Below are 57671 nucleotides of genomic sequence, written 5' to 3'. Positions count from 1 at the left end.
GGATATAAATCAAAAGGCTAAAGAATTTGCTTATTATATTAAAAATACACATGAATTTAAGACTATGAATAAAGCTAAAGCTGAACTGGAAAAAAATAGAACATTAAAAAAACAACTTGATAACTATATTAATAAAAAAAATACAATTTATTCAAATTTTAGAATTGAAGATGCCTCTAAAAAGATTAGCCAACTCAATAGAGAATATCATGATTTTTTTAATTTACCCTTAGTTTCAAATTACATGCAGGCTACAAGACAATTTAATTCTATGATGGAGAATTTATACAAATCAATTGAAAAAGATTTATTAAGATAAATCTTAAATAAAGCTAAAAAAGAATGCCTTAAGGCATTCTTTTTTAGCTTTAATCAAAATCTCTTGGTTGCATCATCATGTTTTGCATCATATTTTGCATCATCATATAATAATTCATCCACATATCATTGATATCTTGATATTGGTTAACATATCCGTTCATATATGGCATATCTAATGTTGGATATTGTTCTGCAAATCCTCCTACATATTGCATCTTGCACATATCATACATAGGACTTATATATGTTGTACTTCCATTATTCATATACATATCCTCTTCTTCAATATATATTATTTCATCTTTCTCATAACATGGTTTGCAATATTTTTTCTTTTGCATATAATAATCACCCTTATTCTTTTCATGCTTGCATACGTATTCTTCTTCTTTTTCACATTTTACGTACTTAGCCTGTTCTAATCCACACTTAGGTTTCTTTTCACATATTTCTAATTTATTACTACATTTTTGTATCATTTCTTCACATTTTTTGGACTTTGATTCATATTCTTTTATTTTTTCACCTGCTGATTTATAACATTCTAACGCTTTTTCATCACATTTTAATGCTTCATTATATAAAGCTTTGGCTTTATCATTATATTCTTGGGCTTTTTCATACAAACACTTAGCTTTTTCACAATTACATTCAGCTTCTTTCTCTACTTTTTCAGCCTCTTTATGAAGGCATTTAGCTTGTTCAGATAATTTTTGTGCTTTCTCCATTAGTTCTTTTGCCTTGCATTCAGCTGCTTTAGATTCTTTTTCATCACAATAAGCGTCTTTCATTAATTTTTTAGCTTTTGATGATAATACTTTTGATGAATTTTCACATTCTTTAGCTTGTTCATATGCTTCTGTAGCTTTACATTCACATTCTAAAGCTTTTTCAAATAACTCTTCTGCTTGTTTGGCTAAGTTTACGCATTTATCTACACATGTTATTTCATAATCATCACAAGTAGACTCTATATACTGTTTAACAGGCTTTTTACATGCATTACTTGTCTTACATGAATTGTTTGCTTTACTCTGCTTGCACGAATTATTTGTTTTACTTGGCTTACACGTATTTACTTGTTCACTACACATATTACACCCTTCATATTTAGGTGCAGTTGAACATGCTTGTTTCTTTATCTTTCTCATAATATGTCAAAACCCCTTTGCTGTAAATTTATCCCCATAAGAAAAACTTATGTTGTCTAATATAATTATATGATTGTCTTTCAATGTGGTTACTAATTCTTTAACATTGAGATATTTTAAGATAAATACATTTAAATATTATTTTTTTATATTGTTCTTTTGGGTTATATTTTGGAGTTAATTGCACACTATATGTACAAGAATTACAAATTTAAATATAGTAATTTCTTGATTGGAGCGATTTTATGACTTTAAATAAATTTAATAATATCAATAAAGATGAATTTTACTATTATAATAATACTCGTAATAATTTATCAAACAATTTTAAAAATTCCACTAAAAACAATTCCATGTTAGCTACCGGATTAATTGCATGTTCTACATTAACTGCTACAAGTATTATTAGCCTGATGATTAGAAAAATTACAGTTCCAACTTGTAAATTCGTAGCTAAATAACAATTAAAATTTTTTTAGTGGTATAGTAGTATTATCTATTGCCACTTATATATCTAGTCAATTTAGTGATGTTAATGATACTCTTATATAAGAAAATAAAGTCTTATTTAAACGTAATTTTATTCAAATATTTTTATGAAAATTTACCTATAAATTAGGTAATTTCTTATTTACTTTAATTGATATGTAAAAAGCAGTATTAGAACCAAAATGGTATCTAATACTGCTTTTAATCTAATTGTATCAATTCATCTTCATAATATAGTTGAACTTTTTCTATCCAATCGCCTTTATATTCTTCTTGAATTACATTTTTTATTATTGTATTTATAGTATATTCTTTTGTATATTCATTTAAATAATCCTTTTTCCATGAAACTCTATTTTTTGTTGAGTCTTTAGGTTCTATTAACTCTATTTTTGCAGTATTTTTTCCATAAACTGTTATTTTTATCGGCAAGTTATTAAAACATTCTTTGGATATTGTGCTAATTATAATTTCTATCTTTTGTTGAAGAGAACTATCTTTTTTAATTTCTAAGTATTTAATATTCTTTGTATCTTTAGATACTATATTAATAGGTATTTTTATAGTATTTGATGGCTTTTGTAAATTAATTGAACTTTTAACCGTACTTTGTCCTTGATCTAAATACGTCTTATATTCATTATTTATTACTGGAAATGGCTCAAAATCTATTATATTATTATAATTCCAGTCCTTTTTTGTAAATGCTATTGTTAATAAAGTAGTAGCAATTAAAAATAAACTTACTGCTAATTTATTCATAAGTATACCTCTTCTTTTAGTTTTTATTATTTAATATTATATCATAGTATACTCGATATTTTTAGTATTTTCGTTTTTTTTCTACTTTATTTTCATATATTTGCATTTTTTAAACATTTTATACTAATTTAGATTTATATATTTTGATTTTATATTAACTTACATTCTCTATATAAATAATCTAAATTATCATTTAAATTATTATTTATTTTTTTATTTTAATAGTTTTTAGGCTTATACTTTATTCTGTTATATATGCTATTATAAGTTTTATTGTTTCCATAATTGATTTAATATGAGTTCTTTCATATCCATGTGAAGCAAATACTCCTGGGCCAATAAGGGCAAACTTTGAATCTAACCCTGACTTTAATGCAGCCGTAGAATCAGATCCATAATTAGAGTATATGTCTAACTTATAATTTATAGACTTTGATTTACATATCTTTATAAACTTATTGATAATATCATAATCATATGGTCCATTAGAATCCTTTGTACATATACATACATCATATTCTGTTGAATTTTGTCCATCTCCTGGGCATCCCATGTCAACTGCAATAAATTCAGCTGTATTTTGTGGTATAAAAGCTGATGAACCATGTCCTACTTCTTCATAGTTACTAAAGAAAAAATTTATAGTATTCTTAGGCTGTGTGTTGTTTAATTTTATATATTTCATTATATATAATATAGCTGCTACTGATGCTTTATCATCTAAATATCTAGATTTTATAAATCCTGATTTAGTTATTTTAGTTCTTGTATCAAATGATATAATATCTCCTACATTAATTCCTAAATTATATACATCTTCCTTTGTAAATACTTCTTCATCTATTATAACTTCATAATTTTTACAATCTCTTGGTAGTTCTTTAGCTTCATTTCCATGTATATGAATAGAAGGTTTTATGGTTTGTAATGTTGCCTCATATTTATCTTCTAATCTAGTGTGTATTAAACAATTTTCACCTTCTATCGAATTCATCATATATCCTCCAATTTGAGATATAGCCAGTCTTCCATTTGACTTTATTTCTTTTACCATCGCTCCTAGAGTATCTATATGAGATGAAAAAGTAATTTCTTTTTCTTTATTCATTCCTGGTATTGTTGCAACTATTATTCCTTTGTTTGAAGTTTTATATTCTATGCCTATTTCTTCTAGCTCTCTTTTTATATAATTTGAAATTTTATTTGTATACCCTGTAGGGCTAGGAATATACAAAAGTTCTTCTAAATATTTTTCTATTATTTTTCTATTATGCATTTTAGTATCTCCTATTCATGATTTTTAAATTGTATATCTTTAATTTATTTAATATTTTAATTATATTAACTATACATATTTACATTATGTATCCCATATAAAAATAGTACATTATAAAATAGATAAACATTATGATAATTATTCTTTGTATATAAGATATTAAAAATTCTTTTGTGCTTATGTATATATTGGTGTTTTTTACATATATCATGTTGCTGCTAATGCATGTACAATTTAAAATTGTTATTATTCCTATTAAAAACCTAGTTGCATATTCAGTATTTTTATTAACACTATCTATTCCTATAATAGCATTATAAAACAAATTTATATTAAATAAGCTTAATTCTCTCCCATCTGAGATTTTAAATAATTCTATTATAGGATAAAATACATACTTAGATATCTCCATTATAAGATTGCTGTTTAATATTATTTGTCCTAAATATAGCACTATTACTAGCTCCGGAATGAAATTTATAATTATAGAAATTGATTCTTCTAAATTATCAATAATTGTTTTAAATATATTTATTTTTGTTTTATTTTGAATATATTTTCTTATAGCTTTTTCTAATTTATTTTGTTTATGTATGGTTTCTTTATAATTTGTTTTTATATAATAAGATTTTTTCTTTTTATTTAAAGGATATATTCTACATAAGATAATATTAATTATTATTAAAATCAATGCACTAACAAGAATTAGATTTATATTATCTATATTTAACTCTTTAGATATATACCTAATCATAGGAATTGATAATATAGAAAAATTCAGTATAATAATACAAGCTTCATTTTCTCTTATTTTTCCTGATTTGTATAATTTATTTGTCACAAACATTCCACAAAAACAATCAGTACAAAGATATATAAGTATATTAACTAAAGTTTTCCCACTTAATTTAAAGCTTTTTTTCATTATATTATGACAATACGATTCTATTATATCTAGAAAACCATAGTCCATTAAAAATGTAATAAATATTGCACTTAAAGGAAATACAGTTGCTATATTTAAAATTAGTTCTTCCATTAATAATAAAATATTATCATTTAAAAATACTATTGTATTTTTTCCATAGAATATATTTACTATTATTAGTATACTAAATAACCTTGTGTATAAAAAAATATTACTACTTACTATTTTCTTTTTCTTATTCAGGAATATTGGCTTAAGACACCCCAGTGTCACATATACTGTTATACATATTTGTAAAAATGACTTTGCCTCAGATTGTAATTTATATGCTATATGATATATGACGGTTAATGATTGACCATTTAATTTTATAGGAATGAAAAATACAAATATACCTACAAACGAATATATTATAAGCTTTAATATATCTATAAAATCATTTTCTGTACTTTCTTCAACTTTATTTTTTTTATTTATTCCTTCCATACCCCCACCTCTTATAGTAAGTTTCCACTTAATATAAATATTTCCTTCTTAAATATTATAAGTTTTATTATTATTGATTAAATCAAACTATAGATGTATAATACTATAATTATAAGTTAAATTAATAGAGGTGAATAATTAATGGATATCCATAAATCCAAGACAATACTAATACTTACAGCTCAATTTGGAGCTGGACATATAAGTGCTGCTAATGCTATTAAAAATCTCATTTTAGAAAAAGATAATACTTGTAACATTATAATACAAGACTTTATAAGTGCTAGCGTTCCAAAAATGAATAAACCAATGGTTATGTTATATGAAAATAATACTAAATATACACCTGCCTTATATAACTATTACTATTATTTAGAAAAGTCTTTTGATTCAAGACATAACTTATTACATAAATTATGCACACCTAAGCTTGTAGAGTATATTCTTGAAAAAAAGCCCGATTTAATTATATCTACATTTCCATTGGCTGCTGCTTGTGTACATAATTTCAAAATTAAATATCCTAAAATAGATACACCTACCTTAACGGTTATTACAGATGTTGTAGATAGTCTTGAATGGATGCATCCTGACACTAATATGTACTTTGTTCCATCTTCAGAAATAAAAAATAGATTTGTTCAAAAAGGTATTTCTCCAAAGTGTATAAAGGTTACTGGTGTACCTACTAATAAAAAATTTTATGTAGATGGAAAAATTCATATACCTAATAAACACAGACTACTCTTATTAGGTGGCGGAAGAGGATTATTTGATGTGGATGAAGATTTTATGTATTGGATTGACGAATTTATTAAAGATTATCCTAATAATATAGAAGTAACAATTGTTACAGGTAAAAATGCAAGGTTATATAATTATCTTACAGAAAAAAAACCTTTATCTAATATAAAGGTTTTAGGTTACGTAAATGATATGCATAATTTAATAAAAAATTATGATTTTATGATAACAAAGCCTGGCGGCGCTACATTATTTGAGGCTATTCATTCTCAGACACCTGTTATCGTGAAAATTCCTAAAGTCGGTCAAGAAATAGAAAATGCTAAATTTATAATAGACAAAGGTATAGGATTTGTTTACAGTAATGAAGATGATTTAAAAAATATATTTTATGAATTAGCTTCTGGTGAGTTTGAATCTATGCTTGATTTTATGCAATCAAATATTAAAGATTTTAAAAAGCTTATTAATTATGATAAAATAGCTGATTATATACTTGAACTAATAAATGACAAGATTTAATTTCTTGTTATTTATTAGTTCTTTTATATTTATCTAAATATATAATTTTTTCTTTATTATTTTTTTTTATTGTTTTTATACTTATCAGACCTTTTCCTTTATTAATACTTTTAAATTTTTCTTTAGATTTATGTTCTTGCTTTATTCTGGAAATCGTATAAATCTCAGCAATTATAAATAATATACAAACTAATATTTCTAAATCTGCTGTAGTTGTATATTTTTGCTCTCCATACGTTATTATAGAATAAACTTTAATAAATGTCATAGATAGCAAATGTATATTTACTAATGATAAAGCTTTTTCAAATTCCTGTATAAGAATATTGTTTTTTAAAGAATTCCATATATAAAGTTTAGTATAACCCTTAGATTTTAGCATATCTATGTATATTTGTTTAATTGCATTCTTATCAAAAAATTTCAATGTTATTAATGATATTAAACACAATATGAAAAAATATGTATCATATGCATATCTAATAAAGTCTGATTTAACACTTTGTTTTAGTAAATATAAACTTATATATCCAACTGTAAATATTATTCCTGTTATATTTAGTCTAGACTCTTTTTTTCTAGTAATAAAACTATAAAAAAATATATAAAATATCAATGCGATTATTATATAGTCCATTTTTTTGTTAGTAACTAAATTACATACTACTATAGGAGCAACCATATATACAAATATATCTGGTATAAATTTATTCTTCATCAAATCCCCCCTTTTCCGAATTAAATAAATTTTCTAAATTTTCAAACACTTTAAGTTATAAGTTCTCTTTTATTTTAATTAATCCTTTATTATACTTAATTTTATGCAAAAAAAAGGGGTATATGCCCCCTTCTTTTTCACAATATTAAATACTAATAAATTATAGATTTTCTACTTGTATGTAATTTTCCTATAAAAAACTTTTTAACAAAATCATATTTTAAAATATTAAAATAAAATTTTGTTACATGTGTTATTTTTCTTTATCTTTAATACACAGTATAAAAACTATTTATACTTATAGTCTTTATTAATATTTATTTACCACATTTATAGGATCTATATTTTCTTCATTTACTATAGTTTCAAAATGAAGATGATTTCCTGTAGAATTTCCTGTAGTCCCAACTTTTGCAATAACTTGACCTTTTTTTACTATATCTCCTTCATTTACTATATTTAAAGTATTGTGAGCGTATACAGTCTTTTTACCATCAAAATGTTTTATTTTAACTACATTTCCATATCCATTTTGTACACCAGAGAATATCACTATACCATCATCAGTTGATACTATCTGTGTATTTTGAGGTGCTGGTATATCTATTCCTCTATGGAAATTCTTTTCTCCTGTTATAGGATGTATCCTTGGGCCAAAATAAGAACTAATTTCTCCATATGATGGTACTGGCCATATTCCTGATATAAAACTCAAATTATTTTCCTCTAAGTACTTAATTTTATTTTCCTCTATTGATTTTTCTATTCTTATTCCTTCTATCATAAATCGTTCTAGTTGTTTTTCTAAATATGATTTTTCTCTTTCTATAGTAGCTACTTCATTTATTAAATTTTTTTTTGAGTCTAACTTATTTGCTTGTACAAAACTTATACTTACAACTTCAATTTTATTTTGTACATCTTCTTGCTTTTCATTTTCAATATACCGAACCTTACTTTCTAAATCTTGTTTTAATTTACCTATTTTAACTTTCAGTTCTTCTTGGTTTTTTTTGTTTTCAATTAATGAGTCTAAATTTATTTCTTCGCTAAATGCATATGTATTGTGGCTTTTACTAATAAAAAAGCTCAATGATAGTACCATTGATATCATTACTATCTTTATAGTTTTTTTCATCTTTTATCACTCCTTTTATCACCATCTATTAATATTGACTTTTTTTAGAAAATTTATTACTATTTTTAATCTTAATATATTTTATATGTTTACATTTAAAAGCTTATTTTACTTCTAGTTCCCTCTACTATAAATAACATTCATTACTATGTTTGATAGTTAGGTTTTATATAACTATCAATTTTGTCTCGCTCCCGTCTTAGAAACCATTTGTTAAACAATTAATTAAAACTGTTTTATAATTATTTAAATCTATTTTCTAAGCCTGAATGATTCACATATCTTATATAAATAAGATATTACATACTAATAAAAGATTTAGTTTCATAATAAAAAAAGAAGAGTTTTCACTCTTCTTTTTTTAATATATGTTTTTACTATATTGCATATATAATTGCTGAATATCTTCCATTTCTTTTTTCAATTGTAACTGTAAATTTGATACTGTTTCATAGTCCTCATGTGCTATGGCTTCCCTAATTTTAGTAAATAATGACTTTCTATTTAATGTATCTTTCATTACATTAAATTTCATATCCGAAATAGCATTCCATGTAGCTTCATCTAAAGCATCCATATTTTCTTTGTTGTGTAGCTTTACACAACTTCTTATCATTTCCATGTTATCTTGAATAATTCTATTCTTTAATTCTTTTGTCCACTTATCTATAGCTCCCATCTTAAAAGAATCTATTATAACATCTGTAAATACATTTCCTTGTTTTAAAGAGTTTAATTTAGATTCATATATCTCTAAATTCTTCATATTTTCATAAACAGTTGCAGGTGGAACTGAAAATCTACTATTTCTTTCTTCTAATGTATAATATTCAAATACATCACTTTCATCTCTGTAAGATCTATCTTTTTCTAAGTAGAAACTGTCTTGACCTACACTTTTAGATATCTCTTTTTCAAGCTCTTTAGTTGATAATTTACTTTTAGCTGTTGCTTTTATACCATCTAGCATAGTTTGATAGCATCCAGCTATAACTAAATAAGTATTTGATAATGGATTTGGTGATCTTAATTCAAATCTTACTGTTTTTGGATTTTTTATATCTCTTACTAATCCCACAAGCACCGATCTATTTCTTGATGCTACCTCATAGTTATGCCCTAATGATGTAACTATACATACAGGTGCTTCAAATCCTGGAACTAGTCTGTTAAATCCATCATTAGATGATGTTACAATAGGATTTAGTACTTCATAGTTATGAAGCATTCCCATAAGTGCACCATATCCTATTTCACTTAAATAGTCTTCTTTCATATCTATTGGAGCAAATAAATTTTTTATGCTTCCATCTTTTAATTTTGCACTAACACCTACATGAGTATGTCCTCCACTACCTGCAACCCCATATATAGGCTTAGCTTTAAATGTTACTTCTAAACCATTTGATGTAAATACATCTTCTACAATTTCTCTTACTAGCAATTCATTATCTGCAGCTTGGAGTGGATTTGCAAATTTCCATGAAATTTCTAATTGCTCCATTGCATGATTAGTTTTTCCATCTATACTTATAGAACTATTTATTCCTCCGACTTCCTTATGAGCCATTTCTGGACTTATACCTAACTCTTGTAATAGTATTAAACTTTTCTCCAGGCAAGTTCTTATAATCCCATGTGTTCTCTTCCAATATTGTTCTTTTAAGCTTTGTGACACATATAACTTTTCTAAATCTGCTTTGTCTTCGGGTGTGTTTACCCAAAATTCTAACTCAGTAGCTGAAGTTAATATTATATCTTCTATACAAGATACATCTTCTATTCCGATATTTTTTATCATGTGTGGATATTCTTCAAACAATTTTAAAATTGATTTTTTAAAATATTTTTCTGACTTTTTTAATATTCCCCTTGAGCATACTTTTCTATTTTCATGTATTAAAAATGCGGGAATTCTAAGAGTACCTATAGGTAAATTAAGTTCTTCATCTATATGTTCAAAGTTATAATCTACATACCATTTACAATCTACATCAGGCATTAAGTCAACCTTAGCATTATTTAATGTTGCTATATTATAAAGTTCAACACTCGATCCATCAGTTTGAATAGCTGACTCTAAAAAACTACTTATATCCTCTAAAAATAATTGCATTGGTATTTTTTCGTCAGTTGCATTTCCTCCTAAATCTACACCCATTAAAGAAACAAATTTTATATTCTTATTATTATTCAAAATTTCTTTAAGATCTTTTTCATTGTGATTATGCTTTTCTATTGTATATAATAATTTTCTCATACAATCACTCCCCTTTTGAAATTCATATAGTATTTTTTATTTTTTTTGAAAATTTTTAACAAATTTTTATTTTAATTTATATTTTTAGATTAAAATACTTTTTTGTTCGTGTTTTTATTTATATTTATTATATATTATTACATTAAAGTTCACAATATTTTTTTATTTTATTAATAAAGTAATTTTATCCATTATATATTATCACATTAATATTCGCAATATTTTTTTGTTTTATTCACAAAGTAATTTTATTTCACTATCTATTTTATAAATACTCACCACAATAGTTTAACATTTTTGTAAATATAGGGTATACTAAACACTAAGAAGTATTTTATTTACTTCTTTTAAAATATTAATGTTTTGTAACAAATACATTAATGAATATATTCATTATATTCGTAAGATAAGATAATTTAGGAGAGAAATATTATGGAATATATAGTTTTTGACTTAGAATTCAATCAAGGATTCGATAAAATTCTTAACAAAACAGTATCTAATCAAAGATGCCCTTTTGAAATAATTCAAATAGGTGCAATTAAATTAGATAGCAACTTTAATATAATCGATACTTTCAATAGTTATGTGAAACCAGAAATATATAAATGTATACATCCATTCATAGGAAAAATGACTGGCATTACTATAAATGATGTAGCAGATGCTCCTAACTTCCCTCAAGTATATAAGGAATTTAAAAGGTTTATGTCATCTAAAAATCCTGTTTTATGTGTTTGGGGAACTGGGGATTTAAAAGAATTATATAGAAATATAACCTATTATAATTTGCCTTCAAAAGCTTTGCCTAAGTCATATATAAATATCCAGCATTATGCTTCTAGTTATTTTGATAATCCATCTGGTAAAAGTATTGGGCTTCAAAATGCCATTCAAATACTCGGATTAAATCAAGATAAATCATATCATAATGCTTTAAACGATGCTTTTTATACTGCTCAAGTTTTTATTAAAATATATAATCCAAGCATTGTACCTGATGTGTATATATATACTACTGTAAAACCATCAACAGTTGAAAGAACTACTAAGAAACAAATTGATTATGATAATTTATTTAAAGAATTTAGTAAAATATTAAATAGAGAATTAAGCAAAGAGGATAAAAAAATAATTGATTTAGCATACAAAATGGGAAAAACTAATCAGTTTTTAGTTAATACCTCTAAGAATAAAAAAAGATAGACTTATTAAGCCTATCTTTTTTTCATACTTAGAGTTTATTTTTATATCAAGTTATTTATTATACATTTATAAATAACATTTTTAATAATTCATACTGAGCAAATTCCACGCTTTTTATTTCTTTTTCATCTGTTCTACTGTATTCCCTATTCCCTATAAGTACTTCTCTATCTCCTATATTAGCATATAAGTCATCTAAAATTTTTAAAAAGTCACTTACTTTGATAGACTCATCTTTTGATTTTAATAATGTTATACTTTTATTTTCTTGATCTTCATATACACACTCTAGTCCGTACAAAATATTATCTTCTTTTATATATATAATATCTCCACCTAAAGACTTTCCTTTTTCTAGTTTTTGTTTAAGAGCTAATAAATTCATAGACCTCTCCCCCTTGTTATAAAATTATTTTTCTTGTGATTTTAGTATATGTAAAATATTAAACATATCACTATACATTATATTAATAAGTAAATAATTTTATTAACTTTTTTAGATATTATTTTATTACTAATTCTATAGGGCAATGATCTGATCCTAGTATCTCATTATGTATATCCACACTAACTAATCTGTCTTCTATCTTTTTAGATGCTACGAAGTAGTCAATTCTCCATCCAGAGTTATTTTTTCTTGCATTAAATCTGTATGACCACCAAGAATACGCACCTTCTTTTTCTGGATTAAAATATCTGTATGTGTCTATAAATCCATTTTCTAAAAATTGTGTAAATTTACTTCTTTCTTCATCGGTAAATCCCGCATTTTTTCTATTTGCCTTAGGATTTTTTAAATCTATTTCTTTATGTGCCACATTCAAATCTCCACACACAATTACAGGTTTTTTATTATCTAGCTCTATTAAATAATGCCTGAAAGTATCTTCCCATTTCATCCTATAATCAAGTCTTTTTAATTCACTTTGAGAATTTGGAGTATATACTGTTACAAAGTAAAAATCTTCAAACTCTAATGTAATTACTCGTCCTTCATTGTCATATTCTTCTATATTTATACCATAAGCTACATTTAAAGGTTGTAGCTTTGTAAATATAGCTGTTCCTGAATATCCTTTCTTTTGTGCATAATTCCAGTATTGATGATAATCGCCTAAATCTAATTCTATTTGACCTTCTTGAAGCTTAGTTTCTTGTAAACAAAATATATCTGCATCTACTTCTTTGAAGTAATCTAAAAATCCTTTCGTAACACACGCTCTTATCCCATTAACATTCCATGATATAAATTTCATTTTTGCCTCCTAATTTATGTGATTTTTATATAATTTATCTTACCCAATTGTTTATGTACTCTACTAAAATATATGTTTTATTAAAACTTTAATTTTTTTGCTAATTCCTCTGGGTTTATTGATGATACATATATACCTGTTCCCAATTCAAATCCTCCAAAACTATATTTTCTTGGTATTATATGCATGTGTACATTAAAATTTTTTTTACTTTCTACTTTTAACGGATGAGTATGGATACATAAGTTAAAAGCATTATATCCACTCATATTATATAGTTTTTTAAATAATTTTTGAAATATTTTTGATAATTCTGTTATGTGTTTTTCATTTATTTCTTCAAAGCCAATTTTTTCTTTAAATATAATCCTGACTTCTCCACTATATTTAGTTGCATAAGGAACTATAACTAAAAAATAACTTCCATTATGAATTACTCTATTTTCATTTTCTATTTCATTTTTTATAATTTCTTCATATAAACATACATCATTATCTCTATAGTATCTGTTAGATATCTCTATTTCATTTTCTATATCTGGAGGAAGTATAGATAATGATATTATTTGTGAATGAGGGTGAATTAAAGATGCTCCTGATTTTCTTAGAAAATTTTTAAAAATACTTACATATTCAATGTTTTCGTCAGACATAAGGGTAATATATCTATCCTTATACATACTAAACATATTTTTAAATTCATCTTCACTCATATTATAAAAACTTCCATTGTGACGATATGTATCTATCATAACTTCATGTAAACCATATACTTCTCCTGGTAGTTCATCTACAATCGGAAATTTATTATCTACAGATTTTACTAACCATCCTACTTCATCTTCTATTTTAAATCTTTCATTAGTAGTATAACTTTCATTCCCTCTACAAAATGGACACTCTTTATCATATTCTAAAGTAGTTTCTTCTTCTATTTGTATTGCAACTTTATCCATAGGCCTTTTAGATCTATTCTTTGCAACTATAACTATATCATTATTCATATTGTCCCTTATTATTTCTTTCATAGTTAACACCTCTTAACAATTGCTTTTATAGTTTCTATTTATTAATAAAATTAATTCGATATGTTTTTTATATTTTCTACTTATTATAATGCATATATATCATAAATGCATATTATTTGTTATTAAATTTATAAATTATAAGTGAATTTGCAGGTTTTTTGTATTTTTTATTAATAATATACATATATTAACAGTTTCTAATGATTTTTACGATTACTTATGCTACTATAATCTTGGATAGAAATTTTATAAACATAGTCTAATTATATTAAAATAATAGGGGGTAGTTTAAATGAAGTATTCAGAGAGAGTAACTGCTATGCAGTCTTCTCCAATAAGAAAATTGGTTCCTTATGCTCTTGATGCTAAGGCTAAAGGAATTAAAGTTTATCATTTAAATATCGGACAACCAGATATTAAGACTCCTACAGGATTTTTTGACGCAATTAAAAACTTTGACAGTAATGTTCTAGAATATGCTGTATCTAATGGTATTCCAGAATTGATTAAAGCACTTCAAGATTATTATACTACATACGATATGCATTTTGACAGCGATGAGATACTTGTAACTAACGGTGGTAGTGAAGCTTTATTATTTACTATGATGGCTACTTGTGACCCAGGTGACAATCTATTAGTTCCAGAACCATTCTATACTAACTATAATGGATTTGGTCAATGTGTGAATATAGAAGTAAATCCAATTACTACTAAAGCTGAAGACGGGTTCCATTTACCATCTAAAGAAAAAATTTGTTCTCTAATTAATCCTAAGACTAAGGGTATATTACTTTCTAATCCAGGTAACCCAACTGGAGCTGTTTATACAAAAGATGAAGTTTACATGATAGCACAAATAGCTATAGAAAATAATTTATGGATAATAGCAGATGAAGTTTACAGAGAATTTGTATATGATGGACTTGACTATACAAGCTTTGGAAACATAAAAGAAATTGAAGATAGGGTTATTATCATAGACAGTGTTTCTAAAAGATATAGTGCATGTGGTGCTAGAATCGGTTCTATAGCTTGCAAAAACAAAGGTCTTATGGCTGAAATATTAAAGTTATGTCAAGGAAGACTTTGTGTTGCAACTTTAGAACAAATTGGTTCTGTTGAATTGTATAAAACTCCAGTTTCTTATTTTAAAGAAGTTAATGAAGAATATAAACACAGAAGAGATGTTTTATACAACGAGTTGATGAAGGTTGACGGTGTTGTATGCGAAAAACCTACTGGAGCATTTTACATAGTAGCAAAACTACCTGTAAAAAATGCAGAAGATTTTGTAATTTGGATGCTTAAAGAATTTAATAAAGACGGCGAAACAGTTATGGTTTGCCCTGCTGAAGGATTCTATGCTACTCCTGGCCTAGGTCGTGATGAAATAAGACTAGCTTATATCCTTAATGAATCAGACTTATATAAAGCTGCTACAATTTTAAAAGAAGGTCTTGAGCAATACGTTGCATTAACTAAAAAACCTCAAATATCTCCAGTTGAAGCTTAATATTCTCTATCAAATTACGTCTTAACAATAAAAGCAACCTTAAATAGGTTGCTTTTTAATTAAATTCTTCTTTATTTAAAATATACTGTAAAGTATTTATAGCTTCAATATATCTATTTTGATCCTCTTCGTCTAACTTTAAAAACTTTTCTTCTAACTTATTGCTAAGTTTATCCATAAAATCAGAGGCAAGTATCGTTCCTTTTTCTGTTATGCTTATTATATATTTTCTTTTATCCGATAAATCCTTTGTTCTTATAACATATCCCTTTTCTGTTAAATCATCAACCATACTAGTCAAGCTTCCCTTTTCTATATTTAGAAAAGCACATAAATCTGTCATGCTGATATCTCCATAGTTTTTGATGAATATTAGTGCTCTTAGTTGTGTTTTATTCACATCATATATAGCTGAATATTGTTTTAGATATTCTAGGTAAAGACTTGAATATATTTTTGGAAATGTCTTAGATAAAAATCCTATCGTATCCGACACTATACACTTCATTTTATCACCCCAGATGTTTAATTTATTAACTCTTTCTTTAATTCTAGTTTATATTAAAACATTTATTAGTACAATACTTTTAATAATAAATCCTTTAATATAATTATATTGTTATAGTCAATTATATTTACTCATGCTATCAAACATATATATTGTTCAAGTATTTAGATATAATAAATTGAGTAAATTATGTTAGTTATATAATCTATAAATTTTAATATATAAAAAATATAAAGTATTTTATAATATATACTTTATATTTTCACTTTACTATGGTATTAATTTTTGCAATAATGAAGAATTTGATTCATATATATTTATTTTTATTTTTAATATTTTTTGCATAATAAAAAGCGCCTATAATACTAATTTTCGGCACTTTTTATTATATTAAGTATATTATACGTGTAAGTCTACTTTTAATCCTATCGATTCTTTAAAATCTTTTATTGCTGGTTCTAAAGTCTCATTTATAAACTCTACAACTTGTTCCGGAGCTCTACCCACAAAGTTTTTAGGGTCCATTATAGATAACATTTCTTCTTTACTCATTTTAAATGATTCATCATTCATTATAAGTTCCATTAAATTGTTATCTTTACCTTCTTGCTTAACTCTGTAAGCTGCTTTCATAGAGTATTCTCTTATTATTTCATGTAATTCTTGTCTATCTCCACCTCTTTTTACAGCTTCCATAAGTATAGTTTCTGTAGCCATAAATGGAAGTTCTTCGTTTATGTGCTTATTTATCATACTTTCATAAACAACTAATCCATCAGTTACATTCATCCCTATTTCAATTATAGCATCTGCTGCCATAAATGCTTGTGGTATAGATAATCTTTTATTAGCCGAGTCATCTAAGCTTCTTTCTAGCCATTGAGTAGCTTGTACTAATGCAGGGCTTAGTGATTCAGATATTATATATTTTGATAATGATGCTATTCTTTCACTTCTCATTGGATTTCTTTTATAAGCCATAGCTGATGAACCTATTTGGTTTTTCTCAAATGGCTCTTCTATTTCTTTTAAGCTTTGTAAAAGTCTTATATCGTTAGTCATTTTGTGCATACTTTGAGCTATACCTGATAATATACTTATTACTTGATAATCTAATTTTCTAGTATAAGTTTGTCCACTTACTGCATAAGAAGATTTATATCCCATTTTTTCACATACTAATTTATCAAGTTCTTTTATTTTATCATGGTCACCTTCAAATAAACTTAAGAAACTTGCTTGAGTACCAGTTGTTCCCTTAACCCCTCTTAGCTTCATGTTATCTATCCTATAGTTTATATCTTCTAAGTCAAGTATTAAATCTTGAGCCCATAAAGTAGCTCTCTTACCTACTGTAGTAAGCTGAGCTGCTTGGAAATGTGTAAATCCTAGTGTAGGCATATCTTTATACTTAAGAGCAAATTCTTTTAAGTTATTTATTAAGTTAACAAGTTTTATTCTTATAAGCTTTAAAGCCTCATTCATTTGTATAACATCTGTATTATCACCAACGTATGCCGATGTTGCACCTAAATGTATTATTCCTTTAGCTTTGTCACATTGTAATCCATAAGCTTTTACATGACTCATTACATCATGTCTTACTTCTTTTTCTATTTTTCTAGCTTCATCAAAGTTTATATTTTCTATATTAGCTTTTAGCTCTGCTATTTGCTCATCAGTTATATTTATTCCTAATTCTTTTTCACCTTCTGCTAAAGCTATCCATAATTTTCTCCAAGTTGAGAATTTAAATTGTGGAGAGAATATATAGCTCATATCCTTGCTACAGTATCTATCCGTTAAAGGGTTTGTATATGTAGTGTATTTATTATCCATAATTATTTGCACCTTCCTTAAGTCTTATTATATGATAATTATATAAAATTTTACGAACCATAACAAGTTTTTTTTTATTTACGTTCATTTTTACTTTTTATTTATACTTATATTATCTTTCTTAATTATATAATCTATACTTTCACTATCAACAAAATTTAATACATATTTGTATCTTATTGCATAGTATTTATCACTCCAACCTAGCTGATTTTTTATATCTACTTCATCAGCTCCTAACCTTAGTGATATAGCTGCAAACGAGTGTCTAAAGTCTTTCGCCGAATATTGAGAAAGTCCTGCTAAATCTAGAGCTTTTCTTACTATTAATCTTACATTTCTATCAGTTATAGAGTTACTTTTTTGCGTTGTAAATACAAATTCTTCAGTAGGAGTTATAATATCAGGTAATCCAGAATAATTTCTATAGTCTTCTATTAATTTAAAACAATATGGATGAAGCTTTACTATTCTTTCTTTTCTTCCTTTACCTAATTTAGTATAATAATTATTTTTATCATCTACCATCAGATCTTTCCATTTTAAATTTACAAGCTCATTTAATAAACATCCTGTGGTAACTAGAAACACTATGATTACTCTATCTCTTATATTTAACTTATAAAGTATATCTATAAGCTTATTGATTTCCTGAATACTAAGCACATCATCCTTAGTTTTTATTCTTGTTACTTCAGGTTTTTCTACATACCTAAATGGATTTATTTCTATGTATTCTTCTTTTTTTAAAAAATTATAAAAACTATGCAAGTAACTATATATCTTTTCTGAAGTTGATTTAGCGTAGTTTTCCTTAACATTTTCTATAAATTTTGTACAATCTTCTTTATCTGCATAAAAAAGTTCCTTGCCTTGTATAAACTCCTTAAATGTAGTTATTTTAGATAAATAGTCATGCTTCGTTGTTGGATTAAGCTTTTTAGAAAACTTTTTAAAAACTTCATATTCATAATCATCTAATCCTATTGTTTTATTCATAATAGTTCCTTTCTATCTTTTTTAATATCTTTCTTTTATATTAGTTCATTTATTATAACAATATTAGTTTACTCTTAGTTGACATTTATTTACTAATCTTGATATACTCTAAGTTGACGTTTATTTACGTTTATTATGATTTGTATTGGAGGTAATTAATTTGGTTGAAATTTTAAAAGCCATTCTTTTAGGTATAGTTCAGGGTATTACCGAGTGGCTACCTGTGAGTAGTACTGGCCATATGATATTAGTTGACGAATTTATAAAACTTAATTTCTCATCTACTTTTGTTAGTACTTTTTTAGTCGTAATCCAGTTCGGTTCAATACTTGCTGTACTTACAATATTCTTTAAAAAACTAAATCCATTTGATAGTTCTAAAACTAAGCTTCAAAAAAATGAAACTATCAATTTATGGCTTAAGGTTATTGTTGCTGTTATTCCATCTGGAATTATCGGTTTATTATTTGAAGATACTATCGATCAATTATTCTTTAACCCTACTACAGTGGCTATAGCACTTATAGTTTATGGAATAATAATGATATTTATTGAAAATAAAAATAAAAGACCTAAATTTAATAATTTTTCTCAGGTCACATATAAGTTAGCGCTTGGAATAGGTTTATTCCAATGTCTAGCTCTTATACCTGGTACATCTAGATCAGGTTCTACTATAATAGGTGCTGTAATACTTGGTACATCTAGATATGTAGCTGCAGAATTCTCATTCTTTTTAGCTATCCCTACTATGCTTGGAGCTAGTGCACTAAAACTTCTAAAAGCTGGTTTTGCATTTAGTGGCTTTGAGTGGCTTGTTTTAGGCACTGGGTCAGTTGTAGCTTTTGCAGTTTCAGTATTTGCTATAAAATTCCTTATGGATTATATAAAGAAACATGATTTTAAAATATTTGGCTATTATAGAATAGTTTTAGGAGTAATAGTCCTTTCTTACTTTTGGCTACTTAAGTAAGTAATATAACCATAGCAATACATTTTAATGTAATAAATTTATTAATTATAAACTTATATTAAATAAAAAGAAGCACACATGTGCTTCTTTTTATTTCGACTCCATAAGAAGCTTTATTATATCACTGGAGTTTTCGTTAAATGTGGTTATTATACTCAAGTAGTCACAAGCTCTGTTTATAGCTAAATATACCTTATTTAAATCTCCTACAAAGTCGTTTATTTGATAATCTTGTTCTTTATCATTTATAGTATGGTTATATAGCATCTCTAATTCGCATACTATTAAGGCTTTATACTCTAAATTTTTTATAGTATATATATTAGATATTGTTACTCCAAGTTTTTTGCTTATATTTGTTAAATTTTCTTCTGCATATATATATGGTATTCCTGCTTCTTCTAATGCCTTTTTTAGCATATACTGGAAATATATAGTCTTTCCATTTTTTAGTTTCTTTTTATTATAAGGATATATTATACCTATTTCAGAATAATCTAATCCCTTTTTATTTATTAAATATTCTATTTCCCATAAAAGAGAGCTTATTTGCTCATCTAAGTCACTCACTTTTATTATATCTACAGCTTTATTGCAATCTCTCATAGGTTCTGTTGTGTAAAACTTATTGTATATCCTATTGTCTCTTAATGAATTTATATATTTATTTGCATTTTCCGCAAAATTATTAGTAAATTTCACAAGTTCTTTACTTTGTTTATAATTTTTCTCTAAGTATATAGTCTCTTTAAATTCTATATCTTCAAGGTTTTCTTTAAATATATTCAAATCATTACTTATATTAAGAGATTCGCATGAAAAAACATTAAATATAAACTTCGTTTTATATAAAAATTCTCTAATAAATTGTATTTCATCTTTAGTAAAATTTGCTACCTCATCTATAAATATTCCTTTAAACATGTTCTTATTTTTAATAATATTTTTAGCTTGCTTTACTAGATTGCTAAAAGCCTTTTCATAATCTTTTTTAACCATGTTATAGTCAACTATAAGATTGTATTTTTTAGCTAATTTGAATATAAATGAACTGTAAGTATATATTTCTAAGTTATTATTATTTTTATATAATAACTGAACCTTTTCTCTTAGCTCATTACAAGTTTGTTTTGAGTCTGTTAATATCAAAAACTTATGATGCGGATATAGTCTGGATAGTTTTATGGCTCTCGATAACATTATAGTTGTCTTGCCCGTACCAGATCCCCCTTTAAATAGTGTATTTCCGTATTTTATAGATATAGACTGCGTTAACTGATCACTATCTAACATAGTTGCGCTATATTTATAATCATCATTATAAAATGAAATTTTTTTAAATTTTTTATTTAAATGTACTCTATCATTTAACAAATAATATTCTGGGCAAATATCTAACATATATAAGTTCAAATCTATTTCATCATTACTCTCTACTAAGTAATCATTTATTAGTTCTTTATTATTTATAACCTCTTTAAGTTTATTTTTGTCTATAATATGATTTTCTATAAATTCTTTAAATCCATGATTATTTTCTATTTCAACATAAGGCATTATAAATATATAGTTATAATTTATTTTTTTATCTAATTGCTTCATTCTTAAACTTAACAAGTCATTTTCTTCATTCATAACTTCTAGTAACTCTTCTTCTAATATAAAGAATAAATCCTCTGTCGTATCCATAAATTTTATAAATAGAACTTTATTATCTTTTATATACAACATATCTGTATTTATTCCTTTAAAAGGAGTAACTTTAGGTATTAAATTAACACCTTCTTGTATATTATCATAAAAGATTTTTTCAATTTCTTTTATCTTCAAGGCATCTAGCTCAGAGTTAATATTTATATATCCATTCACCTGACATTCCCCCTTATTTAATAATAATTATATCATTTTACTATATAATTTACTATATTTGCTTATTTAATATAATAAATTTATTTAATTCTCATATAAATACTCATTTTTTGATGTTTTAAATAATTAATCACAAAAGGGAGAGTTTATAACTCCCCCAAGTAAATTAACTTTTATAATTTTTTTCTAACCAAAAGTTCATTTTTCTTCTTACTTCATTTTCTTTTACTTCATCAAACATTACATCTTGCGTAGTATATGTTTGTACTAAACTTGCTACATCAATTGGATATTCTAAAAAATGTCCTCTTTTATTTTCAAATCCAATACTCATTATTTCATATTTATTATCCTGTTCATTAAGTACAACACCATATTCTATTTGTTTATTTTTATCATCACTCTTAATTATTTTTACATATTGATTTTTAGCTAGTTTATTTAACATAAATTCACCCCTTCTATGGTTTTATATTTATTATTACCATTTTATCCATCTTATATTTCTACTTTATTTTATAAATCTCTACCTTTCCCTGAATCGCTTATACTTATTAGACTTTCTGGGTATGGGTTAAAAAATGTCTGATTCAGAAGATCTTCATCATTAAATCTAATCGCATATATTTTTATAGCCACTAATAAAGCGCTATGTGGTATTTTTTGATTTTCATATAATTTTAATAGTTTCTCATAGTTTTCTATTTCACTCTGACTTAATTTATCTTTATATTTTTCAAAAATAGTCTTAACTGTATTTAATTTATTTATCTTAGTTCTTTTATTACATAAAATTTCATGCACTTTATTTTTATACAAATCTATATCTATATCATTTATTTTATCTTTATTTATTATATTGGTTAATTCATTTACCATATTTTCACTATATGATTTTAATAATATTAAATTTTTATTATGAAAATCTATTATATCGTTGCTAGATTTAAGATTATTAATAGTAAATATTCTTGTCAAAAATTCATCTCTAATAACATAATTTTTTAACCTTCCCTCATCTTCTATAGGGATATTAGAATACGAATTTATAATTTTTTTTGAGAAGATTCCACTTCCATTTTTAATTATGCTATATTTACTGCCTTTAGGGTAAATTTTCACATCTTTTATACCACAAGATGGAGATTTACTTTTTAATATAAATCCATCTACATCTCCTATTTTACTTAAAAAATCTTCTGCAAACTCATTCATATGACAAGTATAATCGAGATTAGAGTTACGCTGTATTAACTTATACTCCTCATTATGTTTTTCAATTCTAATAGGATTTCTGGGGGTAGATAAACCTATTTCAGTTTCTGGGCAGACACTTTTTATATCTATATAGTCTTTTAATATAGATACAACCTTATCCTAAAATCCCTGTCCATCATATCTACATTTTTCCGAATTTAAGCATTTGCTGATAATTAGTTTAGGTTTTCTCATATTATAATATGTCACTCCATATGTTGTAATTTTGTATATATTATTTTCCTATTATTCAATTTTTATTATTCAATTTTTTCCTTCATTTTCAATTTATTATTTTATATAAAAAAAGAGAGGTATAAAACCTCTCTTTATCTACTTAGCATATTCAATTGCTCTAGTTTCTCTTATTATACTTACTTTTATTTGTCCAGGATATTCAAGTTCATCCTCAATTTTTTTAGTCATATCCCTAGCTAATAAATGGATATCTTCATCACTAACATTTTCAGGTTTAACCATTATTCTAACTTCCCTACCAGCTTGTATTGCAAACGATTTTTCTACTCCCTCATATGAATTAGTTATTTCTTCTAATTTCTCTAACCTTTTAATATAAGCTTCTAATGTTTCACGTCTAGCACCTGGTCTTGCAGCTGATATAGCATCTGCCGCAGTTACTAAAACCGCTTCTATTGTTTGTGGCTCATAATCACCATGGTGTGTACTCATCGCATGTATTACATCTTTAGATTCTTTATATCTCTTTAGTAAATCCATTCCTATTTCAACATGTGTACCTTCCATTTCATGATCTACAGATTTACCTATATCATGTAATAGACCAGCTCTTTTTGCTAATTTTACATCAGCTCCTATTTCAGCTGCCATTATACCTGCTATATGTGCAACTTCTATAGAATGTTTAAGTACATTTTGTCCATAACTAGTTCTATAATTAAGTCTACCTAATAATCTAACTAATTCTGGATGTAACCCATGTACACCTGTTTCAAATGCTGCTTGTTCCCCATACTCTTTTATTATATTCTCTACTTCTTTTTTAGACTTTTCAACCATTTCTTCAATTCTAGCTGGATGTATTCTACCATCAGCTATTAGCTTTTCAAGAGCAACTCTTGCAACTTCTCTTCTTATAGGATCAAATCCTGATAAAATTACTGCTTCAGGAGTATCGTCTATTATAAGATCTATTCCTGTTAGAGTTTCTAATGTTCTTATGTTTCTTCCCTCTCTACCTATGATTCTACCCTTCATTTCATCATTAGGTAAGTTTACTACTGTTACAGTAGTTTCTGCAACATGGTCTGCTGCACATTTTTGGATGGCATAACCTATTATTTCTCTTGATTTCTTTTCAGCTTCTTCTTTAGCTTGAGATTCTATTTCTTTTATCATTATAGACATTTCACGTCTTACTTCTCTTTCAGCATTAGTTAAAATGATTTCCTTTGCTTGCTCAGAAGTTATTCCTGAAATACTCTCTAGCTTTTTTAGTTGCTTAACTTTTATTTCTTCTACTACTTCTTCTTTTCTTGCTACATTTTTTAATTTATCACTTAAAGTAGCTTCTTTTGATTCTAAATTTTGTAACTTTCTGTCTAATACTTCTTCTTTTTGTATTACTCTCTTTTCATACTTTTGTAAGTCATTTCTTCTTTCTTTATTTTCTTTTTCTGCTTCAGTTCTCCACTTATGGATCTCTTCCTTAGCCTCTAATAGCTTTTCCTTTTGTACTGTTTCTGAGTCTCTGTTTGCTTTATCTATTATTTCTTGGGCTAAGTTTTCAGCTTGACCAATTTTCGCTTCAGATATGTTTTTTCTTACAAAATACCCAGCTATAATACCCACTACTGCACCTATTAAAATTATTGCTATAGTATCTATGACATCCACCTCCTTTGTTAATAATCCCAAAATGTCACTTTCTAAATCTTTTTTAAATCATTTTTATAATCACAAGTACAACTATGATATATAATAAAATCTCATTAAATGTTCATAATCTATCTTGTAATAGCAACAAAATACCTTTATTTTTATATTTCTAAGAATATTTTGCTATAAAATCAAATTTAGATATTTTATCTTTACTTAATTTTATAATTTTTTCTAACTCATGTCAAGTTAATAGGAGGTGTGTATTTCTTTTATTACTTTAATTTTTCTGATGTATTGTCTTCTTGCTGCGTATTTTCCTTATTTTCATCTAATTTATAGTGTTTTCTAACCTTTTCATCTATTTCACTTATTAAATCAGGATTATCTGTTAAGAACTTTTTAACATTCTCTCTACCTTGCCCAAGCTTTGTTTCATTATAACTGTACCAAGCTCCTGATTTTTTAACTATATCTATATCGGCTGCTATATCTAGTAAATCTCCAACCTTAGATATTCCTTCTCCATACATTATGTCAAATTCAGCTTGCTTAAATGGTGGAGCAACTTTATTTTTTACTACCTTAACTCTTGTTCTACTTCCAATTACTTTATCACCTTGCTTTATAGAATCTATTCTTCTAACATCAAGTCTTACAGACGAGTAGAATTTAAGTGCACGTCCACCAGTTGTTGTTTCTGGATTACCGAACATTATACCAACTTTTTCTCTCAATTGATTTATAAATATAGCTACACAGTTTGACTTTTTGATAGATCCAGTTAATTTTCTTAATGCTTGAGACATAAGTCTAGCTTGAAGACCAACATGGCTATCTCCCATATCGCCTTCTATTTCAGCTCTTGGAACAAGTGCTGCAACTGAGTCTACTACTATTATATCTATAGCACCACTTCTTATAAGTGCTTCAGCTATTTCTAAAGCCTGTTCTCCTGTATCCGGTTGAGATATTATTAAGTTATCTATATCTACGCCTAATGCTTTTGCATATACTGGGTCAAGTGCATGTTCTGCATCTATGAACGCGGCTATCCCACCTTGTTTTTGGGCTTCCGCTACAGTATGTAGGGCAACTGTTGTTTTCCCTGAAGACTCTGGTCCATAAACTTCTACTATTCTACCTTTTGGAAGGCCGCCTATTCCAACTGCTATATCTAATCCTATAGATCCTGTTGGTATAACATCTATTGCCATAGATGTAGCTTCTCCTAATTTCATTACTGATCCCTTACCGAAATCTTTTTCAATTTGTCCTAGCGCCTGATTAAGCGCTTTTAGTTTATCTTGTTCTATACTCATATTTATCCATCCCTTCATCTATATCAATTCCAAACATCTGTTCTATGTCTATATATTCAATTATATCTTATATTTTTAGTTCCGTCAATTCTTAAAATATTTTATATTTACTTTTTCACTTATAACTTTATTTATTGTTACCTACTTAAAGCCATCGCATTGTAAGTAAAATCTTACCACATTAACTTTATTTATAAACCTTTATTTATATTTTTATACAATCTTTTAAATTATAATTATTATTTATGCAATATATTAGCATGAATAATGACTTTTATAGTTTATCTAAAATAAGTAATTTTGATAATTTTATAAATCCTTAGCATATAAAAAGCAGCAAAGATATTTTTCATCATCCTAGCTGCTTTTTAATTATTTACTATTCATAAATAAATTTTTATTTTTATATAAGTATTCCCATCCAGAATATAGCGTAAGTAATGTAGCTATTAAAATAGATATATCACCTATCATCATTAATATAGAGTTTCTAAACTGCGCTCCTAATAATAATACTATTATAGCTAACATTTGAGTTATTGTTTTCAATTTTCCTCCACCACTAGCTGCTATTACTTTTCCTTCTGCTGCTGCTATCGCTCTTAATATACTTACTGTAAGTTCTCTAGCTACTATTATTATAACCATCCAACTTGATACAAGACTCATTTCTATCATGCATGTAAGTGCTGATATAACTAATAATTTATCTGCTAATGGATCCATGAATTTTCCAAAATCGGTTACTAGATTATATTTTCTAGCTATATGTCCATCCATAGCATCTGTTATTGATGCTACTACAAAAATTATACAAGCTATTAAAAACTTATTTGGTACGTTTAGTAACATTACTACTATAAATACTGGTATTAAAAATATCCTAAATAAAGTTAATTTATTAGGCAAGTTCATCTACTACATCCCCCATTAAATCATACTCTAATGCATTATTTATTTTTACAGTTACAAAGTCCCCTGCATTAAGCTGATTTTTAGATTTTACATATACTATACTATCTATTTCTTCTGCATCTCCTTGTGTTCTTCCTGTATACACATTATCTTCTATTTGTTCTTCTATTAATACTTCATATACATTTCCAACTTTATTGGCATTAAGTTCTTCAGATATACTTTGTTGTACTAACATTAAAGCATCTCTTCTTTCTACCTTTGCTTCTTCTTGTAAATGATTTGGTAATTTATCAGCTGCTGTATCTTCTTCTCTTGAATATGCAAATGCTCCTAATCTATCAAATTTAACTTTTTTTGCAAATTCTACGACTTCTTTAAAATCTTCTTCAGTTTCACCTGGGAATCCTACTATTATAGTAGTTCTAATTGTTGCATCAGGTATATACTTTCTTATCATTTCTATTTTTGACAATATGTCTTCTTTAGTTGTTCTTCTATTCATTAATTTTAATATTCTATTGCTTGCATGTTGTATAGGCATATCGAAGTAGTTACATATATTATCATATTTTTTTATAACCTTTACTAATTCTTCAGTTATTGATTCTGGGTATGAATACATTATTCTTATCCATTTTAATCCTTCTATATTTGCAAGTTCTTCTAATAATTCAGGTAACATTTCTTTACCATATAAGTCACAACCATATTTAGTTGTATCTTGTGCTATAACTACAACTTCTTTAACCCCTCTAGTCGCTAAGTCTCTAGCTTCTTTTATTATATCTTCCATTTTTCTACTTCTATACTTTCCTCTTAATTTAGGGATTATACAGTAAGTACAATGATTGTCACATCCTTCTCCTATTTTTAAGTAAGCCATGTGACTTGGAGTTGATATATATCTTGGAAGTTCTTCATTATAAGCAAATTCTATGTCATTAAGACTTACTATATGCTTTTCTTCTTTTAATCCATTTATTATATCATCTATATTTTGGTAACTTCCTGTTCCAACTATCGCGTCTATTTCTGGTATTTCGGCTTTTAATTCTTCAGCATATCTTTGTGCTAAGCACCCTGTAACTATAAGTATCTTTAAGTTTCCAGTAGTTTTATACTCTGCAAGGTCTAAGATAGTATCTATAGATTCTTGCTTTGCAGATTCAATAAACCCACATGTATTTACTATTATTATATCAGCTTCTGAAAATTCTCCAACTAATTTATATCCTTTTTTGTTTAATATACCCATCATTATCTCTGCATCTACCAGGTTTTTAGAACATCCTAGTGATTCTAGTGCTATTTTTAACATTATATTGCTCCTTCCGTTGCTGCCTTATGGAATTTTATAGCTTCATCTAAAGCTTTATCCATATTATCAAAATTTATAACTTTATTGTAAGTATATTTTTCTACAGAATGCATATATAAAGGATCATAATATTCTACTAAATATTTTTCTACTAATCCCTCATATTTTCCTTCTTCTAATAGATTTATATACTCATCTACTTTCTTATGTCCAAGTCTTTTTCTAAACTTACTTATACAATCTTTTAAAACATTTATATTTTTTTTATCTTTATCATATATATAATCTCTACAAAGTCTATTCACTCTATTTTCTAAACTACATTCTAAAAGTAAGTGGTATCCTTCTCTTACTATACCTTCATAAATTTCATTAGGTATGCATACATGTCCTACTCTTTTACTTTCACTTTCTATAAACAAAGCATCAGTTTTTGAGAAGAATAACTCCTCAAATATATTTGTTTCAAATCTTTTTTGAGTAGGTGGCTTTTCATCAAATGTTATAAATCCAAATGTAGAACCACTATTTTTAGCTATACCTTCTAAATCTATATTATCCACATTTTTTTCTTCTAACATTTTTAGTAAGTCTGTTTTTCCTACTCCTGTAAGACCATGAACTACTATAAACTTTTTAGTATCCATTATAGTTTCTAAATAATCTAATACAAAGTTTCTATACGCCTTATATCCACCTTCAAGTTGATATACATTTACACCCAATGTTGATAATAAGTTAACTATAGAACCACTTCTCATTCCACCTCTAGCACAATATACCACTATATTTTCATACTCGCTAGCTAATCTTGTTGTTTGAAGGTATATATCTTTTAATTTATATGCTACGTAATCAAATCCCTTTTGGATTGCTTCGTGTTTACCTTGCATTTTATATATAGTTCCAACTTCATTATGCTCGTTATCTTTAAATAAAGGCATATTAAATGCATTTAATATGCTATCTTCATTATATTCTGATTCTGTTCTTACATCTATAAATATTGTATTTTCAAGCTCAAGTGCGTCTTTAACTTTTATTATTTTCAATTTTATTCACCTTCTAAATTTTGTAAGTCTTGTTTACTCATTAAAACTTTTCTTGGCTTACTTCCTTCACTTTGCCCAACAATTCCTCTTTCTTCCATAGAGTCTATAAGTCTTGCTGCTCTATTAAATCCTATTTTGAACTTTCTTTGTAACATTGATGCAGACCCTTGTCCACTTTCAACCACAAATTCTATAGCCTCACTTAAAAGATCGTCTTCATCACTAGATTTAGATATTGAAGTTTTAGATATAGTTTCCATTATATTATCTTCATATTTTACTTCTTCTTTAATTTGACTTTTTACAAAATCTATAACTTTTTCTGATTCACCTTCAGATATAAACGCACCTTGAAGTCTTACAGGCTTAGCTGCACCTAATGGATAAAATAACATATCGCCTTTTCCTAGTAACTTTTCTGCACCACCCATATCAAGGATTGTTCTAGAGTCTGTTTGTGATGAAACAGCAAATGCTATTCTTGATGGTATATTAGCTTTTATAACTCCCGTTATAACGTCAACAGAAGGTCTTTGAGTGGCTACTATTAAGTGCATTCCTGCTGCTCTTGCCATTTGTGCTAATCTACATATATAATCCTCTACATCATTTGCACTTGCCATCATTAAGTCTGCAAGTTCATCTATTATTATTACTATTTTAGGAAGTTTCTCCTCGGATTTTTCATTATAGCTACTTATATCTTTTACTTGCGTATCTGCAAATAATTTATATCTTCTATTCATTTCAACTACAGCCCAATTAAGTGCATTAGCTGCTTTTTTAGGATCTGTAACTACTGGTATTAATAAATGTGGTATTCCATTATAACTTGCAAGTTCAACAACCTTTGGGTCTATAAGTAGTAATTTAACTTCATCCGGCTTAGCTTTGTATAATATACTACTTATTAATGTATTTACACAAACACTTTTTCCTGAACCTGTTGATCCCGCTATAAGTAAGTGTGGCATTTTTCCTATATCACCTATTACAGTTTTTCCACTTATGTCTTTACCGAGTGCCATTGCAAGTGGAGAATCAAACTTTTTAAATTCATCACTTTCCAATACTTCTCGAACAGTAACCATTTGTGCATTTTCATTTGGAACCTCTATGCCTATAGCACTTTTACCTGGTATTGGTGCTTCTATTCTTATGCTTTTAGCCGCTAAACTTAAAGCTATATCGTCTGTTAAGTTTACTATTTTACTAACCTTAACCCCTGGGCTTGGTTGTATTTCATATCTTGTTATAGTAGGTCCTACTGTAACTTGATTAACCTTAGCTTCAACTCCAAAATCTGCTAATGTCTTTTCTAATAGTGATGCATTTTTTAATACTTTCTTCTTACCATTTTCATCAGATTTTTTATCTATTTTATTTAAAAGTTCAACATTAGGTTTTTTATAATTTTCATAACTTGCTTCTGGTTTTATATTTATTGGTTCAGTTTTTTGTTCATCATATGTTTTAGATGTTTTAACTGACTTCTCTTTAACATCTTCATATTCTTCTTTATTAAAATTTTGAAGCTCTTTTAATACATCTAACTCTGACATACTTTGAGTTCCTTCTAATATTTCTAAGTACTCATCTTCTGCTTTGTTAAATCCTACTATTTTTATAGTTTTATCATCTACTTCGTCTATTCCATCATCCAAGTCTAATACAGGTTCTTGAGTTTGATTTTTTTTATTTTTAGACATGAAACTTTTAAATAATCCTTTTTTATCAATCATAGTAGTTTCATCTACTTCGTCAGTCATCATATCTAAAGCAGATTTTTTCATATTAGAAACTTTATCTTTTAAATTAAGGTTTCCATTTTTAGCACTGTTTGACTTTGCCTTTATATTTAATATTAAATCTTTTAAAGATATGTTAAATGTAAACATTACTACTATTATAAGAGCAAATATGCTTATCATCCATCCACCAGTTATACCAAACATCTTACTTATGTAATATGTTATAGTCGTAGCTATTAAACCGCATCCTTGCCCATCAACGCCCATTTCCATTACAGGCTTTAGCATCTCAGGATTTAATGGACTATCCACCGGTAGACTTCTTGAATTTAATAATCCATAAAATACAAATATAAATAAGATTGCCACATAATAAACTTTAGTGTTTTTTAATCTATATATATATTCATTTCCTTCAAAGAATCCAAGTATACCTGTTGCAATAACTATAAATGGGATAACAATTGAAAGCGATCCAAATAATCCTTTAAAAAGTGTTTGCATCACACTTCCTATTAATCCCATAGAGTTTGAGTTTAAACTATATAATAAAAATATACCTACAAATATTATTACTAAGTTGTGATACTCTGCATTAAAGCTTAATTTATCATCTTTCTTTTTGCTTTTTTTCTTTTTAGCCACCCATCTCACCTCTCACTTTTAATTCAACTAACCTAATCACAGCAAAAAGTGTTAATGCCTTAACACTAACACTTTTGCTATATTATTTAATTATATCATATAATATATTATTTAAACAAATCTTATTTATTATCTTTAGAATCCTCACTATTTTCTTCTGATTCTCTTATTAATTCTTTTAACTTATTTAAGGCTTCTTTAAGTCCTCCTACTTCATTTATAAGGCCACACTCTACAGCTTCTTTGCCTATAAGCACACTACCTACATCGCTTACAAGTTCATCCTTAGAATGCATAATTTTGGCTAGTTCTTCTCTTTCTATATCGGACGTTCTAATTATAAACTGAACTATTCTTTCTTGCATTTTTTTGAAATACTCAAAAGTTTCATTTACTCCTATTACTAATCCATTAGTTCTAATAGGATGAACTATCATAGTTGCAGTTGGTGCTATAAATGAATAGTCTCCAGCTGTTGCAAGAGGTACTCCTATACTATGACTTCCTCCTAAAACAAGTGTAACTACTTTTTTAGAGATACTATTTAAAAGTTCCGCTATAGCTAGACCTGCTTCCACATCTCCACCTACTGTATTTAGTATAACTAGCACACCTTTTGTTTCTGGGCTTTCTTCTACTGAATAAAGCATCGGTATTATGTGCTCATACTTAGTTGCCTTTTTTTGTGGATTTCCCATAAAGTGACCTTCAATTTCGCCTATTATAGTTATACATTGTATATCTTTTTTAGGCTGAGGAGGAATGCTAGGAACTCCCATTTGTTTTATATTTTGTATTTCTTCAGTTTCATTTTCCGGATCTTCTTCTGATTGATTCTTAACAGATTTGCTTTTAGCTTCTTGTTTTTTAAACTCTATGTGACTATTAAAGTTAATATTATCTTCATAATATCTCATATGTAATACTCCTCTCAAAATCTACTTTCAAATTATTCTTTCCAAATATATTTAAAAAATTCACTTTGTAGCATTGCTTTCATGCTCATCTACAATTTTTCAAGTATATTTAATTGTATATATTTTAAGAAGGTATTACCTTTAATTTTTATTTTAGATAAAATTCATCATGAATTGCGTGTACAGTTTTTGACATGTCCTCTTTATTTACTAAACATGATATAGTCATGCTTGAATCTGATGTTTGAAGTAGTGATATTTTTGATTTTGATAATGCTCTTACTATTTTCGCCATAACCCCTGGTGTTCCACTTATTTGAGCACCTATTAAAGTTACCTTTGCACAGTTTTTATTTATTTCATACTGTACTTTAAACATTTTCAATATATTTTCTAACACTTCTATTGATTCTTCTTCTATAACAAAAATCTTTTCTTCTATGAAGAAGTTTATCATATCTATACTTATATCGTTTTTTTCTATTTCATTTAATACTTGAGTAAAAACTTCTTCACTCGTTTTGATTTTAACTTGTGCAATCTTATCTTTATGAGCAACTGCTGTCATAAGCTTATCTCCTTGCTCATACTCTATAATTTCATTTTTGCACTCTAAACAAATTTTTGTTCCTTCAAAGGTTGGGTTTAAGGTATTTTTTATAGCTAAAGTTATATTTCCGCTTTTAGCTAATTGAACTGCCCTTGGATGAATAACCTTTGCTCCTTTGTCTGCCATTTGAAATACTTCTTCATAGTCTATACATTTCAAAACTTTAGCTTCTGGTTCTACTCTTGGGTCTGCTGTCATTATCCCATCTACATCTGTATATATCTCAACAATATTACTTCCTAAAGCTTTTCCTATTGCCACTGCAGAAGTATCACTTCCACCTCTTCCTAATGTAGTTATTTCTCCATCTTCTGTAGCTCCTTGAAACCCTGCTATTACGACCACTTTTTTATTTTCTAATTCCATTTGAATTCTATTTGGATTTATATCTATTATTTTTGCATTAGAATAATCTCTTGTAGTAATTATTCCCGCTTGATAACCTGTTAAAAATACCGCCTCTATATTTCTTGTTCTTAGCATATTAACAAGTATTGTTCCTGATATTATTTCTCCACAACTCATTATAATATCTAATTCTCTTCTTTGAGGCTCTTCATTTATTTTGCTACATAAACTTATTAAAGTATCTGTAGCATATGGAGCCCCTTTTCTTCCCATGGCCGATACTACTACTACTAATCCTAAATTTTCATTTTCTTCTTTATATGATTTTATTATTTTACAAACTTCATTCATTTTATCATATGATTCTACTGATGTACCGCCAAATTTTTGAACTAAAATATCCATATTTACCCCCTAGTACACACCATCATATTCTATTATTATCATATCATTCCCTATTTTCCTTATACTTCTCCATGGTACCTCAAGTACTGACTTGTCTTTTCTAATACCAAAAAATCCTCTTTCTCTTGGTATTAATAACGCTAGTATGTCTCCTGTAGTTTCATCTAATATAAGGTCACATTCCCCAACTACCCCTAGTCTTTCTCCTGTAACTAAGTTAACTATTTCTTTACCTGCTATTTCAGATAAATTCATTTTTATCCCCCCAATAGTTATTATCTTATAATTTAATTTCTTCTACGTCTCTACCTACTATACACACGCCTAGTTTATCCAAATTGAATATTTTATCTATAACACTTTCTATTGTTTTTTTATCTACGTTATCTATACAGTTAAGTATATCATCTGTAGTTTTAACTTTTTTGTTTAAAAGCATTGCTTTACCTATAGACATCATTCTGCTACTCGTACTTTCTAGCCCTAATATATAACTTCCTTTTAATTGTTCTTTTGTTTCTTTTATTTCTTTGTCTGTAAGATAATTTTCTCTTAAGTTTTTAATTTCTTCTAATACTAAATTATATACTTCTTCTAGATTTTCGTTACTCATACTTGCAAATATTCCTAATTCTCCACATTTTCTATATAAGCTTTGAGATGAATATATTGAGTATACTAAACTTTCCTCTTCTCTTATTTTTTGGAATAATCTAGAGCTTATGCTGCCTCCAAATACAGTATTTACAATAGCTAACGCATAAACTTCTTCACTATTTTCAACTGGAATTGCTTCTAAGCTTATGGCTAAGTTTATTTGTTCTATATCTTTATTTTTAGTTATAAAACAGTTTTTAAACTCTGCTTTTTTAAATTCGATTTCAACTTTTTTTCTTTTCCATACTTTGAATTTTTCTTCTATTTTTTTAACCATTTCTTCAAAATTAAAATTACCAGATATAGATATTACAGAATTATTAGGAATATAATAGTTTTTAAAATACTTTAATATTTCTTCTTGATTTATATCGTATAGTGATTTTGTTGTACCTATTATGTTCATTCCTAGTCCGTCACCTGCATATATATTCTCTGTCAACAAATCATAAGCTAAATCTTCTGGTGAATCTTCATACATTTTTAATTCTTCAAGTATAACTAATCTTTCTTTATCTATATCAGTTTTATCAAATAAAGGATTTAAAATCATATCACTTAGTATATCTATACCTATATCTATATGAGAATCTAATAATTTAACATAATAGCATGTACATTCTTTACTTGTAAATGCATTTATTTGACCACCTAAATTATCTATTTCATTTGCTATTTGTTTAGAAGTTCTATTTTTAGTTCCTTTAAATAGCATATGTTCTATAAAATGAGATATCCCACTCACCTTTTCATTTTCTATTCTTGATCCTGCATTTATCCATACTCCTAGTGCTATAGACTTTAAGTACGGTATCTCTTCCCCTATTATAGTAAGACCATTATCTAATACATGTGTTTTGTACATACTAAACCTCCATTCATATTGTCTTTATTTTATATTTTGCTGCATCTATATTGACTTATAATCTATTCTTTATATATACATGTATTAAATTATAAGTTACAACGTTCATTTATTCAACTATTACTATTTTTCATGCCACATGAGCCAAGTGAATTTTAGAATATATCACTTAATTTTCCTGGTTTTAATCCTTTATCTCTAATTATTTGAATAATATCATCTACGCACTGTGTTGTTGCTTTTGTTGGATGCATTAATACTATACTATTATCTTGAATATCTTTATTTTTAACTCTTTCTATTATTACTTCTGGTTCTTCTCTATATTTCCAGTCAATTGTATCAACATCCCATTTTATACATGTATACCCTAGTTCCTTTGCTGCCTTCATTGTCCCTTCTCCAAAAGAACCTGATGGAGCTTGGAAAAATTTCGTTGATTCTTTTATTATATCTTCTATTATTTTTTTAGATGTCTGTATTTGCTCTAAGTTTTCTTCGTAGGGTAACTTAGCATAATCTAAATGTCTATGTCCATGATTACCTATTTCATGTCCTTGTCCCTTAATTTTAAGTAGTAATTCTGGATTTTTTTCTGCCCATCTTCCAGTTACATTGAACGTAATTTTTACATCTTCTTTTTCTAATACTTCAAGTATTCCTTCTACATATTCATTTTCCCAACCTAGATCTACGTTGCATGTTAATGCAACGTATCCACTTTTCACTTTAGTCCCTTGGTAGTATGGTACATCTGCTGAATCAAATAAATTAAATGTTGTTTCACTCTTACTTTGTTTTAACATAAACAAAATTCCTATTATTGCTAAAATAGCTACTAGCACCAATATAATAACTTTCTTTAATTTTTTTTTATTAGCTACCATCATTATCATTAAGTATTCCTCCTAAAATTACCTTCGTTCATGCTAAAGAATTATAAATTCAAATTATTTACTTTAACATGTACAAATTATTTCTTTATATATACTATTAGCTTGTTTATATATTTATGACTTAAAAAAAAGAAGCTTTCTATTTTAGAAAGCTTCTTTATATACTATTTATCTTCTTTTTTCTCTATTCTTTCTGGCTTTGGTAAAAGTACTTTTCTAGATAAGTTTACTCTTCCTTTTTCATCTATTTCAGTCACTTTTACTTCTACTTCATCTCCTATGTTTAATACATCTTCTACCTTAGCAACTCTTTCGTGTGCTATGTGAGATATGTGAAGTAATCCTTCTTTTCCTGGAAGTATTTCAACAAATGCACCAAAGTTCATTATTCTACTAACTTTACCTTTATACGTTTGACCCACTTCCGCTTCAGCAACTATGTCATTTATACGTTTTTGAGCAAGTGCTATCATTTCTGGGTCTATTCCACCTATAAATACTTCTCCATCTTGTTCTATATCTATCTTAACTCCAGTTTCATCGATTATCTTTGTTATAACTTTTCCACCTGGTCCTATAACATCTCTTATCTTATCTGGGTTTATTCTCATTGTTACTATCTTAGGAGCATACTTTGATAACTCTGGCTTAGGAGCTGATATTGTTTTTCTCATTTCATTTAATATGTGTATTCTACCAACTTTAGCTTGAGTTAAAGCATCTCTTAAGACTTGTTCATCTATACCAGCTATTTTTATATCCATTTGTATAGCAGTTATACCTTTTTCAGTTCCTGCAACTTTAAAGTCCATATCTCCTAAGTGATCTTCCATACCTTGTATATCAGATAATACTGCAACTTTGTCATCATGCTTTATAAGCCCCATTGCTATACCTGCTACCATGTCCTTTAAAGGTACACCAGCATCTAAAAGTGATAATGTAGAACCACATACACTACCTTGAGATGTTGACCCATTAGAGCTTAATACTTCAGATACAACCCTTATTGCATATGGGAACTCTTCTTTAGAAGGTATTACAGGAAGTAACGCTCTTTCAGCAAGTGCTCCATGCCCTATTTCTCTTCTTCCTGGTCCTCTTGATGGTCTAGCTTCTCCAACACTGTATGCTGGGAAGTTATAGTGATGCATATATCTCTTACTTTCTTCTTCATCTAACCCATCTAATATTTGAACATCTCCTAAAGCTCCTAGTGTAGCTATAGACATAACTTGAGTTTGTCCTCTTGTGAATAATCCCGAACCATGAGTTCTAGGTATGAATCCATTGTCACACCATATTGGTCTTATTTCATCTGGACGTCTATTGTCTGGTCTTATATTTTCATGTACTATAAGCTTTCTAACTTCTTCTTTTATTATTGCATGTAATGTATCTTCTATATCTGAACCGAATTCTTCTACTATTTCTTCAAAATGAGTAAAAGTAGCTTCTTTTACTGCATCCATTTTTTCCATTCTTTCAAGTTTTTCTATAGTTTTTACAGCGTCTCTCATATCAGCTGTTGCAAATTCACGAACTGCTTTTTCAACTTCTTCATCAGCTTTGTGTAAAACAACTTCCATTTTTTCTTTTCCAACTGATGCAACTATTTCTTCTATGAATGTTACAACTTTTTTAATCTCTTCATGAGCAAATAATATAGCTTCAAGCATTAAGTTATCTGGTATTTCATCTCCACCTGCTTCAACCATCATTATAGCATCTTTAGTTCCTGATACTACAAGGTGCATAGAACTCTTTTCTCTTTGCTCTGCTGTTGGGTTAACTACAAATGCTCCATCAACAAGTCCTACTAAAACAGAACCTGTTGGTCCATTAAATGGTATTTCAGATATTGATAGCGCAATTGAAGAACCTATCATAGCAACTATATCAGGAGTACAGTCTTGATCTACTGATAATACAGTCGCAACTACTTGTACATCATTTCTAAATCCTTTTGGAAATAATGGTCTTATTGGTCTATCTATAAGTCTAGAAGTAAGTACTGCCTTTTCAGAAGGCTTTCCTTCTCTCTTTAAAAATCCACCTGGTATTTTACCAACTGAATATAATTTTTCTTCATAATCAACACTTAGAGGGAAGAAATCTATTCCGTCTCTTGGCTTTGCTGATTTTGATACGTTTACCATAACCATAGTTTCCCCGTATCTAAGTATTGCACTTCCGCTAGCTAATTCAGCTATTTTTCCTATTTCAACAGAAAATTCTCTTCCTGCTAAATCCATCGTAAATATTTTATGTTCAAACATTAATGCTTGCCTCCTCTGTTTTAAAACCGCGTTTATCATCCTATGTACTATATTATCAAAAATAGTATAAATTAACAACATAAAAGTAATATACTACCTTATATTGATAATTTTTCAAATACATAAGAAACAGTAATACCTCTTTTGTTTTACTTATTATTTACTTATTTATATAAATTTAGTCATATCTAATTTGAACAACTAATAGATAAAATGTCTGGACCTGTACGAGAACAAATATAAGCTTCTCCTTATATTATACCAATCAATTTTACTTTTATATTTAAAATTATTATCTAATTTCACTAAATATAAACATAATTTTAGGATATACAAAAAAGAGAAGACATATGTCTTCTCTCTTATAATAAAGTTAATTATTATTTTCTTAATCCTAACTTAGCTATTAACGCTCTGTATCCTTCTAAGTCTCTATCTTTTAAGTAAGCTAATAAATTTCTTCTTCTACCAACCATCTTTAATAATCCTCTTCTTGAGTGGTGGTCTTTCTTGTGAGTCTTTAAGTGACCGTTTAATTCGTTTATTCTAGCTGTTAATAAAGCTATTTGTACTTCTGGAGAACCAGTATCTCCTTCAGATCTTCCGAATTCTTTTATTATTTCTGCTTTGTTCATCATCATTGTGATTTACCTCCATATTTTAAAAATCGCCTATTACTAAGCATTGATTGGAGTAATCTAATGCTGAGTAATGGTTTGTTTACTTGACTATTTTATCATATATTCTATTGTTTTGCAAATATACTTTTTAAATACATGGTTAGTATCTTTTTCTAGTTGACTCTTCAATTCATCTAAAGATGAAAACTTCTTTTCATCTCTTATTCTTTCTAAAAACTCAACCTTTATAACTTTTCCATATATGTCTTCATTAAATTCTAAAATATTTGTTTCGATAGATAATTTTTCTCCATTTACAGTTGGATTATACCCTATATTAGTTGCTCCATAATACATTTTATCTTCAATATGCACTTTTGTAGCATATATTCCATTTTTAGGTATAATCATATCTTTATCTACCTCTATATTAGCTGTTGGAAATCCAATTGTTCTTCCAAGTTTTTTAGAATGTATAACGATCCCTTCTATTTCATAGTTATACCCTAAATAGTTTTTCACATCACACACACTTCCCTGAGTCACTAGACTTCTAATGTATGTACTACTGACTCTCATCCCATTTATTTTTATAGGTTTTACTACGTCTAATTTGTATTTATATTTATGTGATAATATTTTTAGTAAATCCGTGTTTCCCTCTTTATTTCTAGCAAAGGTAAAATCATATCCCACTATGATTTTTTCTACACCTAACTTATTAACTAAAATATCTTCAACAAATTCTTGTGGCGATATTTTAGTCATATACTCATCAAAAGGTATACTTACTATTAAATCAATCCCTAAGTTTTTTAATCTATTTATTTTTTCTTCATTGCTAATAATATTTTTTATAGAGTTAGGAACAAAATAATTTCCAGGATGATTTTCAAAAGTAAATGCTACACTTTTGATATTATTTTTCATTCCATATTCTACTGCTTTTTTTATAAGTACTTGATGTCCTTTATGAAGACCATCAAAATTTCCAATTGTGATAACACTCATATTTATGTTGTCTATTTCATTTATAGATTTTATAGTAGCCATAATGATTCCCCACTAAAATTTAATTTTCTCATTTTATACTATAAATAGTTTATCACTTTTTACACTCACAATGTTATCTTTTTTTGATAATTTTCCAACTCCTAAAAATTGTGTTTGACTATATACTCTTACAAATTCATCACTTTCATCAAAGCTTTTTTCTAAGAATCTTCTTTCGTCTATTGCACCACCATTTATATAATACTTTTCAGCATTTGGGTGTATTACTATATGTTTAAAATTAGATAATACATAATCTATATCATATAAATATTTATCTAATGTATTATTTTCTTTAAATTCTTTTAATTCTTCTAATGTTATACCATTTTCTAAATTAAACTTGCCTGATGCTGTTCTAAGTAAGAAAGACATATGCCCTCCGCATCCTAATTCTTTTCCTACATCATAACAAATACTCCTTACATATGTTCCTTTAGAACATGTAACATAAAACATTATTTTATTTTCATTTATACTTAGTATATCAAGCTTTTTTATGTGTACTGGTCTAGTTTTTAGATTTATTTCATTAGCTCTTCCACTTCTAACTAAATCACACATTCTTTTTCCATTTACTTTTAATGCTGAATACATAGGTGGTAACTGTTCTATATGTCCTCTTTGAGAGTCAAATACTTTTTCTATTTGATCTTTTGTGAAACTAAAGTTGTCTATTCTTTCTAATATTTCACCTGAAGAGTCGTAAGTATCTGTAGTTATACCGAGAGTTAATTCACATATATATGATTTATCTTTATTAAGTATAAGTTCACTTACTTTAGTTGCTTTTCCTATACATATAGGTAATACCCCTGACGCATCTGGGTCAAGGGTACCTGTATGTCCAACTTTTTTTATATTTAAGGTTTTTCTTACAGCACTTACAACATCATGAGATGTCATTCCTGTAGGTTTTATTATATTTACAATTTTATTCATCTTTTATCACCTTAGATTGTTTTTGATACAGCCTCTAATATCTGTTTTTTAGCATTTTCAACACTATCATAAATAGTGCATCCCGCTGCTCTTACATGACCTCCACCATTAAAGCTTTGAGCTATAATGCTTACATCCACATAATTCTTTGATCTTAAGCTTACCTTTATTTCATTTTCTTTTTTTTCTTTTAGAAGAATTCCAACTTCTACACCCTCTATATCTCTTGTATATGAAGTTATTCCGTCCACATCGTTAAAACTTATAGCATTTCTTTTTAGCATTTCTTTAGTTACCATTATGCTAGCAATTTTACCATCAACTATATCTAATGTATTTAAAGCTTCTCCTAATAATTTATAATAATTGTATGAATTACTTTGGAATACTTTTTGGATTATAGTGTCTCGTTTTGCACCTTTTAATAATAATTCCTTTGCCATTTCAAGGCTACTTGCATGAGTACTTGAATATGCAAAATTACCAGTGTCAGTTACTAATCCAGTATAAAGTGCTGTAGCTGTAATTTCATCTATAAGGTCTATATTTTGAGTTTCATTAAATCTAACTAATAAATTATATACTAACTCACAAGTAGATGATGCATTTATATCGATATAGTTAAAATCTCCATAAGAATCATTACTTGCATGATGATCTATACACACTATTTTCTTTGCATTATCTATTAGTTCATCACTTAAACATATTCTGTTTTTGTCTCCACAGTCAAGAGCTATTATGCTATAATCCTTTAAATTAACTTCACTAGATTTTAAGATATTTATATCTTTTACTAAGAATTTTAAATTTTGAGGTGGATTATCATCTAATACATAGTAAACGTTTTTTTCTAATTTCTTTAAACTATAATATATTCCAAGAGTTGAACCTATATTATCACCATCAGGACTAATATGAGAAGTAACGATATAATCGTTACTTCCCTTTAAATATTTGATAATATTGTCTATATTATTCATCAAAGCTTTCCTCTTCATTAGAAGATGTTTCTTTCTTATTTTCGTTAACTTTTCTTATTAAATCAGACATATACATTCCTTTTTTAATAGAATCATCAACTTTAAATATTATTTGAGGAGTATGTCTAAGCTTTACGTTTCTACTTACTTCTCTTCTTATATAGTTTACTGCACTTTTTAGTCCTGTTAATGTAGATTCTTCATCTCCACCTAATATACTTACATATACATATGCATAGCTTAAATCATTTGTAACTTCAACATCAGTTACGCTTACCATAGATGTTATTCTAGGGTCTTTTATTCCACTTATAAGCATTGTACTTACAACTTTTCTTATTTCTTCAGCTATTCTTCTTGTTCTGTTATATGATGCCATTAATTATCGACCTCTTTTATTTCTATTTTAGTTTTCTTTCTACTTCCTTAGTTATATAACCTTCAACTATATCGCCTTCTTTTAAGTCATTATAGTTTACGAAAGTCATACCACATTCGTATCCTGTGTTAACTTCTTTAACATCATCTTTGAATCTTCTAAGTGCAGCTAATTGACCTTCATGAATTATTATTCCATCTCTAACTATTCTTACTTTAGATCCTCTGAATATCTTACCAGTAGTTACATAACATCCTGCTATTGTACCTACTCCAGATAATTTAAATAATTCTCTTACTTCAGCTTTTCCTGTATCTTCATCTCTATACTCAGGATCTAACATACCTGTCATAGCAGCTTGAACATCTTCTATAGCTTTGTATATTATAGTGTAGCTTCTTACATCTACATTTTCCTTTTGTCCTAACATTTCAGCACCAGGAACTGGTCTTACGTTAAATCCGATTATTATTGCATTAGATGCAGCAGCAAGCATAACGTCAGATTCAGTTATAGCTCCAACTCCACCATGTATCACTCTAACAGCAACTTCATCATTTGATAGTTTTTCTAAAGATTGCTTAACAGCTTGAACAGAACCTTGTACATCTGCTTTTATAACTATGTTAAGTTCTTTAACATCAACTTCATTCATTTGACTGAAGAAATCATCAAGTGACATTCTTTGATTAGATTTTAACATCTCTTCTCTAGCTATCTCTTGTCTCTTTTGAGCTACACTTCTAGCTATTTTATCAGTTGGAACTGATACGAATTGATCTCCACCTTGCGGAACTTCAGATAAACCTAATATTTCTACTGCTGTAGAAGGTCCTGCAGTCTTAACTCTTTTTCCTTTAGAGTTTATCATTGCTCTTACTTTACCACATGCAACACCTGCAACTATTGGATCTCCAACTTTAAGTGTTCCACCTTGAACTAAAACTGTAGCAACTGGACCTCTACCTTTATCAAGTTCTGCTTCTATAACAGTACCAACAGCTCTTTTATTAGGGTTAGCTTTTAATTCTTCCATTTCAGCAACTAAAAGTACCATTTCAAGTAAAGTATCTATACCTTCTCTTTTTAGTGCTGATACTGGAACTGATATAACTTCTCCACCCCAGTCTTCAACTAATAATCCTTGGTCAGCTAATTCTTGCTTAACCTTATCAGGGTTCGCTCCCGGCTTATCTATTTTGTTTATAGCAACTATCAAAGGTACACCTGCAGCCTTAGCATGGTTTATAGCTTCTACAGTTTGAGGCATTATACCGTCATCTGCAGCAACAACTAATATTGCCATATCTGTAACTTGTGCTCCTCTAGCTCTCATAGATGTGAAAGCCTCATGTCCTGGCGTATCTAAGAATACTATCTTTTGTCCGTTTATTATAACTTCTGAAGCACCTATATGTTGAGTTATTCCTCCTGCTTCACTTGAAGTTACATTAGTTGATCTTATAGCATCTAATAAAGAAGTTTTACCATGGTCAACGTGCCCCATAACTGTAACAACTGGCGGTCTTTGAACTAAATCTTCTTCTTTATCTTCTTCTATTTCCATTAGAGCATCTATTGCTTCCATTTCTTCTTCATCATTACCACCTATAACTAACTCAAATCCATATTCGCTAGCAACTAATGACCCTATTTCAAAACTTATTTCTTGGTTTATTGTAGCCATTGTTCCCATTTTCATAAGCTTCATTATTATTTCAGATGCTGACTTATCTAATTTGTTAGCTAATTCTTGAACTGTTAACTTTCCATCTATTGTTATAGTTGGACCATTAGTTGCAGCTATTTCATCTTTTAATATTTCTAAAGCTAATTCTACTTCATCAGCTTCTAATTCAGAATTTTCATTTTCTGCATTTATTTCTAATTCTCTTAATTTAGCTAGTACGTCTTCATTCGACATTTCTAACTCTTTCGCTATTTGGTATACTCTTGTTTTTGACACAAGATCACCCCCTATTATATTTTTGGTGTTTCCATTAATTCTATTATTTTGTTGGCAAAGTTTATATCCTTTACTCCTAATGCTGCTCTTGGAGCCTTTCCTATTGCCAATCCTAATTGTAGTTTAGTTGAAAAATATACATATTGTATATTTCTATATGATGACTTATCTTTAAATAATTTTTTAGTATTATCTGATGCGTCATCTGCTACTATAACTAATTTAACATTTCCTCGTTTAAGTTCAAGTAATGTAGAATCATCTCCTGACACTATCTTACCGGCTCTAGTTGCAAGTCCTAAAAATGAGTATATTTTTTCTTCATTAGTTTTCATAGCTTTCTAGCTCCTTAAGTAGATTTTCATATACCTCATTAGGCACTTCTATTTTGAATGCTTTATTTAAAGCTTTAGTTTTTATAGCTTTTTTTAAACATTCAACATCCTTGCATATATATGCACCTCTACCATTTGCTTTTCCAGTTGGATCTAAGAATATTTGTCCTTCTTTATTCTTGACAATTCTTATTAAGCCTTTTTTAGAGTCTCTTTCTTGACAAGCTATACATTTTCTCTGAGGAATCTTTTTTTGTTTTTGCAAAGGATACCCCTCCTTTATTACTCAGCGTCTAATGAAACATCTTCATTTGAAGAAGCTTCTATTCCTGCTTGAGATTCGCTTTTTATATCTATTTTCCAGTTAGTAAGTTTTGCTGCAAGCCTTGCATTTTGTCCTTCTTTACCTATTGCTAGCGATAATTGATAGTCAGGTACAACAACTAATGCTGATTTTTCTGCTTCATTTACATCTACTTTAACTACCTTCGATGGACTTAAAGCTGCGCATATAAATTCAGCTGGATCATCACTATATTTTATTATATCAATTTTTTCATCGCCAAGTTCATCAACTATATTTTTTACTCTTGAACCTTTCGGTCCAACACAAGCCCCGATTGGATCTATCTTTTCATCTATAGATTTAACAGCCATCTTAGTTCTAGATCCTGCTTCTCTAGCTATAGATTTTATTTGAACTATGCCTTCAAATATTTCAGGTACTTCAAATTCAAATAATCTCTTAACTAAACCTGGATGGCTTCTTGATACTACTATTTGAGGTCCTTTATTAGTTTTCTTCACTTCTAGTATATAAACCTTTATTTTTTGACCAGCTTTGTAATGTTCACCTTGTATTTGCTCTGTTTGTGTCATTACAGCTTCTATTCTTCCAAGATTTACATAAACTAAGTTTTTATTTACTCTAGCTACTTCACCTGTAACTATTTCATTTTCTTTATCCATAAATTCATTATACACTATATCTCTTTCAGCTTCTCTTATTCTTTGAACAACAACTTGCTTTGCAGTTTGAGCTGCTATTCTTCCAAAGTCCATAGGAGTTACTTCACTCTCTATTATATCTCCTAATTCATAGTTAGGGCTTATTTCCCTAGCATCTTTAAGCTCTATTTCTAAGAAAGTATCATATAAGTCAGATTCATCAACTACTACTCTTTGAGAAAATACTTTTATGTCTCCTTTTTCTTTATCAAACTCAACTCTAACATTTTGAGCTGCTCCAAAGTTTTTTTTGTATGCAGTTAAAAGTGCTTGTTCTATAGTATCTATAAGTATCTCTTTATCTATACCTCTGTCTTTTTCTAATTCATCTAATGCTTCCATAAATTCGTGATTCATTTCTTTTTCCTCCCTGTTATGCTACGTTTAAAACTTGATTGCAAGTCTAACAAGTGCTACTTCTTTTTTGCCAAACTCTACTTCGTTTTCATCTATTATCACTTTTATATTTTTATCTTCAGTTAATCCAACTAATTGACCTTCAAATTGCTTACATCCGTTCATTGGTTTATATAATTTTATTTCGACATCTCTACCTTGGTATCTTACAAAATCTTTATCTTTTTTAAGTGGTCTGTCAAGTCCCGGTGATGATACTTCTAAGAAGTAGTTATCTTTTATAGGGTCTTTCACATCTAATACTTCACTTAATTCTCTACTTACTGATTCACAATCACTTAAAGCTATTCCACCCTCTTTGTCTATGTATACTCTTAAGTAATATTCACCAGCTTCTTTAACGTATTCTACGTCAACTATTTCAAATCCACGTGGGTCAGTTATTTTTGCTACCATTTCTTCTATTGTAGCTTCTATACTCTTTTTCATTTTTTTCCCTCCTATTCAGTTGTCAGTTTAGTATTTAAAACAAAAGAGTGAGCACATCAGTCTCACTCTTAGTTTCTGCAAAATATACTATTTTATATACTATAATACCATATATTAGTTTGAGTTGCAAATTTTTTAAATTTCAGTCTATTCGCTACTTATTTTTATTATATTTAGCTTTTGATATCATTTGAGTCATAGTACCCATTGGACAATATACACACCATGAACGAGGTTTGTATAAAAGCATTGTTATTATACCTAAAATAGTAGATGTAGCCATTAAACTAAAAAATCCAAATGCAAATTGAGCTACCCATGGATTAACCATGCTAACATTTACCCAGTTCCACGGCATTTTAAATGTCCAAAGTATAGTTATAACTTCTTTTAGTCCATTGCTACCTTTAAATACTAAATAAGTATTAAATACCATATTTGCAAACATAGTCATAAAAAATACTAAAAATCCATATCTAAAAGTTTTACTTCTTAAGAATTTAGGTATATCTTTATATCTTGATAATTTCATTTTATTACCCATTAAATCTAATAATTGCCCTCTTCCGCAATAATTATTACAATAGCTCTTTCCTTTTCCACTTATAGACATTATCAGCGGAACTAAGAAACATATCATTCCTAACCATGCAAATAATATATTAAATATCCCTAAAAATAAATATAAAGCACTTACTATCCACATGTAATCTTTAAAAGTCTTTTTTTGTTTTTTCATTATTTATCCACCCCCACTTTTTGAACTTCTATAACAGATGCTGGACATATTTTTGCACACTTTCCACATCCTACACATTTATCACTGTTTATTTTGGCATATACACCTTGTTCTATAGTTATAAGGTTTAGTGGACATACTTTAACACAACTTCCACAAGCTACACATTCATTAATATTTACTATTGCTTTTTTCTTTAACATATTTTTGTACCTCCTACTTGTTGTTATGTAGATATTATATGTTTTTTTTAGTTTGTGTTCTGTGACAAAGTCACATTTTTAGATAACAAATATTAATGACTATATCAATTGTCTTTTTATAAACATATACCTCTAATTTAATTTAGGAACTTCAAATGAAGTTCCTATTTATAAAACATTCTATATATTTTCCAATTAAAAATTTAGATATTAGAACACTACTTTTAACTCTCTATACTCTTCTTCAATATTATCTTGGCATTTTTTTAATATATTCTTAGCTACCATAAATACAATTAATTCAGATACAAATGTTGATATCCATATTCCCTTACCTCCAAACAAAAGTATCATAGCTATTAAACTAAACGTTATAACAACTATTCCTCTTCCTAAAGATACTACTCCAGCTAGTACTGGCTTATCTACTGCAACACAGAATCCTGAAGTAATTACATTGTATCCCATTATTAAAAATGATAATGAAAATACTCTTAAAATAGTTACTGTATAATCAAAAATTGCTTTATCTACATTACTTATAAACATAGAAACTATTTGATTTGTAAAAATAACGACTATTAAAAATGAGATTACCGAAGATATATTTACTACTTTTAATCCCATATCAAGAATTGACAATACTGCATTTTTATCTTTTTTGCCATAATAATAGCTACAAATCGGCTGTATACCTTGAGAAATTCCCATCATAGTAGTTAAAACCAATGTATTAATATAGCAAATTACACTATAACTTACTAAAGCATCTTCTCCAATAACTCTTAATATACTTTGGTTAAAAATTAAAACAACTACAGCCATACTAACTTCTGTTGTAAAGTCTGGTATTCCTATTGATATTATTTTCTTGATTATAGAAAAATCAAATTTAAACTTAACAAATTGTAATTTCCCCTTTTTTCTTAAAAAGTGTATAAAGAAAAATGAAAAAGAAAGTACTCTAGCTATTCCTGTTGCAAATGCAGCACCTTCAACTCCATAATCTAACTTTAATACAAATATGTAATCTAGTACTATATTTGTTATTGCCGATATTAATACACCTATAGTTGAAAGGTGAGGATAACCATCACTTTTTATTAAAACTTCTAATGAATATGATACTATATAAAATCCAACAAATAGTATTATTGTCCCTAAATACTCTTGTACATATTCTAAGGTAGAACTTGTAGCTCCTAAAAATATTGCTAGTTTATCTAAATTTAATAAACTTAATATAATTATAATAGCCGATAAAATCGATACTACTACTGTATTTAAAGTGAAATATTCATTTGCTTTTTTATTGTCTTCATTTCCTAAGGTAATAGATACTATAGTAGTTGCTCCTGTTGAAAAAAGTATTGACAATGCAAATATAGTATTTATATATGGAGTTGATATATTTACAGCAGCTAGTGCCTCACTGCCAACCCCTTTACTTACAAATATTCCATCTACCATCGAATATAGTGAAAATACCCACATTGCTGATACTGAAGGTATTACGTATTTTTTAAATTGAGATTTTAAATCTTTCATATTTTCCATCAAATCACTCCTCTCTGTCTAAAAAACTATAAACTGTGGTATAATACACAAGTCAATAAACTATTTTAAAATTATTTTGGTGGTGATTATTTGAAAAGAAAATATTATAAAACAGGTGAACTTTCAAAAATATATAAACTTGGAAGAGATTCTATAAAGTATTACGAAAAACTAGGTCTTTTAAATCCTAAAAGAGATACTAATTCTTATAGAATGTACACTATTAAAGATATATGCAATCTAAATCTAATAAGAGAGCTTAGAAGTCTTGATTTTTCTATGCCGAGAATAAAGGAATATCTTCAAAATAGAAATATTGAGAGTACTAAAAATATGCTTACTGAAGAAATTGAACTTATTAAAAAAAAGGTTAATGAATTAAATGCTCATAAAGAGTCTCTAAGAAAAAGGTTATCTTCTATTGATAATTGTATAGAACATACTACCTTTAATAGAATTGAGCTTTTGTATATGAATAAACGAAAGGCTCTTACTGTTGATTCTAATGTTACTTTTGATGAAAATGTAGACTATTTGATACAAAGATTAAGTGAAAAATTTGAAGATAAGTTTTATCTTCTAGGGAATAGTAATTTTGGGGCAGTATTTGATTCTAATAGTATTTCAAATAATATCTTTAATAATTATAAATATACATTTTGCTTGCTTGAGGAGGATGCTCCAAATTATAATTTTATTTTAGATGAGGGCTATTACGTTACCTATACTTACAAGGGCGATTATAAGAAATCCGCTAAAATACTTGATATGCTTTATAAATTCCTTGAAATTAATAAGTATACTATTTTAGGTGATCCTATTGAGATTTATAAAATAGATGTTTATGAGACTTCTATAGAAGATGAGTATGTTACTCAAGTTCAGATCCCAGTTAAACTTTTGAGTGATTCATCCATATAATTTAAAATATAACTTAATTTCTTGAAATTCTCTTTTTTCAGTTTCTTTATAACTATAATTATTATTACCTTCATATACAATATAGGTATTGCTGTATTCATAAGTTGATGAGGTTAAGATAAAATATAGTTCAATTTATAGTCTTTATACTCACTTGCATCAATTGTGTGTTTACCTATACTTTAATTAATACTATAAATATCCTTATCTGTAAAAAAGCAGGCCTATCTAATAGCCTGCCTTTTATTTATATACTTTAAATTTATTATATTTTAAACTTAACCTATCCTCTAATTAAAACAATGATAACTGATTTTCATCACTCATATTATTTAATGATCCATGATTAGTTAACGTTTCTATAACAGTCTTTGAAATTTTTGTTCTCTTTCTTAAATCTTCCTTCGAAATAAACTCTCCATTATCTTTTTCTTTTTGAATATTAAGTGCAGCATTTTCTCCAACGCCTTGTAGAGCTATCATTGGAGGAAGTAAAGTTTTTTCTCCTATAACTTGGAATTTACTTGCATCTGATTTATATATATCAACTGGAAGTATCTTTATTCCTCTTGCATACATTTCAAGTGCAACTTCAAGAACTGTTAACATGTTCTTTTCTTTTGTTGTTGCATCATTTCCTAAGCTTTCTATTTCATTAATCTTAGATTTTATAGCTGGTAGTCCTTTTACAACTAAATCTGCATCAAAGTCTTCTGCTTTAGTTGTAAAGTATGTTGCATAAAATGCTTCTGGATAATGAACTTTACAATATGCTAGTCTAAAGGACATCATTACATAAGCTACAGCATGAGCCTTTGGGAACATGTACTTTATCTTTTGACATGAACCTATATACCATTCTGGTACGTCATTTTCGTGCATTTCTTCTATATGCTCTGGCTTTAATCCTTTACCTTTTCTTACGTTTTCCATTATTGTGAAGGCATTTTTAGGCTTTAACCCTTTAAATATTAAGTAGTTCATTATATCATCACGTGTTGATATAACGTCATCTATTCCAACAACTTCTTGTACTACTAAATCTTGTGCGTTGTTTAGCCAAACATCGGTACCATGTGAAAGCCCAGATATTCTTACTAAGGCTGCAAATGTTGTTGGTTTTGTATCAAGTAGCATTTGTCTAACGAACTTTGTTCCAAACTCTGGTATTGCAAGTGAACCTATTGGACAATTTATTTCCTCAGGTGTTACACCTAGTGCATCCGTTGAAGTAAATAACGACATTGTCTCAGGGTCATCAAGCGGTATATCTGTTGCAACTATTCCTGTAAGGTCTTCTAACATTCTAATCATGGTCGGGGCATCGTGCCCTAGTATATCAAGTTTTAGTATACGTCCACTTATTGAGTGGTAGTCAAAGTGAGTAGTGATTACTCCACAGCTTGTATCATTTGCTGGGTACTGTATTGGTGTAAAGTCATATACATCTTTGTAATGAGGAACAACCATAACCCCACCTGGATGCTGGCCTGATGTTCTTTTAACGCCTGTACATCCATTAGAAAGTCTTAGCACTTCTGCGCTTGGAACATGAATATTGTTTTCTTCTACATACTTTCTTGCATATCCAAATGCTGTTTTTTCTGCTACAGTACCTATTGTACCTGCTCTATAAACATATCCTTCACCGAATAAGTCTTCTGTGTATTTGTGTATTACTGGCTGATAATCCCCGGAGAAGTTAAGGTCTATATCTGGTTCTTTATCTCCTTCAAATCCTAGGAAAACTTCAAATGGTATATCGTGTCCGTCTTTTTTAAGTGGTTTACCACATTTAGGACAATCTTTATCTGGTAAATCTACCCCTGAACCATACTCCCCGATTTCAAAGAAATATGAGTATTTACAGTTTTCATCTTCGCAAATATAATGAGCTGGAAGTGGATTAACTTCTGTTATATCACTCATTGTAGCAGCAAATGATGAACCAACTGAACCTCTTGAACCAACTAGATATCCATCACTTAATGATTTTGTAACTAGTTTTTGAGATATAATGTACATTACGGCATATCCATTACCTATGATAGAATTTAGTTCTCTATCAAGCCTTGCTTTAACAACTTCTGGTATAGGGTCACCATAAATTCTTTTTGCTTTTGCATAGCACATTTCTCTAAGTTCAACATCCGAACCGTCTATTTCAGGTGGATAAGTTCCATCTGGTATTGGTTTTATGGCTTCTACCATATCTGCAATTTTATTGGTATTTGTTACTACAACTTCATAAGCTAACTCTGCACCTAAATACATAAATTCATCCATCATTTCATTAGTTGTTCTAAAATGAAGATAAGTTTCTTCATCATCAACTTTAAAACCTTGAGAGTACTTTAATACTTTTCTAAGTACTGCTTCATGTTTATCTAAAAAATGAACATCTCCAGTTGCTACTGGTATTTTTTCAAATTTTTTCGCAACTTCTACTATCTTACGATTTAAGTCTCTTAGTTCATCTTCATCTTCTACTTCACCTTTATCAATCATAAATCTATTGTTATCAATTGGCATAACTTCTATATAATCATATAAGTCTATTATCTTTGCCATCTCTTCATCACTTACATTTTTTTTCACAGCCTTAAATACCTGTCCCGCTTCACAAGCTGAACCTATTAATATACCTTCTCTATGTTCTTCTAAGAAACTTCTAAGTATTCTTGGTGCTCTATAAAAATGATTAACATGAGCGTCTGATACTATCTTATATAAATTTTTAAGTCCAGTATAATCTTTAGCAATTAATGTTATATGATTTGTTCCTAGTTTTGTATAATCTATTTTTCCAAGTACTTCATTTACGTCACTTAAAGTTTTAGCTCCTTTTTTAACTAGCATATCTAAAAATTTATTAAATATAAGAGCTGTAGCCTGTGCATCATCAACTGCCCTATGGTGATTTAAAAGTGGCACCCCTAAAGCTTTCGCTACAACATTTAATCTATGTCTTTTTAAATGTGGAAGTAATACCCTTGCTAGTGTAAGTGTATCAACACTCTTATTTTTAAATTCTATATTTTGTTGCCTACATTTTTCACTTATAAATCCCATATCAAATTCTGCATTATGTGCTACTAATACACTATCACCTATAAATTCTAGAAATTTAGGCATAACTTCTTCAATAGTTGGCTTATCAACTACCATATCATTAGTAATCCCAGTTAATTCTTGTATCTTATAAGATATGTCTTTTTGAGGATTTATAAGTTCACTAAACTTAGAAACCACTTCAAAGTTTTCTATTTTAACAGCACCAATTTCGGTTATTTTATCATTAGTATTAGAAAATCCTGTTGTCTCTATATCAAATACAACAAAACTTTGTGAAAGAGGCTTATCATTAGCATCTTCTATAATATCTAAGTTGTCTTCTACTAAATAACCTTCTACTCCATAAAGTACCTTTATATCGTTAGCTTTAGCAGCTCCCATAGCTTCAGGGAAAGCTTGTACTATTCCATGGTCTGTTATAGCTATTGCCTTATGACCCCACTTGGCAGCACGCTCTATTAGTTTTTTAGTAGAACAAAGTGCATCCATAGAAGACATTTGAGTATGTGCATGAAGCTCTACCCTTTTATCTTCACATGTATCTTGCCTTTCTATCTTAACTTCTTTTCTAATACCACTTATAGTCATCGTAAGTTCTCTTTGATAAGTGTCATATATAACGTCACCCTTGATTTTTAAGTATGAACCCTTCTTAACATGATCTAATACCCCATCTTTGTTAGTATCATTTAAGAAAAGCTTACAACTTACAGAACTTGTATAATCTGTAACTGATGCTATTAATAATATCTTACCATTTCTAAGTTCTTTAGTTTCAACATCAAAAACCTCACCCATTATTGCAACAGTTCCCGAAGTATTATTTAAGGTATCTATTTTTTCTAGCATTGCATTTACATTTTCACCATAAATTAACTCTTCATCAATTTCTGGCTTTATTATATATGCCGCTTCTTCATCTTCAGATTGCGATTCTTTAGCAGTTATTTCTAGTTCTTTAATTCTTTCTTCAGTAATTTTTTCAGTTTTTCTTATTATTTTTTCTATGTTAACGTCTTCATCTATTGCTCTTTCTATTGCTATATTAATATCAATTCCTAGTTCTTCACTTAAAACACTTTTTAATACATAAACTAAATTTTGTTTCATAAGTCTTTCATAAAACAAGCCTTTTGGAAGTTTTATTTTTAATAAATCATCTATGCATAAATACTCTACTTGTCTATACCATCCTGCTATAGATGGGCAAAGTTGTTTTAATATATATATTATATTTATCCAATATAACTTTATAATATCTTTGTTTTGCTTTCTATCTAAGCCTGTATATCTTATTTTTATTTTTATATCCTTAAAGTAATTTAATTTTTCTTTTAATTCCTCCCTAAGCATCTCTATTACTTCATAAGATATTATAGTTTTTGATGTTAAGTAAAAATAAACTATTTTATCTTCTTTAAAGTAAGTAACTTTATTTATATAAACTTCCTTTAATTGTTTCTCTAATATATTATTATTTATTTCTAATTTGTCTAAGTACTCTTTTACAGTTTCCATAATACTCTCCTTTCCTTAGAATAAATATTATATCATAGGTTAATTAATGTCATTAAATAATTTTATTCATAATTATACCCACATATACTATTTTAATTTGGATTAGCTACAAATTATATATATTTTAATATTATATAAAAAGACTATAATCTAAGGCGGTGTTATCATGACTTCTTTTGATACAAATAGCTATAGAAAAATATCACTTTATTATATAGAGTTAGGAGAAAAAAAATTACTAAAGAAATGTTTATCAAGCCTTGATATAGATAAAAAAGTATTTCTTTATTATTCTAGGTATAAAAATATACCTATATGCGCACTGCCTAAGCTGAGATTTATTTTATCTTCTAGGCCTGGTTTTTTATCTTTTTGTTATAACTTTTTTACTTTTGCTAATGCTTACAATACTACTATAGAAATTTGTCCTTTTTCTATAGAATGTATAGCTAAGTTTGTAATTTCTCATGAAGTTGGTCATATACTAGATCCTGATATATACAATACAAGGGAAAATTATTCAATTATATTATCTTCAATTGTAGATAAATTAATCGAATTTAATATAGATGTAAGTAGTGAGAACTTTCACGAAAACAGCATTCCTATCGAGCTTGAAAATTGTGTAGTAGCTTTAAAGAAGAATTTAATAGACAGAGAATCTAAGGCTTGGGATATCGCAAAGTCTATTCTTGTATTTAAAAATTCCCAAGAAAAATTTATTTTTAATAAAACTAAGGAATATGCACTTGCTACTTATAATTTTGGAAATCTGAAAAACATAGTAAAAGAACATAATATCGATTTATATTTCAAGTATAAAAGGCACTTTATGTGGTTAGAACAATTTTTTTTCAATATTTGAATACCTTTTTTATAATGAGATTATATTTATCTACGAATCAGATAAATTATTAATTATTAATATATAAAAATAACTATAGATTTTTTTCTATAGTCATTTTTATTGTAATAACTTTATAATTTTAAAGATGTGTGTATATTATTCTTTATATTTTGGAACCTCAAAGGTTAAATTATTTCGAGTGTCGTACATACCAATTATTTTATTCATTATATCTGAAATTCCATTTGCCCAATTTACATCTGTAGCATACTGATGCCAAGAATAAGAGTAATTAAATTTCATCTTGTATATAGTATTTTGATTATACTTAGAGCTTTTTATATAGTTTTGAGCTATCCATTGGGCTGAACCATCTATAGTAGCTTCTACGCTCGTCCATCCATTTGAATATGCAGCTTCTGCTCCTGACACATTAGCACTTTTATCTATTGCTCCTATTCCAAAGAAGTTATAAACTGTAACTGGTGTATTAAGAGGTTGTCCTTTAAATGATGTTATTGTTTGACCTTGTGCTAACGTGGATTTTCCATAACCAGTCTCCCACATAGCATGTGAAACAAAATATACAAGATCTATATTGTATTTTTGTGCTGCATTTATAAATGTTTGACCTTGATTATAAAATACATTAGTTCCTGATGATGCTGGTGCTAGAGAGTTTAAGTATGAATTTAATTCACTAGCTGATATTCCACCTTTATAACTATCTATTCTTAAGAATTGCATCATTCCTCTTGAACTATTTGTAAAGTTACTTGGATTTAAAAAATATTCTAAATCACTTTTATCAGCTTGGATAAATGATTTACTTTCTCTCATACTAAGAGTAGTCATAGCTGCACTACTTCTTGGTTTACTTGAATCTATAACATTCCCTCCAAGACTCGCTCTCTCTTGTTGAACTCTTACATGGTCGTCTAATGTATAACTTAGTGCTTTATAATTTACAGTAGCTCCATTTATATGTTCTGAAGTATCGTCTCCTTTATTTGGTGGTTCTGTAGGTGGATTTGGTGTTGTCTCGCTTTGTTTACTTAGATACTGGCTTGATGTATATGCTACTTTTCCTTTATAGCCAATTTTTGACCACCCATTGCTTTCTGATATTACTCCTATTTTTTCATCTTTCTTCAAACTTCCCACTTTGCTATAATTAGTTCCTGGTCCACTTCTTACATTTAGTGAACTCGTATTTACCACCTTTGTTTCTTTAACTTCTGCTGGTTTTTCATCTGGCTTCGGTGTTTGTGTGGGTGGATTTGGTGCTGTCTCACTTTGTTTACTTAAATACTGGCTTGATGTATATGCCACTTTTCCTTTATAGTCAATTTTTGACCACCCATTGCTTTCTGATATTATTCCTATTTTTTCATCTTTCTTTAAACTTCCTAATTTGCTATAGTTAGTTCCTGGTCCAATTCTTACATTTAGTGAACTTGTATTTACCACCTTTGTTTCTTTAACTTCTACTGGTTTTTCATCTGGGTTCGGTGTTTGTGTCGGTGGATTCGAAGGACTTGTTACATTTTTTAAATATCTGCTCGATGTATATGCCACTTTTCCTTTATAGTC

General features: G+C 27.9%; 50 protein-coding genes and 1 pseudogene (1 of these 51 running past the window's edge). 8 read left to right on the top strand and 43 right to left on the bottom strand.

Features of this window, described 5'->3' with window-relative positions; all coding sequences use genetic code 11:
- On the top strand, window positions 1–319 hold the 3' portion of the coding sequence (locus VLM92_RS03885; RefSeq protein ID WP_325275035.1) for a YlbF family regulator. The gene continues 2 nt to the left of window position 1, outside the view; the window shows 319 of its 321 coding nt (coding positions 3–321); the start codon is cut by the window's left edge — 1 of its three bases falls inside, at window position 1; the stop codon is at window positions 317–319.
- 49 nt (window positions 320–368) lie between these two features.
- On the opposite strand, the gene VLM92_RS03880 is transcribed toward VLM92_RS03885, so the two are convergent.
- Window positions 369–1472, bottom strand: a complete 1104-nt coding sequence (locus tag VLM92_RS03880; RefSeq protein WP_325275034.1) for a hypothetical protein — start codon at window positions 1470–1472, stop codon at window positions 369–371.
- A gap of 245 nt (window positions 1473–1717) precedes the next feature.
- Here VLM92_RS03880 and VLM92_RS03875 point away from each other — a divergent pair, with 245 nt between their 5' ends.
- Window positions 1718–1933: a hypothetical protein gene (locus VLM92_RS03875; protein WP_325275033.1), complete on the top strand. Its 216-nt coding sequence runs from the start codon at window positions 1718–1720 to the stop codon at window positions 1931–1933.
- 229 nt (window positions 1934–2162) lie between these two features.
- Here VLM92_RS03875 and VLM92_RS03870 read toward each other — a convergent pair whose 3' ends face one another.
- The 3 genes from VLM92_RS03870 to VLM92_RS03860 all read right to left on the bottom strand — a co-directional run bounded on the left by VLM92_RS03870 (window position 2163) and on the right by VLM92_RS03860 (window position 5413).
- On the bottom strand, window positions 2163–2723 hold the full coding sequence (locus VLM92_RS03870) for a hypothetical protein (RefSeq protein ID WP_325275032.1): 561 nt from the start codon (window positions 2721–2723) through the stop codon (window positions 2163–2165).
- A 241-nt stretch (window positions 2724–2964) separates the two neighbouring features.
- A complete protein-coding gene (locus VLM92_RS03865; protein ID WP_325275031.1) occupies window positions 2965–3999 on the bottom strand; it encodes a M42 family metallopeptidase in 1035 nt (344 codons plus the stop codon).
- Window positions 4000–4078: 79 nt separating this feature from the next.
- Window positions 4079–5413: a hypothetical protein gene (locus VLM92_RS03860; protein ID WP_325275030.1), complete on the bottom strand. Its 1335-nt coding sequence runs from the start codon at window positions 5411–5413 to the stop codon at window positions 4079–4081.
- A 141-nt stretch (window positions 5414–5554) separates the two neighbouring features.
- On the opposite strand from VLM92_RS03860, the gene VLM92_RS03855 reads away from it, so the two are divergent.
- Window positions 5555–6679, top strand: a complete 1125-nt coding sequence (locus tag VLM92_RS03855; protein ID WP_325275029.1) for an MGDG synthase family glycosyltransferase — start codon at window positions 5555–5557, stop codon at window positions 6677–6679.
- A 7-nt stretch (window positions 6680–6686) separates the two neighbouring features.
- Here the strand turns inward: VLM92_RS03855 and VLM92_RS03850 are convergent, their stop codons facing one another.
- The 3 genes from VLM92_RS03850 to VLM92_RS03840 form a co-directional block, all read right to left on the bottom strand.
- Window positions 6687–7397, bottom strand: coding sequence for a hypothetical protein (locus VLM92_RS03850; RefSeq protein ID WP_325275028.1), 711 nt, complete (start codon window positions 7395–7397; stop codon window positions 6687–6689).
- A 310-nt stretch (window positions 7398–7707) separates the two neighbouring features.
- Window positions 7708–8535 carry a M23 family metallopeptidase gene (locus VLM92_RS03845; protein WP_325275027.1) on the bottom strand — a complete coding sequence of 276 codons (828 nt, stop codon included), beginning with the start codon at window positions 8533–8535 and terminating at the stop codon, window positions 7708–7710.
- 361 nt (window positions 8536–8896) lie between these two features.
- On the bottom strand, window positions 8897–10795 hold the full coding sequence (locus tag VLM92_RS03840; RefSeq protein WP_325275026.1) for a glutamine synthetase: 1899 nt from the start codon (window positions 10793–10795) through the stop codon (window positions 8897–8899).
- A gap of 432 nt (window positions 10796–11227) precedes the next feature.
- On the opposite strand from VLM92_RS03840, the gene VLM92_RS03835 reads away from it, so the two are divergent.
- Window positions 11228–12001 (top strand): 3'-5' exonuclease, encoded by a 774-nt coding sequence (locus tag VLM92_RS03835; protein WP_325275025.1) that lies wholly within the window; start codon window positions 11228–11230, stop codon window positions 11999–12001.
- A 58-nt stretch (window positions 12002–12059) separates the two neighbouring features.
- Here the strand turns inward: VLM92_RS03835 and VLM92_RS03830 are convergent, their stop codons facing one another.
- From VLM92_RS03830 to VLM92_RS03820, 3 genes are all read right to left on the bottom strand, one after another.
- Complete coding sequence (locus tag VLM92_RS03830; RefSeq protein WP_325275024.1) at window positions 12060–12386, bottom strand: hypothetical protein; 327 nt, start codon at window positions 12384–12386, stop codon at window positions 12060–12062.
- Window positions 12387–12504: 118 nt separating this feature from the next.
- A complete protein-coding gene (locus VLM92_RS03825; protein ID WP_325275023.1) occupies window positions 12505–13257 on the bottom strand; it encodes an exodeoxyribonuclease III in 753 nt (250 codons plus the stop codon).
- Between the two features lie 80 nt (window positions 13258–13337).
- Window positions 13338–14285, bottom strand: a complete 948-nt coding sequence (locus VLM92_RS03820) for a galactose-1-phosphate uridylyltransferase (RefSeq protein WP_325275022.1) — start codon at window positions 14283–14285, stop codon at window positions 13338–13340.
- A 292-nt stretch (window positions 14286–14577) separates the two neighbouring features.
- Here VLM92_RS03820 and VLM92_RS03815 point away from each other — a divergent pair, with 292 nt between their 5' ends.
- Window positions 14578–15801: a pyridoxal phosphate-dependent aminotransferase gene (locus VLM92_RS03815; RefSeq protein ID WP_325275021.1), complete on the top strand. Its 1224-nt coding sequence runs from the start codon at window positions 14578–14580 to the stop codon at window positions 15799–15801.
- A 55-nt stretch (window positions 15802–15856) separates the two neighbouring features.
- Here the strand turns inward: VLM92_RS03815 and VLM92_RS03810 are convergent, their stop codons facing one another.
- From VLM92_RS03810 to VLM92_RS03800, 3 genes are all read right to left on the bottom strand, one after another.
- A complete protein-coding gene (locus VLM92_RS03810) occupies window positions 15857–16309 on the bottom strand; it encodes a MarR family transcriptional regulator (protein WP_325275020.1) in 453 nt (150 codons plus the stop codon).
- Window positions 16310–16708: 399 nt separating this feature from the next.
- Window positions 16709–18148: an adenylosuccinate lyase gene (purB, locus tag VLM92_RS03805; RefSeq protein WP_325275019.1), complete on the bottom strand. Its 1440-nt coding sequence runs from the start codon at window positions 18146–18148 to the stop codon at window positions 16709–16711.
- Window positions 18149–18238: 90 nt separating this feature from the next.
- A complete protein-coding gene (locus VLM92_RS03800; RefSeq protein ID WP_325275018.1) occupies window positions 18239–19147 on the bottom strand; it encodes a tyrosine-type recombinase/integrase in 909 nt (302 codons plus the stop codon).
- Window positions 19148–19307: 160 nt separating this feature from the next.
- Here VLM92_RS03800 and VLM92_RS03795 point away from each other — a divergent pair, with 160 nt between their 5' ends.
- A complete protein-coding gene (locus VLM92_RS03795) occupies window positions 19308–20120 on the top strand; it encodes an undecaprenyl-diphosphate phosphatase (RefSeq protein WP_331681676.1) in 813 nt (270 codons plus the stop codon).
- Between the two features lie 90 nt (window positions 20121–20210).
- Here the strand turns inward: VLM92_RS03795 and VLM92_RS03790 are convergent, their stop codons facing one another.
- From VLM92_RS03790 to VLM92_RS03655, 28 genes and pseudogenes are all read right to left on the bottom strand, one after another.
- Window positions 20211–21989: a UvrD-helicase domain-containing protein gene (locus VLM92_RS03790; protein WP_325275017.1), complete on the bottom strand. Its 1779-nt coding sequence runs from the start codon at window positions 21987–21989 to the stop codon at window positions 20211–20213.
- 166 nt (window positions 21990–22155) lie between these two features.
- Window positions 22156–22437 carry a hypothetical protein gene (locus tag VLM92_RS03785; protein ID WP_325275016.1) on the bottom strand — a complete coding sequence of 94 codons (282 nt, stop codon included), beginning with the start codon at window positions 22435–22437 and terminating at the stop codon, window positions 22156–22158.
- 68 nt (window positions 22438–22505) lie between these two features.
- Entirely contained in the window at window positions 22506–23351 is an 846-nt protein-coding gene (locus tag VLM92_RS03780; RefSeq protein WP_325275054.1) for a DUF523 and DUF1722 domain-containing protein, read from the bottom strand.
- A gap of 228 nt (window positions 23352–23579) precedes the next feature.
- Window positions 23580–25121 carry a ribonuclease Y gene (gene rny / locus VLM92_RS03775; protein ID WP_325275053.1) on the bottom strand — a complete coding sequence of 514 codons (1542 nt, stop codon included), beginning with the start codon at window positions 25119–25121 and terminating at the stop codon, window positions 23580–23582.
- Between the two features lie 257 nt (window positions 25122–25378).
- Window positions 25379–26425, bottom strand: coding sequence for a recombinase RecA (recA, locus tag VLM92_RS03770; protein ID WP_325275015.1), 1047 nt, complete (start codon window positions 26423–26425; stop codon window positions 25379–25381).
- A 372-nt stretch (window positions 26426–26797) separates the two neighbouring features.
- On the bottom strand, window positions 26798–27340 hold the full coding sequence (pgsA, locus tag VLM92_RS03765; RefSeq protein ID WP_325275014.1) for a CDP-diacylglycerol--glycerol-3-phosphate 3-phosphatidyltransferase: 543 nt from the start codon (window positions 27338–27340) through the stop codon (window positions 26798–26800).
- Complete coding sequence (gene rimO / locus VLM92_RS03760; protein ID WP_325275013.1) at window positions 27327–28661, bottom strand: 30S ribosomal protein S12 methylthiotransferase RimO; 1335 nt, start codon at window positions 28659–28661, stop codon at window positions 27327–27329. The genes pgsA and rimO overlap by 14 nt, the downstream gene beginning before the upstream one ends.
- Window positions 28661–29713, bottom strand: a complete 1053-nt coding sequence (gene mnmH, locus VLM92_RS03755) for a tRNA 2-selenouridine(34) synthase MnmH (protein WP_325275012.1) — start codon at window positions 29711–29713, stop codon at window positions 28661–28663. The genes rimO and mnmH overlap by 1 nt, the downstream gene beginning before the upstream one ends.
- A gap of 2 nt (window positions 29714–29715) precedes the next feature.
- Entirely contained in the window at window positions 29716–32109 is a 2394-nt protein-coding gene (locus tag VLM92_RS03750) for an FtsK/SpoIIIE family DNA translocase (protein ID WP_325275011.1), read from the bottom strand.
- A gap of 122 nt (window positions 32110–32231) precedes the next feature.
- Window positions 32232–32888 carry a ClpP family protease gene (locus tag VLM92_RS03745; protein ID WP_325275052.1) on the bottom strand — a complete coding sequence of 219 codons (657 nt, stop codon included), beginning with the start codon at window positions 32886–32888 and terminating at the stop codon, window positions 32232–32234.
- Between the two features lie 286 nt (window positions 32889–33174).
- Window positions 33175–34389, bottom strand: a complete 1215-nt coding sequence (dapG, locus tag VLM92_RS03740) for an aspartate kinase (protein ID WP_325275010.1) — start codon at window positions 34387–34389, stop codon at window positions 33175–33177.
- A 9-nt stretch (window positions 34390–34398) separates the two neighbouring features.
- Window positions 34399–34644 carry a YlmC/YmxH family sporulation protein gene (locus VLM92_RS03735; protein ID WP_325275009.1) on the bottom strand — a complete coding sequence of 82 codons (246 nt, stop codon included), beginning with the start codon at window positions 34642–34644 and terminating at the stop codon, window positions 34399–34401.
- Window positions 34645–34669: 25 nt separating this feature from the next.
- A complete protein-coding gene (locus tag VLM92_RS03730; RefSeq protein ID WP_325275008.1) occupies window positions 34670–35911 on the bottom strand; it encodes a pitrilysin family protein in 1242 nt (413 codons plus the stop codon).
- 155 nt (window positions 35912–36066) lie between these two features.
- Window positions 36067–36807, bottom strand: coding sequence for a polysaccharide deacetylase family protein (locus tag VLM92_RS03725; protein ID WP_325275007.1), 741 nt, complete (start codon window positions 36805–36807; stop codon window positions 36067–36069).
- Window positions 36808–36971: 164 nt separating this feature from the next.
- Window positions 36972–39086 carry a polyribonucleotide nucleotidyltransferase gene (locus VLM92_RS03720; protein ID WP_325275006.1) on the bottom strand — a complete coding sequence of 705 codons (2115 nt, stop codon included), beginning with the start codon at window positions 39084–39086 and terminating at the stop codon, window positions 36972–36974.
- A 380-nt stretch (window positions 39087–39466) separates the two neighbouring features.
- A complete protein-coding gene (gene rpsO, locus VLM92_RS03715; protein ID WP_325275051.1) occupies window positions 39467–39724 on the bottom strand; it encodes a 30S ribosomal protein S15 in 258 nt (85 codons plus the stop codon).
- A gap of 90 nt (window positions 39725–39814) precedes the next feature.
- On the bottom strand, window positions 39815–40759 hold the full coding sequence (locus tag VLM92_RS03710) for a bifunctional riboflavin kinase/FAD synthetase (RefSeq protein ID WP_325275005.1): 945 nt from the start codon (window positions 40757–40759) through the stop codon (window positions 39815–39817).
- Window positions 40760–40792: 33 nt separating this feature from the next.
- Window positions 40793–41701, bottom strand: coding sequence for a tRNA pseudouridine(55) synthase TruB (truB, locus tag VLM92_RS03705; RefSeq protein WP_325275004.1), 909 nt, complete (start codon window positions 41699–41701; stop codon window positions 40793–40795).
- A gap of 11 nt (window positions 41702–41712) precedes the next feature.
- Window positions 41713–42684 (bottom strand): bifunctional oligoribonuclease/PAP phosphatase NrnA, encoded by a 972-nt coding sequence (locus VLM92_RS03700; RefSeq protein WP_325275003.1) that lies wholly within the window; start codon window positions 42682–42684, stop codon window positions 41713–41715.
- Window positions 42677–43063, bottom strand: a complete 387-nt coding sequence (rbfA, locus tag VLM92_RS03695; RefSeq protein WP_325275002.1) for a 30S ribosome-binding factor RbfA — start codon at window positions 43061–43063, stop codon at window positions 42677–42679. The genes VLM92_RS03700 and rbfA overlap by 8 nt, the downstream gene beginning before the upstream one ends.
- A gap of 22 nt (window positions 43064–43085) precedes the next feature.
- On the bottom strand, window positions 43086–45029 hold the full coding sequence (gene infB / locus VLM92_RS03690; protein WP_325275001.1) for a translation initiation factor IF-2: 1944 nt from the start codon (window positions 45027–45029) through the stop codon (window positions 43086–43088).
- Between the two features lie 14 nt (window positions 45030–45043).
- Entirely contained in the window at window positions 45044–45364 is a 321-nt protein-coding gene (locus VLM92_RS03685) for a L7Ae/L30e/S12e/Gadd45 family ribosomal protein (RefSeq protein ID WP_325275000.1), read from the bottom strand.
- Window positions 45354–45629 (bottom strand): RNase P modulator RnpM, encoded by a 276-nt coding sequence (gene rnpM, locus VLM92_RS03680; RefSeq protein ID WP_325274999.1) that lies wholly within the window; start codon window positions 45627–45629, stop codon window positions 45354–45356. The genes VLM92_RS03685 and rnpM overlap by 11 nt, the downstream gene beginning before the upstream one ends.
- Before the next feature lie 17 nt (window positions 45630–45646).
- The gene (nusA, locus tag VLM92_RS03675) at window positions 45647–46729 is read right to left on the bottom strand and encodes a transcription termination factor NusA (protein WP_325274998.1); all 1083 of its coding nucleotides are present in this window, start codon (window positions 46727–46729) and stop codon (window positions 45647–45649) included.
- Window positions 46730–46756: 27 nt separating this feature from the next.
- Window positions 46757–47218: a ribosome maturation factor RimP gene (rimP, locus tag VLM92_RS03670; RefSeq protein WP_325274997.1), complete on the bottom strand. Its 462-nt coding sequence runs from the start codon at window positions 47216–47218 to the stop codon at window positions 46757–46759.
- A gap of 154 nt (window positions 47219–47372) precedes the next feature.
- Window positions 47373–47957 (bottom strand): 4Fe-4S binding protein, encoded by a 585-nt coding sequence (locus VLM92_RS03665; RefSeq protein WP_325274996.1) that lies wholly within the window; start codon window positions 47955–47957, stop codon window positions 47373–47375.
- A pseudogene (locus VLM92_RS03660) lies at window positions 47957–48223 on the bottom strand (DUF362 domain-containing protein); the annotation flags it as partial. The gene VLM92_RS03665 and the pseudogene VLM92_RS03660, both read right to left, overlap by 1 nt.
- Before the next feature lie 147 nt (window positions 48224–48370).
- Window positions 48371–49717, bottom strand: a complete 1347-nt coding sequence (locus VLM92_RS03655) for an MATE family efflux transporter (RefSeq protein ID WP_325274995.1) — start codon at window positions 49715–49717, stop codon at window positions 48371–48373.
- Window positions 49718–49807: 90 nt separating this feature from the next.
- Between VLM92_RS03655 and VLM92_RS03650 the strand changes: the two genes are divergently transcribed.
- Entirely contained in the window at window positions 49808–50638 is an 831-nt protein-coding gene (locus VLM92_RS03650; RefSeq protein ID WP_325274994.1) for a MerR family transcriptional regulator, read from the top strand.
- Between the two features lie 294 nt (window positions 50639–50932).
- Here VLM92_RS03650 and VLM92_RS03645 read toward each other — a convergent pair whose 3' ends face one another.
- A complete protein-coding gene (locus VLM92_RS03645; RefSeq protein ID WP_325274993.1) occupies window positions 50933–55231 on the bottom strand; it encodes a PolC-type DNA polymerase III in 4299 nt (1432 codons plus the stop codon).
- 166 nt (window positions 55232–55397) lie between these two features.
- Between VLM92_RS03645 and VLM92_RS03640 the strand changes: the two genes are divergently transcribed.
- Window positions 55398–56096: a hypothetical protein gene (locus VLM92_RS03640; protein WP_325274992.1), complete on the top strand. Its 699-nt coding sequence runs from the start codon at window positions 55398–55400 to the stop codon at window positions 56094–56096.
- Between the two features lie 138 nt (window positions 56097–56234).
- On the opposite strand, the gene VLM92_RS03635 is transcribed toward VLM92_RS03640, so the two are convergent.
- Window positions 56235–57671: SH3 domain-containing protein (locus tag VLM92_RS03635; RefSeq protein WP_325274991.1), on the bottom strand; the 1437-nt coding region annotated here is incomplete at its 5' end.

It is taken from the genome of Romboutsia sp., from assembly GCF_035470145.1.
In the GTDB taxonomy this organism is placed as follows: Bacteria; Bacillota; Clostridia; order Peptostreptococcales; family Peptostreptococcaceae; genus Romboutsia_D.
This window is presented reverse-complemented; position numbering and strand designations above follow the sequence as displayed.

Excerpts from the sequence above, each read along its gene's own strand:
- VLM92_RS03840 (WP_325275026.1), bottom strand. The coding sequence starts at position 10,795 with ATGAGAAAATTATTATATACAATAGAAAAGCATAATCACAATGAAAAA.
- rbfA (WP_325275002.1), bottom strand. The coding sequence starts at position 43,063 with ATGGCATCATATAACAGAACAAGAAGAATAGCTGAAGAAATAAGAAAA.
- VLM92_RS03820 (WP_325275022.1), bottom strand. The coding sequence starts at position 14,285 with ATGAAAGAAATAATAAGGGACAATATGAATAATGATATAGTTATAGTT.
- VLM92_RS03865 (WP_325275031.1), bottom strand. The coding sequence starts at position 3,999 with ATGCATAATAGAAAAATAATAGAAAAATATTTAGAAGAACTTTTGTAT.
- VLM92_RS03720 (WP_325275006.1), bottom strand. The coding sequence starts at position 39,086 with ATGTTTGAACATAAAATATTTACGATGGATTTAGCAGGAAGAGAATTT.
- VLM92_RS03800 (WP_325275018.1), bottom strand. The coding sequence starts at position 19,147 with ATGAATAAAACAATAGGATTAGATGATTATGAATATGAAGTTTTTAAA.
- VLM92_RS03810 (WP_325275020.1), bottom strand. The coding sequence starts at position 16,309 with ATGAAGTGTATAGTGTCGGATACGATAGGATTTTTATCTAAGACATTT.
- VLM92_RS03745 (WP_325275052.1), bottom strand. The coding sequence starts at position 32,888 with ATGGGAGTTCCTAGCATTCCTCCTCAGCCTAAAAAAGATATACAATGT.
- VLM92_RS03855 (WP_325275029.1), top strand. The coding sequence starts at position 5,555 with ATGGATATCCATAAATCCAAGACAATACTAATACTTACAGCTCAATTT.
- VLM92_RS03835 (WP_325275025.1), top strand. The coding sequence starts at position 11,228 with ATGGAATATATAGTTTTTGACTTAGAATTCAATCAAGGATTCGATAAA.
- VLM92_RS03860 (WP_325275030.1), bottom strand. The coding sequence starts at position 5,413 with ATGGAAGGAATAAATAAAAAAAATAAAGTTGAAGAAAGTACAGAAAAT.
- VLM92_RS03785 (WP_325275016.1), bottom strand. The coding sequence starts at position 22,437 with ATGTTAAATAAACTAGCTAAAAATCAATATGTAAAAATAATTAAGAGT.
- VLM92_RS03645 (WP_325274993.1), bottom strand. The coding sequence starts at position 55,231 with ATGGAAACTGTAAAAGAGTACTTAGACAAATTAGAAATAAATAATAAT.
- VLM92_RS03735 (WP_325275009.1), bottom strand. The coding sequence starts at position 34,644 with ATGAATTTATCTGAAATAGCAGGTAAAGAAATAGTTAACTTAGTTACA.
- VLM92_RS03685 (WP_325275000.1), bottom strand. The coding sequence starts at position 45,364 with ATGAAAACTAATGAAGAAAAAATATACTCATTTTTAGGACTTGCAACT.
- VLM92_RS03640 (WP_325274992.1), top strand. The coding sequence starts at position 55,398 with ATGACTTCTTTTGATACAAATAGCTATAGAAAAATATCACTTTATTAT.
- VLM92_RS03710 (WP_325275005.1), bottom strand. The coding sequence starts at position 40,759 with ATGGCTACTATAAAATCTATAAATGAAATAGACAACATAAATATGAGT.
- VLM92_RS03655 (WP_325274995.1), bottom strand. The coding sequence starts at position 49,717 with ATGGAAAATATGAAAGATTTAAAATCTCAATTTAAAAAATACGTAATA.
- nusA (WP_325274998.1), bottom strand. The coding sequence starts at position 46,729 with ATGAATCACGAATTTATGGAAGCATTAGATGAATTAGAAAAAGACAGA.
- VLM92_RS03815 (WP_325275021.1), top strand. The coding sequence starts at position 14,578 with ATGAAGTATTCAGAGAGAGTAACTGCTATGCAGTCTTCTCCAATAAGA.
- rpsO (WP_325275051.1), bottom strand. The coding sequence starts at position 39,724 with ATGATGAACAAAGCAGAAATAATAAAAGAATTCGGAAGATCTGAAGGA.
- dapG (WP_325275010.1), bottom strand. The coding sequence starts at position 34,389 with ATGGATATTTTAGTTCAAAAATTTGGCGGTACATCAGTAGAATCATAT.
- VLM92_RS03870 (WP_325275032.1), bottom strand. The coding sequence starts at position 2,723 with ATGAATAAATTAGCAGTAAGTTTATTTTTAATTGCTACTACTTTATTA.
- purB (WP_325275019.1), bottom strand. The coding sequence starts at position 18,148 with ATGGATAATAAATACACTACATATACAAACCCTTTAACGGATAGATAC.
- VLM92_RS03665 (WP_325274996.1), bottom strand. The coding sequence starts at position 47,957 with ATGAAAAAACAAAAAAAGACTTTTAAAGATTACATGTGGATAGTAAGT.
- pgsA (WP_325275014.1), bottom strand. The coding sequence starts at position 27,340 with ATGAACTTGCCTAATAAATTAACTTTATTTAGGATATTTTTAATACCA.
- recA (WP_325275015.1), bottom strand. The coding sequence starts at position 26,425 with ATGAGTATAGAACAAGATAAACTAAAAGCGCTTAATCAGGCGCTAGGA.
- VLM92_RS03875 (WP_325275033.1), top strand. The coding sequence starts at position 1,718 with ATGACTTTAAATAAATTTAATAATATCAATAAAGATGAATTTTACTAT.
- VLM92_RS03845 (WP_325275027.1), bottom strand. The coding sequence starts at position 8,535 with ATGAAAAAAACTATAAAGATAGTAATGATATCAATGGTACTATCATTG.
- truB (WP_325275004.1), bottom strand. The coding sequence starts at position 41,701 with ATGAATAAAATTGTAAATATAATAAAACCTACAGGAATGACATCTCAT.
- rimO (WP_325275013.1), bottom strand. The coding sequence starts at position 28,661 with ATGTTAAAAATAGCACTAGAATCACTAGGATGTTCTAAAAACCTGGTA.
- VLM92_RS03725 (WP_325275007.1), bottom strand. The coding sequence starts at position 36,807 with ATGATAATGATGGTAGCTAATAAAAAAAAATTAAAGAAAGTTATTATA.
- VLM92_RS03830 (WP_325275024.1), bottom strand. The coding sequence starts at position 12,386 with ATGAATTTATTAGCTCTTAAACAAAAACTAGAAAAAGGAAAGTCTTTA.
- VLM92_RS03730 (WP_325275008.1), bottom strand. The coding sequence starts at position 35,911 with ATGTACAAAACACATGTATTAGATAATGGTCTTACTATAATAGGGGAA.
- VLM92_RS03700 (WP_325275003.1), bottom strand. The coding sequence starts at position 42,684 with ATGAATAATATAGACAATATTATCAAATATTTAAAGGGAAGTAACGAT.
- VLM92_RS03880 (WP_325275034.1), bottom strand. The coding sequence starts at position 1,472 with ATGAGAAAGATAAAGAAACAAGCATGTTCAACTGCACCTAAATATGAA.
- VLM92_RS03825 (WP_325275023.1), bottom strand. The coding sequence starts at position 13,257 with ATGAAATTTATATCATGGAATGTTAATGGGATAAGAGCGTGTGTTACG.
- rimP (WP_325274997.1), bottom strand. The coding sequence starts at position 47,218 with ATGAAAAAGAGTATAGAAGCTACAATAGAAGAAATGGTAGCAAAAATA.
- VLM92_RS03850 (WP_325275028.1), bottom strand. The coding sequence starts at position 7,397 with ATGAAGAATAAATTTATACCAGATATATTTGTATATATGGTTGCTCCT.